Source organism: Algoriphagus boritolerans DSM 17298 = JCM 18970 (assembly GCF_900108085.1).
Taxonomy (GTDB): domain Bacteria; phylum Bacteroidota; class Bacteroidia; order Cytophagales; family Cyclobacteriaceae; genus Algoriphagus; species Algoriphagus boritolerans.
Map to the genome: position 1 here is coordinate 10,212 of NZ_FNVR01000017.1, position 57,671 is coordinate 67,882.

Consider the following 57,671-nt stretch of genomic DNA (forward strand, 5'->3'; position numbering starts at 1 on the left):
CGGGTGAAACCCGTGGATTCGTATTTTATTGGGCAGCACCCACAACCCCGACAGGGGTTGAACTAATGAAAAGGTTATCACACATCGTTTATAAAAAGATGCTACCCATTTGGGGTTATCCTACTGGAAAAACACATCTAAGCTATTAACCTTTCATCCTTTCGGGATTTAAAAGCCAATATGGCTGAAATTAGTATACCATAGATTGGGCCTACATGCAAGAAAACCCCGAAAGGAGTGATATAGATTTTAAAATCGATTTCCCTTCCCCTCCCTCAAACTTGGCTTTTCTTCTTCTTACCCCTACCTTTGCCAATCTTAAAACTCGGAGGCAGTTCGGGTTTTTTCATTGAACCCAAGCCAAGTATTCCATCTTAACACATCCCGTGATTTATTCAGCTAGTATTCCGCTGAAAAACAAAGAATTAACAATCAATTATGATTTCAGTAGATAATCTCTCCCTCAAGTTTGGTAAGCGAACCCTCTTTGATGAGGTCAGCCTCAAGTTCACGCCCGGCAATTGCTACGGGGTGATCGGTGCCAACGGCGCGGGAAAATCCACCTTTTTGAAAATCCTTTCCGGGGAAATGGACTCCACCTCCGGTTCGGTCAATATCACTCCAGGACAGCGGATGGCGGTGTTGAGCCAAAACCACTTTGCTTTTGACGAAGTCGAAGTCCTGAAAACCGTGCTCATGGGTCACAAGAAGCTCTATTCGATCATGACGGAGAAGGACGCACTTTATTTAAAAGAGGACTTTTCTGAGGAAGATGGTCTGCGAGCTTCTGAATTGGAGTCTGAGTTTGCCGAGATGGACGGATGGAATGCTGAATCCGATGCCGCTTCCCTGCTTTCGGGTTTGGGGATCTCTGAAGACTTGCACTACCTGCCGATGAATCAGTTGGCCGGTAATCAGAAGGTAAGGGTTCTGCTGGCACAGGCGCTTTTTGGCAATCCTGATATCCTGATCCTCGATGAACCTACCAATGATCTCGATGCAGATACCATCGAGTGGCTGGAAAACTTCCTGTTGGACTTCAAAAACATCGTGATCGTCGTTTCTCACGACAGACACTTTCTGGATATCGTGTCCACCCATATTGTGGACATTGACTTCGGCAAAGTCAAAATCTACTCCGGTAACTATACCTTCTGGTACGAATCTTCCCAACTCGCGCTCAAGCAACGCTCTGATTCCAATAAAAAGGCAGAAGAGAAGCGCAAGGAATTGCAGAATTTCATCGACCGATTCTCTGCCAACGTAGCCAAGTCCAAACAGGCCACTGCCCGTAAGAAAATGATCGAAAAGCTCAATATCGATGAGATCGAGCCTTCTTCCAGAAAATATCCCGGCATCTTGTTTAAGCCGGAGCGGGAAGCGGGAGATCAGATCTTCATGACTGAAAATCTGGAATTGAAAGCTGATGGGGTAACCTACTTTACCGACGTAAATCTCATGGTGGACAAAGGCGACAAAATCGCTTTTATCTCTAAAACCAAGCAGGCGGTCAACAAATTCTTCCAGACGATCATGGAAGAAATCCCGGCAACCAAAGGATCCATGAAGTGGGGCGTAACGATCAACAAGGCCTATTTGCCAAATGATAACTCCAAATACTTTGAAACAGATTTGAACCTGATCGACTGGCTAAGACAATACTCCACCAATCAGGAAGAAGCCTATGTACGGACTTTCCTGGGTCGGATGCTTTTCACAGGAGAAGAAACACTAAAAAAGTGCACCGTACTCTCAGGAGGTGAGAAAGTCCGCTGCATGATCTCCCGAATGATGCTCCAGAATCCGAACCTACTTGTCATGGACGAACCAACCAATCACCTCGACTTGGAATCGATCACGGCTTTCAACAATGCCATCATTGAATTTCCCGGCACGGTGCTCATGAGCTCTTATGATCACGCATTTGTGCAATCTTCAGCAAACCGTATTGTAGAATTCACGCCAAAAGGAACCATCGATCGCAGAATGCCATACGATGATTACCTGGCAAGTGAAGAGATTAAAGCCATTCGGGAGAAAATGTATGGCAAAAGCTAACGGGTAAGAACTTGCTGCTCACTGCAATTATCATCTATTTGGCAATTACAGTTGCTGTGGGAGCTTGGGCTTCCAAGTTGGTGAAGAATTCCAATGACTTTGTGCTGGCAGGGCGATCCCTGCCACTTTTTCTTTCTGCCTCTGCCCTTTTTGCGACTTGGTTTGGATCGGAGACGATCTTTGGTGCCTCCTCGGTATTTTTGGAAGAGGGACTTCAGGGCGTGATGGAAGATCCCTTTGGAGGAGCGCTTTGTCTGATCCTTTTTGGCATGTTTTACCTTCGTCCGATGTATCGGATGGGCGTTTTGACCATCGGAGACGTGTTTAAGAAGGCTTTTGGAAAGCAAGTGGAGTTTTTTGCAACCCTTTTTATGGTTCCCGTATTTTTCGGATATGTAGCGGCACAGCTTGTGGCCTTGAGTTTGATTTTTGGGACGGTCACCGAATTGAGCCTTTTGCAGGGTATCATTTTATCAGCGGGAATTGTAGTGATTTATACCTTTCTCGGTGGGATGTGGGCGATTTCCATCACGGACTTTATCCAGACAGCGATGATTGTAATCGGACTGCTTTGGGTGACGGTCATGATCAGTCAAGAAGCCGGTGGAGTAAATGAAATCCTATCCAAAGCTCCCGAGGGAAGTTTTCAATTCTTTCCTGATGCGGGGTTTACTTCTTGGTTGAATTATTTTGGAGCATGGATTATTTTAGGGCTTGGTAGCATTCCCAGTCAGGACATTTACCAGCGGGTGATGTCAGCCAAATCCGAAAAAGTCGCCGTACAGTCCACCTACCTCGCCGGAGGATTTTACCTGACTTTTGGGCTTTTGCCCTTATTTATTGCACTTGGCGCAAAAGTCCTTTATCCCGAACTTTACCTCGAAAACAAGCAGATGCTGCTTCCTTCGATGGTTTTGGCCCATGGGGGTTTGCCTGTTCAGATCATTTTCTTCGGAGCTTTGATCTCTGCGATCATGAGTACGGCAAGTTCAGGTTTGCTTGCACCGGCCGCTTTGATCTCTGAAAATCTGATTCGACCCATTTTCAGGAAGAAACTCAGGGATTTTCACTTTCTCTGGATTTTGAGATGTAGTGTCGTGTTTGTCGCGCTTGTTGCGACCTACATGGCCTCCCGGGATTCCAATATTTACGAACTCGTGGCAGGTGCCTCGATTCTGCTGCTTGTTTCTTTGTTTGCACCGTTGACAGCAGGACTTTATTGGAAAAAAGCCTCCAAAACAGGGGCGCTCCTCTCCATGTTTATCGGTATGAGTGTGTACTGGATTTGCGATAATCAGGAATTGGCGATTGAATCACATGTTTTTGGTCTTTTGGCCAGTATCTTTGCGATGGTGGCGGGAAGCTATCTTTTCCCAAACAAGCCCGAAGAAACTTATGAGTTATCCTAAAATAATCCTCCAACGGGGGAAAGAGTTTTCACTTCAGCGTCGCCATCATTGGGTGTTTTCCGGGGCTATTGCCAAAGCAGATCCTGGACTGGAAAGTGGAGATTTGGTGACTGTTTTTTCTGCGAAAGAAGAATTCCTTGGCATCGGTCATTTCTCTCAGGGTTCCATTATGGTTCGGATCATTTCTTTCGAGGAAAGAGAAATCGATCAGACCTTTTGGAATGATAAAATCGCCTCAGCTTATGAATTAAGAAAAAGCCTTGGACTCACTGATAATAAGCAAACTAATGTCTTTCGATTAGTCCATGGTGAAGGGGATTTGCTTCCGGGTTTGATTGTGGATTTTTATAACGGAACGGCTGTCATTCAGGCACACCACATCGGAATGCACCGACACATCCCTGAGATTTCGGCTGCACTTCAGGTGGTTTTGGGAGAAAAACTCAAGGGTGTCTACGACAAGAGTGCAGAGACACTTCCCAAGAATCTCGGCATTGCATCCAATGAGTGGGTTTGGGGAAAAGCAGAAACAGACCTCGTTCAGGAGTACGGAGCGAGCTATCGAATTGATTGGGAAAAAGGCCAGAAAACCGGCTTTTTCATCGATCAGCGGGAAAATAGGAAACTGGTTTCGACTTATGCCAAAGGGAAAAAGGTGCTGAATACCTTTTGCTACTCCGGAGGATTTTCTGTGTTGGCATTAAATGAAGGCGCTTCGGAAGTTCACTCGGTGGACATTTCCAACAAAGCCATTGCACTCACCGAGCAGAATGTGGCCTTAAACCCAGGCTTCACCGGAAAGCACGAATCCATTGTGGCTGATGTGGTTAAGTACATTCGCGAGATCGGCGATGACTTTGATCTGATTGTCTTGGATCCACCGGCTTTTGCAAAAAATCTCAAAGCCCGACACAATGCAGTCCAAGCTTACAAGCGACTGAATGCGGAAGCGATCAGGAAAATAAAACCGGGAGGAATCATCTTTACCTTTTCCTGCAGTCAAGTGGTCGACAAAATTCTCTTTGCGCATACCATCGCAGCGGCGGCTATGGAGTCAGGGCGAAAAGTAAAAATCCTGCACAACCTCTCCCAACCTGCCGACCACCCGATCAATATTTTCCATCCGGAAACGGAGTACCTAAAGGGCTTGGTGCTATATATTGATTGAGATTTTAAACAAATAAAGGGCTTCCCTATTTTCTTTTGCATTATTTTCACCCAACAAATCATATCAACATGTATACCGGACTCCAACATTTACACTCTGGAATAGCCTATCTCGCCTTAGCTGCGCTGGTTTTAGTCATTATTTACGCATTAATCGGTTCGCTTTCCGGTAGAGAATTCACCGAAAAAGATCGAAAGATTGCCATGATTGCATTTATCATTTCCCATATTCAGCTGTTGGTGGGTTTGATACTGTACTTCGTCAGTCCGGTTGGATTTTCACTGCTTACCGCTGGCGGTGCGATGTCTGATTCAGCGGCAAGACTGACAGCTCTGGAGCATCCGCTGATCAATATTTTAGCAATTGTGATCATCAGTGTAGGTTACATCAGGTCCAAGAAAATATCACTTTCCCGCGGGAAATTTCGAAGCATTTACATGATGTATGCGATTGGTTTTGTATTGATCCTGAGTAGAATTCCCTGGGCCAACTGGTTGAATTGATTCAATCCCAAACTCCTTGAAATCCGGTTAACAGCCGGATTTTTTTTGGATTTTAATAGACATTTTCCCTAGGTTGCACCTGTGGCTATTGAAAGGTTCGACCTCTTAGTGGTCATTGCACAGCATTCACACCTTAACTCAGGAAAAATCCCAAACCCTGCATCATCGGTCATCCAACATCCAGCATAAACCACTCAACACCTTTTGCAACTTTGTTTCAAAAACTCTGGTTTAATTCTTTTGCAGCAATTACTTTTGCAACCGTGTTACACTATCGAGTCATTCTTTTTCTAGCAGCATTCGCGTTCATTGCCATTGAATCCTATGCGCAACAGTGCAATCTTATCCTCAGAGGAAAAGTTTTGCACCAAGAGAATGATAATGCGATCGAGGCTGCTTATGTGTGGATTCTAGAAACGAGAACCGGTGCTGTCTCTGATCAAAATGGAAATTTCGTCGTCAGGGATCTTTGTCCCGGAACCTACACCGTTACCATTCAATTTTTGGGACATAAGGAAATCCGGCAAACGATCAATCTGACAAGCAATACCACTTCGCAAACCTTCCGAATGGAGGAAGAGTCCTTTGAACTGGGAGGCGTGGAGGTTCATGGGCATCAGGAGGCCATCCAAACCACCACTGCTGTCAGTTCACTCTATGGAGACGCCTTGCTTCAGTCCCGGGGTGAAAGCTTAGGGGAAAGTTTAAAGCGCATTGCGGGGGTAACGACTTTTTCTACGGGAAATACTATCTCAAAGCCGGTCATTCACGGTATGCACAGCAATCGGATTATGATCCTGAACAATGGAATCCGACTGGAAGGACAGCAATGGGGAGCAGAGCATGCGCCGGAGATAGATCCTTTTCTAGCTGATGAAATCACGGTCATCAAAGGTGCAGAGACCGTCAGATTCGGCCCTGAAGCGATGGGGGGTGTGATCCTGGTCAATCCTCCTTCCCTACCGACTTCCAAAAAACATGTCACAGAAATCAACCTGCTCGGAGCAACTAACGGTCGAATGGGTAATATTTCGGCTTCCCATCAGGGCGGATCTAAAAAAATAAAAGGATTGGGATATCGCCTTCAGGGCTCGGCCAAAAGAGCGGGCAATGTGCGGTCGCCTGGATATTTTCAGGCCAATACGGGGATGTCGGAGTACAACTTTTCAGGATCTGTAGGCTATAGCTCCAAAAAACTCGGAGTGGAAGCTTACTACAGCTTTTTCAACACCGAACTCGGCATCCTGAGAGATGCGCACACAGGAAACCTCAGCGATCTAACAGAAATCATTGAAAATGGCCGGCCATTTTCAAATCCGGAGTTTAGCTACCAAATCAACAATCCCAGGCAAGTAGTCGCACATCACCTGGCCAAAATCAAGTCACATTACCACCTGAATCCAGAGTGGAAACTCAACTTTCAGTACGGTTTCCAGCTCAATAATCGGGAAGAATACGATCGGAGAAGGGGGGATTTGAATGCCAGACCCAGCCTGGATCTGCAGCTTTTCACCAACACGATTGACCTGTTTTTGGATCATAATCTAAAGTCCAATTGGAGTGGTTCCTTTGGTGTCAATGTGATTCAGCAGGCCAATAACAACATCCCCGGTACCGGCGTGACTCCGTTGATTCCCAACTACGACATGTTCAATGCCGGCCTCTATGCCATGGAAAAGTACCTAAAAGGTCCATTGGAAATAGAAGTGGGTGCGCGATACGATTACAGGACATTAAGCGCTGCAAGATTTGTGCAGGGAGAATTACAGGAAGCTGATTTGAGCTATCAAAATTTCTCAGCATTTGCAGGAGGATTATATCAGTTGAGCCCAAATTTCGCATTTACAAGTAATCTGGGTACGGCATGGAGACCACCGAATGTGAATGAGCTCTTCAGTCAAGGGCTTCATCATGGAGCCGCTGCGGTGGAAATAGGAGATCCAACTATGGTATCGGAGAATTCTCTCAAATGGGTCAACGGACTGGAATATGAATCTGAAAAAGCATTGGTGGAATTCACTGCCTACGCCAATCAGATCAAAAACTACATCTACTTAAGTCCGACCGGGGAAACCTTTGTCTCCCTTCGTGGTACGTTTAATGTGTATGAGTATCTGCAGGCAGATGCGTTCTTCTATGGGTTTGACCTGTCTGGCAGCTATACCTTTTCAGATCGACTTAATGGCTACCTGAAAGGATCGATCATTCGAGCCAAGAATACGGATGAGGGGAATTATTTCCCTTTTATTCCTTCGGACAGAATGGATTGGGGATTTTCTTATGCATTGGGCAGGGAATCAAATCCAAACTCCGATCGAATCACAGTAGGAAACCTAGTGGTAGCCAGACAAAAACGGGAACCTGATTTTGATTTGGCAGCAGCTCCACCTGCTTATACTTTATTTAATTTTGGCTATCAAAAAAAAATACAAGTATCTAAAAACCAATTGAATATTGGATTTCAGATCAATAACCTATTCAATACCGAATACAAGGAATACATGAACCGGTTTCGCTACTTCTCTGCTGATATGGGGCGCAATTTCTTAATCAAACTCAACTACAAATTCTAACCAATTAAACTAAACTATCAATTTTAACAATTAAAACGATGAAGGATTTAAGAAAATTGCCTATTTACCTGTTTGGTGTTCTTGCCCTCGGATTTGCATCCTGCGAAAGTAATGATCCCGAGGAGGAGAATGACGGTGAAGTAATCACTGAGGTAACATTGAATTTTCAGGAATTAGACGCAACTGGCAATCCAATGGGATTGGTTACCTCATTCAAAGCAAGTGATCCTGAGGGGATCGAAGTGGGCTCTTCACCAATCATCCAGCCTGTTACGTTGACAAGAGGAAAAACTTACCGAATGACAATTGCAGTCTACAACGGCATTGAAGATGAAGACATCACAGAGGAAATTCTAGCAGAAGCAGATGTGCATCAGTTCTACTTTCTTGGATCGGCTTTCACAAGTAACATCCTTTCTATTTCCTATGACGACCCAAGTGGAGATTTGATTGGGTTGCAGAATATCCTTAGCGTCTCCTCCTCTCCAGGAACTAACAACACGCAAATGCAAGTAGTATTGAGACATGATCTCGACAAAAACTTCCCTGGCGCGACCAACCCTAATTTTGCCAATTTTGTTCAAGCTGGAGGAGAAACAGATCTGGATATCACTTTCCCAGTTGTGATCAATTAATCCGAATTCGAAATAAACAGAAAAGGCAGCTCAATTGGGCTGCCTTTCTTGCTTCATCTATTTTTCAGGTCAATAGCCTTTATCGCAAATAGCAATCTTGGAAGGATCAAAACCCAGCTCGGAATTAAAGTTTGACCCTACATTTCCAGCGACTAAAATCACCTTATAGTCTGGACCCTCACTTGCTAAATGTACTTTGACATGTCCATCGAAATTTTGGAATGATTCAAAATCCAACCTGCTTCCATCCGAAAGTTCTTCGATTCGGGTCGCAGATCTCAAACTCATTGAGTTGACAGGATTCAACATTACCGCAATTGGCGCATCAGGAGTATCATAGCTTCCAAAATGCAAATGCGCCGGAAAATTTATGCTAGCGTTCCGTGACCCTTCCCAAATAAGTTGGATATCCAACTCTATTTCTTTATTTGGATATTCACGAATGGTTAAAATTCCCGTATAGTCAAATTCACTCGATTGATGTAGTGTGTATTTGAGTTCTCTTCCAGTATAGTCGATAGGTTCATTTATATCTCTACAGGAAGCAAGCCCCATTGAGATCAATAATCCAAAGAGTAACTTTTTCATTTGTATGGAGTTTGATGAAGTAACGAAAAGCTTCCGCTTCCTGTTTTATTCGGATTTAAATTTATCATTTTCAGGCATAAACTTGGTGTCCAAAGTCACCAATCCCACAATTTTCCATTCTTCTTGAACCATGAAGCACTTTGCCGAACTGATCACCAAACTCGACCAGAGCAATAAAACCGGCGACAAAGTGGATGCTTTGGTTGATTTTTTTGAGAAATCAGCTGACGAGGAGAAGACTTGGGCCGTCGCAATATTTTCCCATCGTCGTCCAAAACGGCAAATTTCCACCAAACAGCTTCGGGAATGGTGCCAGGAACTCGCCCAAATCCCAGATTGGCTTTTTGATGAATCTTATCATGCGGTCGGAGATTTGGCAGAGACGATTGCCCTGCTTCTACCATTACCCACTTCGGAAAATGATAAGAACTTGAGTCAATGGATCTGTTTTTTACAAGAGTTAGAAAAGCTTCCTGAACAAGCCAAAAAGGAGAAAATCCAAGCGGCTTGGTTTCAATTGGACCGAACCGAGCGCTTTATTTTCAATAAACTCATCACTGGAGGATTCCGGATTGGAGTCAGTCAGAGTTTGATGAGTCAGGCACTCGCCAAAGTACTTCAACTCGACAAGTCCAATATTGCACATGCCCTGATGGGAAATTGGGATCCCCGGCAGGTCAGTTTCTCTGCTTTGTTTGACGCTCAGGAGCTGAAGCTGGACAGTTCCAAGCCCTATCCGTTTTTCCTTGCTCATCCGCTGGAAACCGATCCTCAAGAATTGGGGGATATCAGCGACTGGCAAGCCGAATGGAAATGGGATGGAATTCGCGGACAGCTCATTCGCAGAAATGGGGAAACCTTCCTTTGGAGTCGGGGTGAGGAATTGGTCAATGACAAGTTTCCGGAACTGCTGGAACTAGCAGAATCTCTCCCCAACGGCACGGTGATCGATGGGGAAATTATGGCGTTTCGGGATGGCGAACCCCTGCCCTTTTCACTCCTTCAAACTCGGATTGGAAGAAAAAACCTCAGCAAAAAACAGCTCCAAGAAGCTCCGGTCAGCCTTTTGGCATATGACCTTTTAGAATTTGAAGGAAATGATATTCGACATCTTCCGATTCAACAGCGCCGAAGTCATTTGGAACGGCTTCATCAAGCATTTCCGCATGAGCGATTGCAACTACCTCACTTGATACAAGCAGCCTCCTGGGAGGAATTGAGACAAATCCGTTCCCTTTCCAGAGAACATTTGGCCGAAGGCCTGATGCTAAAACGAAAAGACTCCAGCTACGAAGCGGGAAGAAAGCGTGGCGGCTGGTGGAAATGGAAAATCGAACCGCTGACCATCGACGGAGTAATGATCTATGCCCAAAAAGGCCATGGACGACGGGCAGACCTGTACAGCGATTATACGTTTGCGGTTTGGGAAGGAGATAACCTAGTTCCTTTTGCCAAAGCATATTCTGGACTTACCGACGCAGAGATGCGGGAAGTGGACGCTTTTGTGAAGAAAAATACGCGAGAACGCTTTGGTCCAGTCCGCACGGTAAAAGCGGAACTGGTTTTTGAGATTGCCTTTGAAGGAATTCAGGACAGTCCCCGTCACAAAAGTGGGATTGCACTGCGGTTTCCGCGAATATTGCGCTGGCGCAAAGACAAACCCAAGGAAGAAGCCAACACTTTGGATGATCTGAAAGCCTTGTTGAAAACCTATGGAGGATAAGCGACTTGCGGTCGGATTGGACTATTTTGAGAAAAAGGGCTGGACTCCTTTTCCCTTCCAAATTGAGACTTGGAAGGATTATTTGGACGGAAAATCCGGACTGCTCAATGCGCCTACAGGTTCGGGAAAGACATTCGCCCTTTGGTTTCCTGTCCTTTTGGAATACATCCAAAAAAATCCCCATACTTGGCAAAAACCTCAAAAAAACGGAATTCAACTGATCTGGGTCACCCCGCTTCGAGCTTTGTCCCAAGACATCCAAAAAGCCATGCAGGAAGTCTGCGAGGTGATCGGACTACCCTGGCAAGTGATGGTAAGAAATGGGGATACCGACACCAAAACCCGGGCTGCAATGAAGCGAAATCCACCCGAGTGTCTAATCACCACACCTGAGACACTGCATGTCCTGATCTCCCAAAAAGACCACAAGGATTTATTTCAATCGATCCAAGCAGTTGTCGTGGACGAATGGCATGAATTGGTGGGCAATAAGCGTGGCGTGCAGGTGCAGTTGGCTTTGGAATACATTCAGTCGATTTGTCCCGGGACTTTTAGAAGGTGGGCTGTTTCGGCGACGATAGGTAATCTACAGGATGCTTCCAAGGCGCTTTTGGGAGAAAATCTCCCGCTGCATATTGTGAAAGCCAAGGTTGCGAAAGAGATTTTGATCCGCTCCGTTTTCCCGGAAGAAATCGAAAAATACCCTTGGCACGGTCACTTGGGCATCCGCATGATGGATCAGGTCATTCCCATCATTGAGGCAGGACGGACTGTTTTGCTTTTCACCAATACCCGCTCTCAAACCGAGATTTGGTATCAAAAAATACTGGAAGCCCGACCCGACTGGGCGGGTTGGATTGCGATGCATCACGGTTCGCTGGACAATTCTGTCCGAGCCTGGGTCGAAAATGCGCTGCATGAAGGGAAATTGAAACTGGTTGTGTGTACCTCAAGCTTAGATTTGGGAGTGGATTTTAGGCCTGTTGATCGGGTGATTCAGGTAGGCAGTCCAAAAGGTGTCTCGCGCTTTGTCCAGCGTGCAGGTCGGGCAGGCCACCAACCGGGTTTGCCCTCTGAGATCTTTTTTGTTCCGACCCATTCCCTGGAACTCATCGAAGCTGCTGCGCTACGTGATGCCATTGAAAAGGAAGAAATGGAGTCCCAGTTTACGCCACAGTTGCCTTATGATGTGCTGATTCAATTTTTGGTGACGCTGGCAGTAGGTAACGGGTTTGACCCGGATCAAATTTTTGCAGTTGTGAAGCGTGCGGCCTCTTTTTCCCAACTTACCAAGGAAGAGATGAACTGGATGATGGACTTTATCACCAAAGGAGGAAATTCGCTGGGCAATTACGAAGACTTTTTGAAAGTCAGTCTGGATGATGACGGATTGTACAAGGTCAAAAGCAAGCGAATTGCGATGAAGCATCGGCTGAGTATGGGTACGATTGTCTCCGATGCGATGCTGAAAGTGAAGTTTAAAAACGGTGCTTACCTCGGGACAGTTGAGGAGTATTTTATTGCAAAAATGAAAATCGGTGATCGCTTTTTCTTTGCCGGAAGACCTTTGGAATTAATTCAGGTCAAAGATTTGAATGCTTTTGTCAAACTCTCCGAAAAGAAAACCAGCAATGTGGTCAGTTGGATGGGCGCAAGAATGTCCCTCTCCTCCATGCTTTCAGACAAGATTCTACAGATTTTTCAGGAATACAATTCAGGAATCATCAAATCCGAGGAAGTGAGAAGGGTTTTACCGATTCTGGACCTACAGGATAAGCTCTCCATTGTGCCGGATCAGAACACCTTTTTGATTGAATCCCATCGAAGCAAGGAAGGCTATCACCTGTTTTTCTATCCATTTGAGGGGCGCATGATGCACGAGCTGATGAGTGCCTTGATTGCATATCGCATTTCCCTGAATTTCCCGATTTCATTCAATATGGCGATGAATGACTATGGGTTTGAGTTGCTGACTGACTCAGCAATAACCGCTGAAGACATCTTGGAAGAGGACATTTTCTCCATGGAAAATATCGAAGAGGATATACTTCACTGCGTGAATGAAAGTGAAATGTCACGTCGGAAATTTAGGGAGATCGCCAGTATCGCAGGGTTGGTGTTTCAGGGCTATCCCGGCAAGCCCATGACTTTTAAGCACATTCAGGCAAATTCCGGATTGCTTTATCAGGTTTTTGAGCAATACGATCCGGATAATCTTCTGCTGAAGCAAGCCAAGCAGGAAGCACTCAATCAGCAGATGGAGCAGGACATGTTTTATCAGGCATTGCGAAAGCTCAATCAAAAAAAGATTGTGGTCAGGCATCCGGTGCAGTTTACGCCGTTTTCTTTCCCGATCATGGTAGACAGACTCAGCCGAACCAACATTTCTTCCGAAACAATAGAGGATAAAGTGGCTAAGATTATGGCGCAGTTTGAGGTGATCGATTAAAAAATTTGACCAATATTTTTGGTTTATCGATTAAAAATGAAATAGATCCGAAAATAAAAGCATGAAAACGCGTAGTAGTTGTCATTTGGAAAAAATAGAAGTCTACGAGAAATGGAAATATTTTCAAAGGATTAAACTGAAAGGATGATACTATTTCCTGACTTCGAAGCCCAAGATCTTGTAGATATCCAAGAAATAAAAAAGAGAAGCAAATAGACCAACCTAATTCGCCCTCCAGAAAAACGGCGTAAACAAGATCAAAATCGTAAAGAGCTCCAATCTTCCCAAGAGCATCATTACTGATAAGACCACTTTTGCCGCAGGCGAAAAGAAAGCAAAATTATCCACCGGTCCCACCTGCCCGATTGCAGGCCCTACGTTTCCCAGGCAAGTAGCCACAGAACCGAGTGAAGTGGCCAAATCATAACCCAAAAGCGAGATGATCATTGACCCTATCACAAACGTGATCAAATAGATCAACAGGAAGTTCATGATGTTGTTGATGATTCTTCCTGTGACGCGCTCCCCGTTGATAATCAATGAAACAACAGCTCTTGGATGAACAATCCGCTTGAATTCAAGCCAGGAATTTTTCAAAAAGGTAACATGGCGTACAAACTTTATCCCTCCCGCAGTCGAACCCGCGGATCCACCCAAAAAGAGCAACATAAAACATACAAATACTACTCCCTCTCCATATTGGGTATAATCATCGGACACGAATCCGGTCGTCGTAACTAAGGAAACCACCTGAAATGCTGCCTTGCGAAATGCAAATTCTGCACTGATGTCGGACTGCGTGTAGATCGGCAAAAAAATGATCAGTGAAAGTGCCAACAGTGCAAAAGAGTACGCTTTGAACTCATCACTTCGTATCACTTTTTTAAACTTTCCGATTAATCCAAAATAAATCAGGGTAAAATTGGTACCAGCCAAAAACATAAAAAAGATTGCCGTGTATTGAATAAAGGCAGAATCATAGTAAGCCATTGAGGCGTTTTTGGTCGAAAAACCACCGGTGGCCATTGTAGTCAAACCATGATTGATGGCGTCATAGAAGGTCATCCCTCCAGCCCAAAAAAGTAAGGATGCAGCGATGGTCAATCCTACATAAATATACCAAAGTCGCTTCGCTGTCTCAGAAATTCTGGGGTGCACCTTATCTGAAGTCGGACCCGGGGATTCTGCTACGAAAAGCTCAATTCCACCGATTCCCAAAAGCGGAAAAATGGCAACCGTCAAAACGATAATCCCCAGGCCACCAATCCATTGAGTCATACTTCTCCAGAAAAGCAGTCCCTTGGGCATGACTTCTATATCCGTCAAAATAGAAGCTCCGGTGGTCGTCAGGCCCGAAACCGTCTCAAAAAGCGCATCAGTGATAGAGGTAACCTCCTCGGAAAGGATAAATGGAAGCATCCCAAATCCAGTCATGAAAATCCAACTTAATACCACGATCAGGTATCCTTCCCGCTTCCTGACCAACTGATCATATTTTGAAAAGGAGAAAAACGCAATCATCCCGATGAAAAGGGAGATCGCAGCCGAGATCATGATCGGATTGGAGTTTTCCTGATAAATCCAGGAAATAGCTGCGGCAGGAAGCATCAAAACCCCTATCAAAAAAAGTAGGGCGCCCATGATTTTGCCTATCGCCTTGAAATGGAGCATTCGTTATTGGAATAGTTTTTCAAGTGACAACTTAGCCTCAGGCAAGGCAAGAACTATAGCCTTGTCATTCAAATGCAATAAAAAGTCTCCGTCCGGAATAAACACTTCTTCTCCACGGATCACTCCCGCCACTATTGCAGTTTCGGGAAAGTGCAGTTCCCTCAGCGGATGTTTGGTCAGTCTGTTATTTTTATTTACGCTGTACTGAATAAACTCGGCATCTACTCCATAAATCCCCGAAACAGCCTCAACCGTGCCTTTTTTCAAATACCTGGAGATTTCATTTGCCGCAACCAGCTTTTTATTTATCAGGGAATCCACTCCGATACTGTGCGAAATGTGAATGTATTCCCGCGTGTCGACGTGCGCAATGGTTTTGTACACACCGTGATTCTTGGCTGACAAACTGGTAATGATATTGGTTTCAGAGGACTCGGTCAATGCCAAAAACGCATCCATGTGTTCCAATCCTTCCTCCACGAGCAGCTCGATATTTTTGTAATCCCCGTTGATCACCAGCGTATTTGGAAGATGCTCTGCTAGCCATTTACAGCGTTCTTTATCCTTATTGATTAGGGTCACCCGGTACTTATCCTGGAGCTTGATGGCAGTAGTCACAGCCATGTCATCACCGCCAATGATCATGATATTCTTGATCTTGACTTTCTTCTGGCCGAGTACTTCCTGAATCGTCTCGGTATTTTTCTTGTTTGAAATGAAAAAAACGTGATCATTATTACGAATAATGGTACTTCCTCTGGGAATCAGGGTTTTCTGATCGCGGACAATGGCTATGATGCGGATGTCATCATAGATTGGATTGGACTTGGTATCCATGATGCGTTGGTTTACCAAGGGGCTAAACTGATCAAGCGTAATTCCGACTATATTCAATCTCCCGCTACCAAAGTCGAATACTTCCGTGAAACTCGAATTTTCAATCATATTGAAAATCTCCCGAGAGCAAAGCATGGTAGGTGAAATCAGATTATCAATTCCTAAATTATTAAAATAAGGAATATTTTCTTCGTTGAGATAAGAGTGATTTCTAACTCGCGCCATCACCCGCTTGGCACCAAGTTGCTTAGCCAAGACCGCGGTCACGATATTGGTTTTTTCCGAGGTGGTCACAGCCAGGACCATACTTGCACGATCCACATTTGCTTGCTGTAGGATATCAAGAGAGGTCGCATCCCCTTCTATCGTCATCACATCTAGCTTGGAAGCTACATAATCCAATACATCTCGCTCGGTATCGATGAGGGTAATATCTTTATTATCAAAACTTAATCGCTCGGCCAGGTGGTAACCCATGTCTCCGGCTCCGGCAATTACAATGTGCAGCCCCATAGAAGTATTTAAGAGTAATCTGAAAGGGTGGCAAAAATAGATGCTTTCTGAATGATTTTCAGTCCTTAAGCATATTTCTTTTGCAAAATGACCCAAAAGGTATAAAAATAGGGGGTATCAAATCCAATATTATTTCAATTTTTTCCAAACCGGTCATTTGCTTAGTCTTCCAGCAATTTTTTACTCTCTTTATCAGGAAGCTCCTGAATTTCTTTCAACTTTCGCTGAATCACCCGTGTTCTCACTCCTACCAACTTATCCAACTCAGAATTCGCCTCGTGAATTTTCTGTTGGGTTTTTTCCAAAAGCTGACCAAAGGTTCCAAACTCGGTTTTGACTGCACCGAGTACCTGCCAAACCTCCGAACTCCTTTTTTGAATCGCTAGCGTCCGAAACCCCATTTGAAGCGAATTTAAAATCGCGGACAGGGTAGTAGGCCCGGTTACGATTACTTTAAAATCCTGCTGGATCTGCTGCGCCAGCCCCGGTTCGCGTAGAATTTCGGCATAGAGACTTTCCACTGGTAAAAATAGAATCGCAAAATCTGTCGTAGCAGGAGGATGAATGTATTTGGTCTGTATTTCCAAAGCAGATTTCTTCACCGCTTTGATCAATTCCTGTCTATAAAAATCGATCGCAGCTTTGTCTGCAAGTTCATAGGCATCGACCAAACGCAAATAGGATTCCTGAGGGAATTTAGAGTCCATCGGCAATAGCACCATCTCATCCTGTCCGGGCATCTTCACGGCAAACTCCACCCGATCTCGGGTGCCGTTAACCGCTGCATTCAGGATATATTGATCCGGCGCAAGCATGTTTTCCAAAAGTGCCTGTAATTGATATTCACCCAATATTCCCCGACTCTTTACATTGGTCAGCACACGCTTGAGGTCTCCCACCCCATTGGCGAGAGATTGCATTTCACCCAGGCCCTTTTGTACCGCCTGCAGCTGATTGCTGACCAGTTCGAAGGATTGCCCTAGCCTCAGTTCAAGTGTTTTTTGAAGCTTTTCGTCGACAGTTTCCCGAATTTTTTCGAGGCGCATTTCGGTGTTTTTGACGAGTTCATCCTGTCGGAGCGTCAGTTGACCGAATTTTTCACGTTGAAGCGCATTTAAGTCTTGCATAGTGGACCGGACTACTTCCCCAAAAGCCCGCAGCGACTCATTTTGCTCCTTGGAGCCTGCCCGTTGATTTTCAAAAATGAGACGAAATTGCTGGGCTAGATTTTCACTGGATTCTTTTCGGGCTTCGCCCAAAGCCTGGGCAAGTTCCTTGCTCATTCGGGCGAGCTCGGATTGAAGGAAGATTTTCTCCTGCTCATTTTTTTTTCTAAAAAAAATCAATCCAATGATAAAAATCTGAATGACAAGTACTACTAGCAAAAGAACATCAGTCGGCATAGACCATTTGTTTAGGTGTTTCAAGGTAGTTTTTTCTTACCTCCACCCCTAAAAACGATAAATATTCTGCGACAGATTCCGTCGGAATTTCTTCCATCGGTACATGACCCGCATCATCGAAAATGATCAGATTCGAACCTGCAATGGCTTTTTCCAAGGCATACCCTTGAGAAACAGGAATCCACGAATCTTTTCCTCCCCACAGAATCAAAGTAGGCATAGTCAATCGCTCAAAATCCACGGACGATTTTCTTGGAATACTTAATCGGTCCAAAGTCGCCTGTCTGTTTCCTTCCCTCAGCATCAGTTCAAAATAGCGGTCAGTGGTCGCCGATTTGATCTTGGAAGGATCACCATAGACCTCTTTCATGTTCATGGCAAAAAGAAACTTGGGCGTACACTTCAGGAAAATTTTTGAAATAACAGGATTCTTAATCAAACTAAATACCCAAGCGCCTCCGCCCCTATTCGAAGTTTGTGTCGAATCGAGTCTTCGGGTCTCCATCCTGGGTGCCCCGGAAGCGTCCACAAGATTCAGCGTCAAGACCTGATCGGGCCGGGTCGAAGCAATCTGAAGGGCGACAGCCCCACCCATTGAATTCCCCGTCAGATGGAATTTCCGTAGGTTAAGCTTTTCGGCCAAGGCAAGAACCAAGTTACTGTAATCCTCCACTGTATAACGCTTCAATTCATCAGGCCCAGTCAATCCATGACCGGGAAAATCCAAGGAAATCGTCAGAAAATACGGACTGAGCTCCTGCTGCCAGACATCCCAAGTGTGGAGCGAAGAAAAGCTTCCATGCAGTAAAAAAATAGGATCCCCTTCCCCCATAAATCGGACATGTACATTGACTCCGTCCACTTCAATAAAATGGGATTGAGGGGTTTGATATTTGTCATTTATCTCTTCCGCTGAAATATCACTGCGGTAGAGCAAAAGCAAGAAAAACACACACGTCAAAAGCAAACCAGCCAATAGCTTCCCTACCCGTTTTATCCAAATCATAGCCCGTGTTTTTCGATTAATCCAATTCACCTAACTCCAAAACCTACAAAAATTCTTTTCAATTCTCTATTTTCCGAAAAAATAAGGAATTGATCAGTAAAAACCCTTTTCGGAATCTGGGGCCAGGCCCTCTAATTGCAGCAGCATTTATCGGTCCGGGTACAGTGACGGTCTGCACCCTGGCCGGAGCAAATTTCGGATTCTCATTACTTTGGGCTTTGGTGCTCTCCATCGTGGCAACTGTTATTTTGCAGGAAATCTCAGGCAGAATCGGAATCGTCACCGGTTCTGATTTGAGCACTTTGCTGAGAAATCAAACCGGAAATCCGGTTTTTAGAGTATTCTCCATGATTTTAATCCTATTGGCGGTAGTCATGGGAAATGCTGCCTACGAATCCGGGAATATCTCCGGCGCAAACCTGGGATTGGCTTTTTATTGGGACGCACCCATCGTGGAGTTTTTTGGCCTACAACTCCAGCTCGGAAACTTCATTCTGGGAACACTTGCTTTTTTACTGCTCTGGACGGGAAGCTACAAAGCCCTGGAACGGATTCTTGTGGGTTTGGTGATTTTAATGTCTTTGGCATTTTCGATTACCGCCATCCTGACCAAACCCGACCTTTCTTCACTTTTAGCAGGGTTTATCCCAAAGTGGGAAGAAGCTGAAATCCCTACTTTAGTGGCACTGATTGGCACTACTGTGGTTCCTTATAACTTATTTCTTTATGCGGCATTGGTAAAAAAACGATGGAAAAATGAAGCAGACCTCCCCCTGATGCGAAGGGATATAGCTGTTTCGGTGATTTTTGGTGGAGTCGTCTCGATGGCCATTCTCATGGTCGGTGCTGCAAACACGAGTACCGAAATCACCTCAGCAATTGACGTTTCCAAAGGATTAGAGTCTGTATTTGGAAGTTTCGCCGGGTACATGATGGGCTTTGGTTTGTTGGCAGCCGGTCTGACTTCTTGTCTCACAGCACCGCTTGCTGCAGGATTTGTAGTGTGTGGCATTATGGATTGGGATCAGGAGATCAAGTCCAACCCCATGCGCTTGAGCATGGGAGCAATTGTTGGATTGGGGCTTTTGTTCTCTTCATTTGGGATTAAGCCTGTGCAACTGATCACCCTTGCCCAGCTCGCAAATGGAGTCCTTTTACCTGTAATCAGTGCTTGGATTATCTGGATTGCTTCGCAAAATTCCGTACTCGGCTTGCATCGAAACCGCCCCTTGGCCACCGGGATTGCAGGATGTATTTGGCTGATCACCTTGATTTTGGGGTTGAAGAGTATCGGGACAGTATTTGGCTGGTTTTAAGGTTATTCAAGCATTAAGGAAATTTAGAGGGCTGTGCTAGGGCGCTTTTCCGAAAGCAGCATTTGCGAAAAAAAAGGAATGTGTCCAGCGCCTGAAGACGCAAGACAACATAGAATATAAAACCTCAATTCCCTCAACTTCCTTAAATAGTGAGAAAGTTTTTGACTTAGAGGTCCCTCGTGCTGAAGGTATCTCCCTGCTTCAAATCTCCGGTATCAAATCCTTTTCTGAACCATTTCATCCGCTGGGCTGAGGTGCCATGAGTGAAAGAGTCAGGTACTACCCGTCCTGTGGATTGTTTCTGCAGTCTGTCATCGCCAATTGCATTGGCTGCATTCAGCGCTTCTTCCAAATCTCCTGCTTCCATCATTCCTACATTTCGCTGACTATGATGCGCCCACACCCCAGCTAGAAAATCAGCCTGAAGCTCCAACCGGACTGAATTTAGATTATATTCCTTTTCACTGACTTTTCCCCGAAGACTGTGAACTTCATCTGTGATTCCCATGATTTTTTGGATATGATGACCTACTTCATGCGCAATCACATAGGCATAAGCAAAATCACCCCCGACCCGGAGTTTGGATTCCATATCCTCAAAAAAGCTCAAGTCAATGTACAATTTCTCATCAGCAGGACAATAAAACGGGCCAGTCGCACTCGATGCTGACCCACAGGCAGATGAAACCGAACCGGTATACAGCACTAAAGTAGGTTCTCGATAATCTTGCAACAACTCATTCCAAACCACTTCGGTATCTGCTAGGATGGTAGCCGAAAATTGGGCCAATTCATCCTCTTCGGCAGTCGGAGTGTAATTGGATTCAGTGGTAAAGCCCTGACCACCCCCTGTAATTAATCCACTTAATAGATTGAGCGGATTGTATCCCATCACAATCGACCCAACTATAAAAATGCCCGCGATGATCATCCCGGTTTTGGAAAAAAGAAGTTTCAACAATGGACCTAAGAGCAATGGATTAAAACCACCTGCTCCCATTTTTGGACCACCTTGTCCCCGTCTGTCATCTACATTGGAGCTTTGTCTTCTTCCTTGCCATTTCATACTGTATAAAAGATTAGAATTAGGTTAAAATTAACCAAATTGAAAGCTGGAAAAACCATTAAAATGGATTTTCAGAAATAATTATTTAAAAAACCCAAAACCTATGACCCTCAAACTTATCGTGAGTGCACTGGCACTTCTAATTTCCGTGTCTGTAACGGCACAGGAGGCTTCTTATTTAGGAACAAAAGCCCCAAAAGGTGCAAAAGTATACCTGGATGGCACAGCCAAATCATTACATAAAAACTGGAAATACTGGGAAGGCCCACGCTTTTCGGCTGAGATGCCCATCAAATGGCCGGAAGTGACCGATCCGGTAGACGGTGGCAAAGCAATCAGCAGCAACGATCCTGCAGGAGCGGGAGGAAAATATGGTGCCGCAGATATTGTGACCAAGGATGAGTTTCGTGACTTCGAAGCCCATGTGGAGTTTTTGATCAAAAAAGAGGGTGGCAACAGCGGAGTCTATCTTCAAAACCGGTACGAAATCCAAATCTTGGATGGAGACTACGGCCTGCATGGCTTGGCCGCAGTGATCAATGAGCATCTTCCAACATCCGAAGAATACAATGGCACGGGGAATTGGAATGCCTATGACATTAAATTCCGCGCAGCGCGATTTGTAAATGGTCAGTTGACTGAAAAGGCTCGGGTTACCATCCATTTCAACGGAGTAAAAATTCACGATGATGTGGAAATCCAGCAGGTATGGGGGGGTCCAAACTCAGGAATTGATGGAGGAAATGACGGTGGAAAAGGGATTACAGATACTCCGGGAGGATTGAAGCTTCAGGCTGAAGGACACGAGGTGTTGTATCGGAATATTTGGATCAAACCGGTGAAGTGATTGGTTTTCAACGGACTGTGATCAGTGATCAATGTATTCAGACACAGTGGGCAGATTGTAAGTATGAAGTATAAAGTTTGAAAGCTGAAATGGCAGAGTTTAATCGTCTGTAGACAACTTACCCCTCACGACTTACACAATCTTCACTGCGACTGATCACTTCTTCCTAAAATCCCCCTCTAATCGTATCCGCGACCTCCGCCAATTCCTCAGCTGTAAGCTTCAATTTTGGTCGGGTAAAATTGATATCATCCATCGTCCTTAAGGGTACTAAATGAATGTGTACATGGGGAACTTCCAGTCCAATGACGGCCACACCGATGCGGGTGCACTTGATCGTTCTGTCCATGGCTTTGGCCACTTGCTGCGCAAAAAGATGAAGTCCTGCCAGCTCATTTGGCTCCATGTTGAAGATGTAGTCTACCTCTTTTTTGGGTACCACGAGTACATGGCCTTTTACCAAAGGCATGATATCCAAAAATGCGATGTGATGCTCGTCCTCGCTGATGATTTGCGCGGGAATTTCCCGATTGATGATTTTGGTGAAGATGGTTGCCATATTTTTCGCAAAAAAAATCCCGGAAAAATCCGGGACAGGTGATTAATAGGTAATATCCAGGATTTCAAACTGTAGTTCTCCTGCCGGGGCATTGATAGTAGCAATATCGCCAATGACTTTGCCAACCAAACCTCTGCCAAAAGGAGAAGCCAGGGAGATTTTCCCAGCTTTCAGGTCGGCTTCTTCTTCTGAAACCAACTTGTAGCTTACAGTCATTCCATTCTTTACGTTTTTGATTTTCACTGTGGAAAGAATTCCGACTTTGGACGTATCCATTTGTGAATTATCCAGGATTCTGGCATTTCCAACGACAGCTTCCAGTTTGGCGATTTTAAGTTCCAATAGCCCTTGCGCATCTTTGGCGGCATCGTATTCGGCGTTTTCACTCAGGTCACCTTTATCTCTCGCTTCGGCGATTTGCCTTGCAATATCCTGTCGACCTTTCCCCTTCAATTCCTGAAGTTCGTCTTTCAATTTCTTAAGTCCCTCTTCGGTGTAATATTGTACTTTTGACATAGCTTTAATTCTTTTCGAAAGGCACAAAAAACAAAGTAACGGTCACGTGGTGGAGACCGTTACTTTGCTTTTTCGCTTATTTTATGCTCAAAGATAAGAAAGGTTTCCGACAAAGCAAGTCTAAAAAATTGTTCCTGCTTTTCAAAAAGCCATATTTCATTCACTGAAGGCCTTTCGTATCTTTTTTGCCAGCACCTTGTTGATTTTCTCATAAGACTCAAAAGTCCATCCTGCGACATGCGGCGAAAAGATCACATTTTCGCGTTGAGCGAGTTTTTGAAATTCAGCTTTTTGCTCCGGAGAAAAGTGCTTAAACTTCTCATTTTCCAGCACGTCCAAAACCGCCCCACGTAAGATTCCCTGATCCAATGCGGTATTCAGCGTAGCAAAACTAATCACTTCTCCCCTTGCAGTATTGATCAGCCAAAAAGGCTTGGCAAAGCTGACCAATTCTTCCAAAGTGAAGAAATTACGGGTCTCAGCAGTGAGTGGCACATGAATGCTCAGAATATCCGCTTCGGATTTAAGTTTTTCCCAGATGACTTCCTGCACAGCATCGGATCCGAAGTCCACCTTGTATTTATCGTAGGCCAGGATTTTAACTCCAAAGCCACTCAATCGCTTGGAAAAAGCACGACCCATATTGCCAAAGCCCATGATCCCCACGGTTTTTCCCTTGAGCTCATGACCCCGGTTTCCTTCCCTATCCCAGATTCCTTTTCTTACTTCGGAGTCAGCTTTGATGAGTTGATTTAAAAGTGTCAACAAGCCTCCAACTGCATGTTCGGCGACAGCATCCCTGTTGCCTTTTGCAGCATGAAAGAGCTTGACTCCTCTCTCGACCATATAATCCAGATCGATCTGATCCAACCCCGCACCAGCCCTTCCGATAAACTTCAGGTTGACGGCCTTTTCCAGGAGCTCCCGATCCATGGGGGTTTTGGACCTGATAATCATCCCTTCAAATTCAGCTACGGTTTCCAGAATTTCGGCTCGGGTGATCTTGGGAAAATACGCTACTTGATGCCCCTGCTTGGAAAGCATTGGCACTATGCTCGGGTGCATTTCGTCAATTATCAGGATTTTCATTTTCTTATAAATTCAGCAAAGACATTGCGACCAAAAAATAGACTGCTAAACCAATTAAATCGTTGGCTGTGGTAATAAAGGGGCCTGAGGCCAAGGCGGGATTAATCCCAAATCGGTCCAAGACCAATGGGGTGAATGTTCCCATAAAGGAAGCTAGAACTACAACCGAAAAGAGGGCGATCGATACCACCATGGCAAACTTGACCTCATTTCCATAGAACAATACCACCATGCCAAATACAAAGGAAGCCAACACCAAGCCGTTGATCACAGCGACCAATAGTCCTTTCACAAATCGCCGGGAAAGGCTGTCATCAAATGCGGATTTATTAGCCAAAGACTGCACTACCAGCGTAGAGGACTGAATTCCAACGTTTCCACCTGTCGCTGTAATCAGTGGAATAAAGAATGCCAAAGCGGTAACTTTTGCCAATCCCTCCTCAAAAAAGCCGATAAACCCTGCACCAAAAAGCCCTCCGATAATGCCAATCATCAACCAGGGGAGTCTTGCTTTGGTGAGTTTATAGACGCTATCGTATTCATCGACCTGATCCGAGATACCCGACATTGCCTGAATATCCTCATCTGCCTCTTCCTGTACGACGTCCAGAATATCATCGACAGTGATCCGACCTACGAGCTTGTTTTTTGCATTGATTACCGGTACCGATTCCAAGTCATACTTTCTCATCACAGAGGCCACTTCCTCCTGATCCATATGAACCGGAACCGAAATCACATCTTCATCGTAGATGTCTTCGATTTTCGTGTCTGATCCTGCCAGGATAATTTTTTTGAGCGAAACTCGCCCCAATAAATGCTGCCTGTTGTCGACAACATAGATGGAGTAAATTTTTTCCACGTTTTCGGCCTGTCGGCGGATCTCATTGATCGTCTGAACGATATTCCAGTTTTTATTGGCACGGATAAATTCCTTGGCCATGATACCACCTGCGGTATCTTCCTCATAGCGAAGGAGTTCGAGTATTTGCTCTGATTTGACCCTATCATGAAATTCCGAAATAACTGCTTCCCGATCCTTTTCAGACAGAAGATTTAGAATATCCGCACCGTCATCAGAGTCCATGAGCTCAATCCAGGCAGCGATTTCCACGTTTTCAAACTCTTTCAAAACTTTGAAAAGCGTGACCTCATCCAACTCAATCAGAATATCAGCCGCAAGTTGCTTTTCGAGCAGGCGGAGCACATACACTGACTCCTGCATGCTCAATTCGTCAAGAATCGCTGCAATATCGGCGACGTTTACGCCTTCTAGTGACTCTCTAATGAAATCAACATCCTCTTGCTCAATCCCCAACCGGAGACTTTCCAGGTATTCCTTGGATAATTCAAACTGCTTAATTGCCTCCACGTCCTTCTTTGATTTGTTGAGTCAAAAACACAAAATCAGCCACATCCAACTGCTCCGCACGCTTATCCAAGATGGGATGAGTTTTAAACTCTTCTGTCAGCTCAAATGATTTCAGCGCGTTTCGAAGTGTTTTTCTTCGCGTACTGAAGCCTCCCTTGACCACTTTAAAGAAAAGCATTTCATCGCAATCCAGTTTTTCCACCGAGTTTCTGGTTAAGCGAATCACTCCAGAATTCACCTTTGGAGGAGGATCAAATACCGTAGGAGGCACAGTGAACAGGTACTCGATGTCATACCACGCCTGCAAAAGCACAGACAAAATCCCATAGTCCTTGTTCCCTTTGGGCGAAGCAATCCGCATCGCCACTTCTTTTTGCAGCATACAGACCACTTCAGTGACGCGATCTTTCTCTTCGAGTACTTTGAAGAAAATCTGGGAAGAAATATTGTAGGGAAAATTACCTGCTATGGAATATTTTTCCGGCAGAACACGTGACGCATCATACTTCAGATAATCTCCCTCGATGATTCGATCTCCCAACTCCGGGTACTTCTTATGCAAGTAAGCGATACTTTCTCTGTCAATCTCGATGAGGTAAAGTTCCTGGGGATTTTTCAGAAGATAATCAGTCAATACTCCCATGCCGGGACCGATTTCAAGGACTTTATTTACTCCATCATGGCCCCTGACTGCCTTTGCTATACGCTCAGCGATGCTCAAGTCAGTCAGAAAATGCTGTCCAAGATGCTTTTTAGGTTTGACTTTTTCCATCCTTAGGCTGAGATAAATTTTTATAACTTGCAGGCCTAAAAATAAGGGAATATTCCTAAAGGTTCGGGAAATTTGTCCCCGTCTACTCATCCATCAGACTATAAAATGAACGTCAGAAAACAAAAACCCATCATAGGTATCAGCATCGGAGACATCAATGGTATCGGAGTTGAAGTCACATTGAAGGCATTGTCCGACAATCGGGTTTACCAGTCTTTCACTCCGGTGATCTATGGCCATGGGAAAGTGATTACTTTCTACCGAAAGCTGATGAGTTTGGAGGATTTCAATTTTACCCAGATTCGTACCTTGGATGAAATCCAGCATCGAAAAGTAAACGTGATCAACGTCATGGAAGAATCTCCTGAGGTGATCCCGGGAATAGAAACCATTGAGGCTTCGAAAATGGCATTGGAGGCTCTCAAGGCTGCTGTTGCTGACTTGAGAGATGGAAAAATCCAGGCTTTAGTCACCGCCCCTTTAAATAAAAGTAACATCAATTCTGAAGATTTTCATTTTATAGGACATACTGAGTTTATCACAGAGTCAGTTGGTGCCAAAGATAGCTTGATGATGATGGTAGACGATCAATTCCGAGTGGCCATGGTTACAGGACACCTTCCGCTTGCCAAGGTGCCTGAGAGCATCACCAAGGATAAAATCATTAAAAAATCCACTATTTTTCTTAAGAGTTTGGAAGAGGATTTTGGGATAAACAAACCAAAAATTGCTGTACTTGGATTAAATCCTCATGCCGGTGAGGATGGTCTATTGGGTGAAGAGGAGGAAAAAATCATCAAACCTGCAATCAAAGAACTTAAGGATCAAAACAAATACATTTTTGGACCTTATCCAGCAGACGGCTTTTTTGGAATGATGCATCAACAAAAGTTTGACGGAGTACTTGCCATGTACCACGATCAGGGACTGATCCCATTCAAGTCAATCGCATTCAGTTCAGGGGTCAATTTCACGGCAGGATTACCTGTAATCCGCACTTCGCCGGACCATGGCACAGCGTATAATATTGCCGGTAAAAATCTGGCGGATGAAGGCTCTATGCGGGCGGCCTTACTGCTTGCTTCAGATATTTTCCAGTTGCATGAAGGAGAGGAAGCAGCGGGTTAACCTGCTTTTACAAAGAAAAATTGGTAGTAACCAAATATAATTTCAGGTTCTGTTTTAGCTATTTTAAAATAATACCTACATTTGCGGACTTAAATCGGGAGGACAAATCGTGAAATTCTGGAAAACCTTTGATATTGAAGTAATTAAGTTCAAAGAAGGAATACACGAGATTGATTTCGAAATTGGCAATTCATTTTTCCAAAATTTCGAAGACAATGAGATCGTCGAAAAAGGCAACTTGGCTGTACGGGTCATTTTGGATAAAGGTGCAAATTTGATTGAAGTCGGTTTCCATATCAAGGGAAGTGTTCAATTAACCTGCGACCGTAGCTTAGAAATATTCGATTATCCCTTGGATTTTTCCGAAAAGATGATCTATAAATTTGGTTCTGAAGAAAAGGAAATAGATGAGGAGGTCTTCATGATCACCAGAGATACTCCGGTAATCAATGTAGCACAACTGATCTATGAGTTTATCTTACTTGCACTTCCACTCAAAAAAATTCATCCGGACCACCGAAATGAATTGGATGATGAAGAATTGGAAGTAGCGGGCGGCTATGTCTACATCGACGATGAATTAGGCCCAGAGGAAGAAAGTCCTGAGAGCGGAGAAGAAATCAAGCCCATCGATCCACGATGGGAACAATTAATGAAACTGAAAAAGAAAGAATAATCATAAACCACACATAAAATGGCACATCCTAAACGAAAAATTTCCAAAACCAGAAGAGATAAAAGAAGAACTCATTATAAACTGGAAGCTCCCGGAATGGCAAAATGTCAAACTACAGGTGAAATGCACCTACCACACAGAGCATTTTGGCTTGATGGCAAATTGTACTACAAAGGACAAGTAATCATCGAGAAAGAAGTAAGAGCATAATTTCAGCCACGAAAAAAAATGAAAATCCATTCCAAAAAAGGAGTGGATTTTTTTTGTATAAAACTCAAAACTACTGAATTGCAGCAACTTGAATAGCTCGGTACTCGGAGGTTTTGGTGGACAAGGGTCATTATGCTATTTTTGACCTTTCTCTGGATTCCCCCTGGAAAAACTACAACCCAGCTTGAGGTTTTTATCTAGTTAAACACCTCTTTCAAACTTACAAGAATGGATAAAATCAGAGCCAAAGTCACCGGGATCCAAGGATATGTTCCGGAATACCGATTGACCAATGCAGAACTTGAAAAGCTCGTGGAGACCAATGATGAATGGATCACCTCGCGCACCGGAATTAAGGAGAGAAGAATCCTTAAGGGCGAAAATCAGGGAACCTCTGTCATGGCTGTAGAAGCTGTCAAGAGACTGCTTGAAAAAACAAACACCGATCCGCTTGAAATCGAAATGATCGTTTGCGCGACCGTGACGCCTGATCTTCCCTTCCCGGCTACAGCAAACATTATCGCTGATAAGGTTGGAGCCAAAAAAAGCTTCAGTTTCGATGTAGCGGCCGCTTGCTCTGGATTTTTATACGCCCTTCAGGTAGGAGCTCAGTTTATCCAGTCAGGCACTCATAAAAAAGTAATCGTGGTAGGTGCCGATAAAATGTCTTCGATCGTAGATTATCAGGATCGGACTACTTGCATTCTTTTTGGGGACGGTGCCGGTGCAGTCCTGTTGGAGGCAACGACCGAGGAAGAAGGAATCATGGATGCAATTCTTAAATCAGATGGATCAGGCGAACCCTACCTTCATATGAAAGCAGGTGGAAGCAGACGTCCTGCCACTCTGGAAACTGTGGCTGCCCGCGAGCATTTCGCGTATCAGGAAGGTGCCTCAGTCTTTAAATTTGCAGTTACCAACATGGCAGATGTCAGTGCTGAGGTAATGGAACGAAATGGCCTGAAAGGTGAAGATGTAGCTTGGTTGGTTCCCCACCAAGCAAATAAGCGAATCATCGACGCAACAGCCAACCGTATGGGTATCGGATCCGAAAAAGTCATGATGAACATCGAACGCTATGGAAATACTACCGCAGCAACTATTCCGCTTTGCCTTTGGGAGTATGAAAGCCAATTAAACAAAGGGGATAACCTCATCTTGGCAGCTTTTGGAGGAGGTTTTACCTGGGGTGCCATTTATTTGAAGTGGGCCTATGATCCTAAAAAATAAACCAAAAAATTCAACAAATAAATTATGGCAAGTACTGCAGATTTTAAGAATGGCCTTTGTCTGGAAATGAACAATGACATCTATTCTATCGTCGAATTCCAGCACGTAAAACCAGGAAAAGGAGCAGCCTTCGTCCGAACAAAATTAAAAAGTCTCCGCTCCGGCAAGACTTTGGATAAAACTTTCAACGCCGGCGAGAAAGTAACCACCGCCAGGGTAGAAAAACGCCCGTTTCAATTCCTCTATGCAGATGACATGGGTTACAACTTCATGAACATCGAAACTTTCGAGCAGATTTCATTGGAAGAACGACTGATCGAACGACCGAAGCTGCTGAAAGATGGACAAATCGTAGACATACTCATCCATGATGAAACGGAAACTCCACTTTCTGTTGAGTTGCCTCCGTTCGTTGAATTGATGATAACTTATACCGAGCCGGGTGTGAAAGGTGACACTGCAACCAATGCGCTAAAACCCGCAATTCTCGAAACCGGTGCCACTGTTATGGTTCCTCTTTTTGTGGAGCAGGATATCATGATCAGGGTCGACACCCGGGATGGGTCCTATTCGGAAAGAGTAAAATAACTTGTTTTTGGCTGTGTGATTTCCTTAAATTACACAGGTTTATTGTTTTTAAACCCACAAAAAAGTGTCTTATGACATTTAATCTAACTAAAACTCTATGAAAGCTAAAGAGATCCAGGAATTGATCGATTACATCTCCAATTCCGGCCTGGCAGAGGTCAAAATCAAAACAGAGGAATTCGAACTTTCCATAAAAAAATATGCGGAATCTGCCCAGTTTGTCCAGGCACCCGCTGCAGCTCCGGCACCAAATCCGGTAGCCGCTGCACCTGCTCCGGTCGCTACTCCTGCACCAGCACCTGCCGCTGCTCCATCCAATCTGATCGAAATCAAATCTCCGATGATTGGTACATTCTACCTTTCGCCCAACCCTGAATCGGATCCTTTTGCCACGGAAGGAGCTACCATAAAAGCCGGACAGACCGTTTGTATCATTGAAGCGATGAAATTATTCAATGAAATTGAATCTGAGGTTTCAGGCAAAATTGTGAAAATTCTCGTTTCCAACGCCAGCCCTGTAGAATACGATCAGCCTTTGTTCTTAGTAGATCCGGCCGGTTGATTTTTTCACTTAATCTCAATAAGACTGTGTTTAAAAAGATATTAATAGCAAATCGTGGAGAGATCGCGCTCCGAATCATCCGTACCTGTAAAGAGATGGGGATCAATACGGTGGCCGTATATTCCACTGCAGACAAGGACAGCTTGCATGTTCGCTTTGCGGACGAAGCGGTATGCATCGGACCTGCACCTAGCAGAGAATCTTACCTGAATATCCCAAGAATCATAGCTGCGGCTGAAATCACCAATGCAGATGCGATTCACCCGGGGTATGGCTTCCTTTCCGAAAACGCGGAGTTTTCAAGGATTTGTGAAGAGTACGGCATCAAATTCATCGGCGCTTCTCCGGATATGATTGCCAAAATGGGAGATAAAGCTACTGCCAAAGCTACCATGAAAGCTGCCGGTATTCCGACCATCCCTGGGTCAGAAGGACTGATCGATACCGTCGAACAAGGTCTGAAACTGGCCAATGAAATGGGGTACCCGATTATCCTCAAAGCCACCGCAGGTGGTGGAGGAAAAGGTATGCGTATCGTCCGAGAAGACAAAGACTTCAAAAAAGCTTGGGATGATGCTAAAATGGAATCAGGTGCGGCCTTTGGTAACGATGGCCTCTATTTGGAAAAATATGTAGAAGAACCTCGACACATCGAAATCCAAATCATCGGTGACAAAACCGGTAAAGCTTGCCACCTATCCGAGCGCGATTGCTCTATCCAGCGAAGGCACCAAAAACTAGTGGAAGAAACCCCTTCTCCGTTTATCACGGATGAACTTCGTGAGGCAATGGGGAAAGCTGCCATTAAAGGTGCTGAGGCCATTAGCTACGAAGGAGCAGGTACAATCGAATTCTTGGTCGACAAAGACCGCAACTTCTATTTCATGGAGATGAACACCCGTATTCAGGTGGAGCATCCGATCACCGAAGAAGTCACTGACTTTGACCTGATCAAGGAACAAATTAAAGTAGCAGCTGGAGATACAATCTCAGGAAGAAACTACTATCCCAAGCTGTTTGCGATGGAGTGTAGAATCAATGCCGAAGATGTCGCACACAATTTCAGACCAAGCCCGGGGAAAATTCTGAACCTACACATCCCGGGAGGTAGAGGTGTGAGAGTAGATTCGCACGTGTATGCAGGATATGTTATTCCACCAAACTACGATTCCATGATTGCAAAGCTTATCGTCAGCGGTCAATCCCGAGAGGAAGTGATTGTCCGGATGAAGCGCGCCTTGGAAGAGTTCGTAATTGACGGGATCAAAACCACGATACCTTTTCACATTGCCTTGTTGGAAGACGAGCAATTTAAGGCTGGAAATTTCACCACGAAGTTTCTCGAAACCTTTGATTTCTCCGTGGTTAGATATTAAGAGCAAAAGTCAAAAAATCAAAAGCCATTCGAAAGAGTGGCTTTTTTAATTTAATGAGATGGGATTTAAGGCAAGACTTATTATCAAAATCCCCATAGCCAATCCCAATGAACAGACTAAAACAATCGGTACAGTAGCGGCCGCACTCACTCTTTGCACCCATAATTTTTCTATATCAGAAACAGATAATTCAATATTTTTGATGTTCTCAGCTTGCCTCAGAACATGGTTTATAGATTTTCCAATCAATTTCCCCTCATTGACACCTTCATAGAATAAAAGATACTTTTTCCCATCAATCGTTCTCAATATTAATCGATTACCTACTACAAGTTTATTTAACGAACTAACATCAAAATCCCTAGCTCTTATTTTTTTTGAAACTTTGGATTTGAGTTTTTCGACATCAAGATATACTTTGCAGCAACTCAGCAAAAAGAGTAGGACCAAAAGGCCTGGAACGACAATTTTCAGCTTCTCCATCATCTAATTTTTTCGAATCTAGGTACTGCCCTGCATCTTGATCAGCTAATACCTAGAAGGATAAAATTGGGAACTATTGCGTTTTCAGTCTTAATTCTTTTGCAAAAATTACTCATTCAATCTCCTGATAATCAAAATTAATTGAGCTTTGGGGATTATTAGGCGTAAATTTCAACTTGGTAAGTTTTTCTTTTTTTAACACAAAGGCAGGATACCTTTTTTAAATTTTTTCCATAACTTAAGATTTCCAATCCCCATTTGTAAAATGACTTATTTCAAATTTTCAGGTTTTGTGGCTGGACTTTTCTTGACCATTCTTTTTTGGAATTGTAATGGAAAAGAAGAGGCTTCTATTGATTTGGATGATTCGGATCAGATCAGCTACAACTTCCACATCCGACCCATCCTTTCCGACAAGTGTTTTACCTGTCATGGCCCGGATGCCAATAAACGTGAGGCAGACTTACGCTTGGATACCGAAGCGGGAGCCTATGCCGCATTGAAAGAAAGTCCGGGAAAATTTGCTTTGGTATCCGGCAATCTTGAAAAATCCGAAGTTTTCCACCGCATCACTTCTACCGATCCCGGTGAAATGATGCCTCCGCCGGAGTCCAATCTTTCGCTCAGTGAAGAAGAGATCACGTTGATTAAGCGTTGGATCGAACAAGGTGCCAAATACGAGCCGCACTGGGCATTTTTGAAAGTAAAAAAACCGGAAGTCCCTAAAGTCGATTGGGGAAACAATGAAATCGATGCATTTACCTTCCGAAAAATGCAGACCAAAAAATTGGAACCCAATCCCGAAGCCAAACCCCACGAACTCATCAAGCGGGCAAGTTTGGATTTGACCGGCCTCCCCCCTTCTCCTGCTATTTTGGATAAATACGCAGATTTTTCAGGAGAGAATACCTATGAGAAGCTGCTGGATGAATTGCTTCATCAACCCGCTTTTGGAGAAAAATTAGCCGTTCTTTGGCTGGATATTTCCCGCTACGCAGACAGCTACGGCTATCAGGACGATGAATTCAGATCCCAATGGCCCTACCGCGATTGGGTAATCCATGCATTTAACCAAAATCTTCCTTACGATCAATTTCTCACTTGGCAACTTGCCGGAGACCTCCTTCCAAATGCCACCAAGGAACAGATTTTAGCTACGGCTTTCAACCGAAACCACAAATACACCGAAGAGGGTGGTATCATCGAGGAAGAGTATCGCATCGAATACGTCCTGGACAAAACCAACACCTTCAGCAAGGGGATTTTGGGCATTACCATGGAGTGTGCGCAATGCCATGATCATAAATACGACCCTTTTTCCCAAAAAGAATACTACGAGCTATTTGCCTTTTTCAACAACTCCAAGGAAAAAGGATTTGAAGGCGACATCAGCCAAACCAAGCCTGCAAAAACGCCCATTCTCTGGATCGAACGAGACGACTTAGACGGTATCCTGCACTTCATCAACCATCCGGACACGACCAAGTTGATGGTATCTGTGATGGGCGAAAACGAAGAAAAACGCACGACCTATATTCTTGATCGGGGACTTTATGACGCACCTACCGTCCCTGTGGATGCCTCTACTCCGGCATCAATTTTTGAATTTCCCGAAAACCTGGAAAAAAATCGGCTAGGCCTGGCCCAATGGACTACCAGCAGCGATAATCCACTCACTTCCCGGGTGTTTGTAAACTTAATCTGGCAGGAAATTTTCGGAAAGGGAATCGTCAAATCAGCCGGAGACTTTGGAATGCAGGGAGACCTACCGACCCATCCCGAACTACTGGATTGGCTGGCTGCTGATTTCATGGAAAACGGCTGGGACATCAAGCGACTGATCAAGCAAATCATGCTTTCGGCTACTTATCGCCAATCTGCCGTGATATCAAAAGTTCACCTGACAATCGATCCCGATAATCTTTACCTGGCACGAGCTCCCCGACTGCGACTGCCTGCTGAACATATCCAGGACCTGGTTTTGGCCAGTAGCGGACTCCTCCACGGAGAAATCGGCGGACCGAGTGTCAAACCCTATCAGCCTTCCGGACTTTGGGAAGCGGCCACTTCAGGTCGTGGTACATTAGCCACCTACATTCAGGATACCGGCAATAAGCTCTATCGCAGAGGGATCTACAATTTCATTAAGCTCACCGTACCTCCTCCCAAAGCCATTATTTTCGACTCCAGTAACCGAGACCGATGCGAAATCGGCCGAAACCGGACCAATACCCCACTTCAGGCGCTAGTTATGATGAACGATCCGATGGTGCTGGAAGCTGCACGGGTTTTGGCTACCAAACTTTCGGAAAGTATTCTTGATGAAGAAAAGGCGATCGAAGAAGCTTTCAAGCGGATTGTTTGTCGGGAAATGAAATCAAAGGAAAAGGATCTCCTCATCGACTTTTATGAAAGCCAACTGGATGAATTCAAAAATAATCCTGAGAAAGCAAAACAAGCCCTTGATGTGGGTGAATACCCCATGAATGAAAAGGCGATCACACCTCAAAATGCTGCACTGATGCAGGTGATCATGACCTTGTATAATCTGGAAGAAACAATAACCAAAAGTTGAGATGGAAAAAGAAATATTAGAGCAGGGACTAAATCAAAACAGACGGAAGTTTCTCTCGAGGCTAAGCTTGGGCATTGGAAGTGTGGCTTTGGGATCACTTTTAATCCCGGATTTATTCAAAGGAAAGCAGGAGGCCGAAGACGGTTTGATGCGGGCGCTTCCTCATTTTGCCCCAAAGGCCAAGCGGATCATTTACCTGTTCCAAAACGGTGCCCCTTCTCAATTGGAAACTTTTGATTACAAACCGCTTTTGAACAAAAACTTCGGACAGGAATTACCCGAATCCATACGGATGGGTCAGCGCTTGACCGGTATGACCGCTGGGCAAAGTTCCTTTCCCCTGGTGGGTTCTTATTTCGGATTTAATCAATACGGAGAAAGTCGGGCGTGGATCTCCTCGCTTTTCCCCCATATCGCCAGCGTAGTGGATGATCTTTTGATCGTCAAATCCATGCATACCGAAGCGATCAATCACGATCCTGCATTGACTTTTTTCCAAACGGGCGCTCAGGTAGGCAACCGACCAAGTATGGGTTCTTGGCTAAGCTATGGCTTGGGAAGTGAAAATGCCAACCTTCCTGCTTTCTGCGTGCTGTTGAGTCGTGGAAAAGGCAATGGTCAGGGCGTCTATTCCAAACTTTGGAGTAATGGATTTCTGGACGCAACACATCAGGGGGTGCAGTTTTCCAACTCCGAGGACCCGGTGCTCTACCTCTCCGATCCCGACGGCATGAGCCGGGATCAGCGTCGAAAAATGATCGATCAGATCGCTGCCCTGAATGAACTGAACTCTCAGGAATTCAATGATCCACAGATTACAGCTAAGGTGCAACAGTACGAAATGGCGTACCGAATGCAGACGGCAGTTCCTGAAATCACCGATACTTCCAAAGAACCGGACAGCATAATCAAACTCTATGGCCCGGACTGTCTGGTTCCCGGCACCTATGCTGCCAATTGCCTTTTGGCAAGGAAGCTTTCTGAAAACGGCGTGCGGTTCGTCCAACTTTACCATCAGGGCTGGGATGCACATGACAACCTGCCCAATCAGATGATCGGACAGGCCAAAGATGTGGATCAAGCCACCGCCGGTTTGATTACTGATCTCAAACAGCGGGGACTTTTGGACGAGACTTTAATTATCTGGGGAGGAGAATTTGGTCGAACCAACTATTGTCAGGGTAAGATTCAGCCTGAAAATTATGGCCGGGATCATCATCCGAGGGCATTTTCCATTTTCATGGCCGGTGGCGGCGTGAAGTCCGGAATGGTCTACGGGGAGACCGACGACTTTGGATACAACATCACCGAAAACCCCGTTCACGTCCATGATTTCCAGGCCACGGTCATGCACTTGATGGGAATTGACCACGAGAAACTCACCTATAAACATCTCGGTCGAAGGTATCGCCTCACCGATGTGCATGGCAAAGTAGTAAAAGACCTGATCGCTTAATTCCCTTTTATGCCCAAAGTATCCCGGATTATTCCGATTCTTGAAAACCTGCTTTTCTTCTGGCTGGGATTGGCCTTGGTGCTGAGTTTGGCAGGAGACCGACTGTCAATTCCGCCGATACTTCAGGTCTTGGGTCGAGCGCATCCATTGATTTTACATTTTCCTATTGTGCTGTTGCTGATGGCGGTCGGCTTACTATGGGTTTCAGATGAAAGGTTAAAAAGAGCCGGAGCTCAGATTTTACTGGTTGGCGGGAATTTGACAGGGATTACCGTTGTGGCGGGATTGATTTTGGCAAGTGAAGAGTATGAAGGCGACGCGCTGGTTTGGCATCAGTGGCTTGGCGTGGCTTCCCTTTTACTTTCGGTTCTGATTTACTTTTTCAGGGAAAAGTCCGGCAAGTTTGTCCGAATTTCTACCGGAACCTTAGCCTTGGCAATCATCCTAACCGGTCATTTCGGTGCAAATCTGACTCACGGGGAAGATTTTCTGTTGGCACCAATTCAGTCCAAGGAAGTTGACTTAGTCACCTTGGAAGAGGCGGAGGTTTTTCAGCATTTGGTTCAGCCCATTTTGGAGGCCAAGTGCATCGCCTGTCACAAGGAAGGCAAAGTCAAAGGGGAACTTCGGATGGATCAGTTGGCAGGTTTGCAGAAAGGCGGAAAAAACGGGCCTTTTGTAGTTCCGGGGGATCTGGAAAAATCCCTTTTGATTCGGCGGATCAACCTGCCAAAAGAGGAAAAAGAGCACATGCCTCCCAAAAACAAAACACAACTGACCGACGAGGAAATAGAGATTCTGGAAGCTTGGGTGGCTGCGGGGGCTTCTTTTGACCAAAAAGTAACTGAGCTAAAAGCAGAAGAACCACTTTTTCAACTTGCATCCAACAAGTTCACCGCACAAAAATCCTATTCGTTTGATCCTGCCTCAGAATCAACTATTAAGGATCTAAACAACTTCTTTCGAAAAGTAAACACGGTATTCCCCGGTTCGCCGGCTTTGGAGGTAGCCTATTACGGGAGTTCAACTTTTGATCCATCTTCGCTCAAAGAGCTAAAGAAAGTACGGGAACAAGTGGTCAAAATCAATCTCAATCGCATGCCTTTGGCTGATGTGGACTTGGGAATTCTCGGAGATTTTTCGAATCTGGAGGAACTTCAACTGAATACTACAGGCATTACACCAACTCAGTTATCCAGCCTGGAAAAGCTTCAAAACTTAAGAAATCTCGCCCTTTCGGGAAACCAATTCGATTCAGAAGTGATAGGAGCCTTGGGTAAACTGAAGCAGGTGCAGCGACTATTTCTATGGAATTCGGGATTGAATGAAGCGGAAAAAGAAGAACTCAAAAAAGCCCTGCCAGGTACGATGATCGATTTTGGATTTGATGGGAAAGGCGTGATCTATGCGCTCAATCCTCCTAAAATCGAATTTGAAACGGTACTCTTTCAGGATTCCATGGAGTTGATCCTTTCCCACCCGATTCGTACTGCCGAGATTCGATATACGTTGGATGGAAGTGAACCGGACAGCTTGGCAAGTCCCATTTACTCAAACCCTATTTGGCTCAAAAAAACTGCTCAAATCCGTACCAAAGCATTTGCAAAGGATTGGATTGGTAGTCAGACCGCAAATGCTTTACTTTTCAAAAAAGGAATCAACCCTAAATCCTATAAGTTGGCTTTCGAACCCCATACCCGCTATTCGGCAAAAGGAGCAACTTCTTTATTTGACGGAATCAAAGGAAAAACTAACCACACCTCCGGAGACTGGTTGGGATTCACCGACAATCCTCTTGAAATTGAGCTATTTCTAGAACCGGATTCCAAAGCCCAAACCCTTGACCTAAGCTTTCTTTTCAATGAAAGTGCTTACATTTTTCCTCCGGAAAGCGTTGAAATATGGACAGGGAATCAATCAGGATGGCAAAAAATGCCTGAAACTCCCAGCCTGACTGCTACTAAACTTGAGGAAGTCCGATTTGGAGTATTGAGTTACCAGCTTCCCGACACCGATTTTGAAAAACTCAAAATCCGACTCAAACCGATTTCCAAACTTCCCGCCTGGCATCCGGGTGCAGGAGCCAAAGGATGGGTGTTTGTAGATGAAATCATCATAAATTGATTCATATGATTATAATTTTTTTCAACGGCCATCTAGCCTGTCCCGATCTTTCATCGGGAGAATGCCCTGAATAATCATTCCCCTGTGTGAGAACCTTTTCTCATGGGCATTTCATTTACCAATCTTCCTTTAAAATCATGAGTAAAGAACCCTATAAACAGTACAAGGATGGAATCCTGGAAAAGCTCCGGCAGGCTTTTGGACAAAAAAAGGAAATTAGTCGTGCAGCCGAACTAATCGCTGATTCGCTAAGTCGACAGGGTTGGATCTATGCAAGTGGGACGGGACATTCTCATCTTTTTGCAGAGGAGATTTTCTATCGTGCGGGAGGATTTGCCAGAGTCATCCCAATTCTGGATCCGGCGCTGATGCTGCACAAGGATGCTTCCGGCAGTACCGAAGTCGAACGAAGGGAAGGCTATGCTGCGGAGCTTTTGAAGGAGTATAAAATGACAGAAAACGATGTCTTCATCATTGCCTCCAATTCAGGAAGAAATGCAGTAAGTATAGAAATGGCACAGATTGCCAGAAAAAATGGACCTAAAGTAATTGTTTTGACAAATTTGAAACACAGCCGATCGGTGATATCCCGACATTCCTCAGGTCTGAAGCTTTATCAAGTCGGTGATGTTTATTTGGACAACTTCGGAGAAATAGGAGACGCTTCCATCCAGCTCGATGGGCTGGAATCCAAAGTGGGCGCTACCTCAACTGTCGTAGGCACTGCACTGCTTCAAGCGATTATGATTCAGGCAGCGTCAATTTTACTATCCAAGGGAATAAAACCTGAAATTTTCAACAGCTCAAATTCCGATTCCGGAGAAGCTTTTAATGAAGATTTGATAGCAAAATACAAACCTCAGGTCAAAATCCTTTAGTCTAATGTGACGACGGGTCCTGCATTTCCTGCAGGCGTGAAGACCCGAAGCTTTTGCCCTCCTCTATGTGGAAGTGGGCTGGAATATATCGGTGAAGTTTCGGTAGGTTCTGTACTATCCTGCGTGTATCTAATAACCAATCCCGGTGTTTGAACATTAGCATAGATCAACCCGTCCTTCACCAAGACACCCGGTTTTGGAATTCGTTGATTAAAGCCACCCAGGAGTTGTTCAAGTCGGGGAATCTCCTTCTGTCCGATCAGATTGGCAAAAACATTCCATTCTTCAAGCCTTTTGGATTTCATGTCCGCTTCAGATTCGGACGCAGACCAGGCAGGATCCCCTACCCAGGCTCGCTCGATGTAGCCCAACATTTTTGGGAAAAGATAGTACTCCAGCATCTCTGAGCTTTTCACTGTTTCGGTCCAAAGCTGACCCGAAACACCGATGATATTTTTCTTTCCTTCGGGAGTAAGTTTGGTGAAGGATTCGCGAGCAGCTTCCCAACTCCATTCTTTGCCTTCGATGGTCTGATCATGAGAGAGGTAAAGTTGGCCAGGGACGGTCTTCCAAGCCTGATACAGGTCCGTGACCCCACTCCAAGTATGACCTCGCTCATTAGGGTCCCAATCATAGGCAAGGTCAAAGTAGAAATTGGCACTGGAACAGATCACGACGGGATAACCCGCATTTGCCAGTCGGTAGGCCATATCCTCTCCCCCCCAACCTGCCACGGCATTCCAGGCATAAAGTTTCCAATTTTGATCTGCAAACTTTGGGTTGGGAGCCACTGAATTCCCCTTATGAATCTGTCCAATCTCTTCCCAACCACTCATTTCCAATCCATTTTTTTTCAGAATTTCAGCCGCTCGACTTCGGAAATAATCATTCAGATCTGCAAATTTGATTTCAGGATTTTTAGCTAAAAAATTTCTGCAGCCAGGTGAATCCGTCCAGACTCCTCCAGGCACTTCATCGCCTCCGGTGTGCCAGTTTTTCAATTCAACACCAGCTGATTGATACATGGTTTTGACTTCAGTGACCACCTTTTCATAAAATGAATAAGTTGATTCCTGACATACACAGACAGTATTTCCTTTGAAATTTTGAGCGGACAGATAGCTGCTTTTGTCATCAGGATCGGCAAGTCGATACCTGAGAGCCTCGGTGGAATTACCGGCCTTCATTAGCTTCTCGTATCGTTTTTCCATTGCCAAAATAGCCGCCCTGGAGTGAGCGGGAACGCCAAATTCCGGAATCACCTCAATATTCCGGGCTTTTGCGAAAGCTAAAATCTCCTGAAAATCAGCAAGTGAATAAAATCCAGAACCTGCAATGCTATTCTCAGCATCAGCACCTGAAGCATAATACGGCCATAAAAACTCCGATTCATCCTCTGAAAACCCTCTTTTGCTCCCGAACTCGGTCAATTCAGGCAATCCCGGGATTTCCAATCTCCAACCCTCATCGTTAGCCAGGTTGAAGTGAAAGACATTGAGTTTGTACATCGCCATCAAGTCCAAAAGTTTTAGGATTTGGGATTTGGGCTGAAAATTACGGGCCACGTCCAGGAAAAACCCTCGGTATCCAAAAGCAGGTTCATCCGTGATCTCTACCTGCGGAAGGATAAACTCCTCGCCAGGCTCAGTCAAAAATGTGGGAGGCATCATTGCCAAAAAAGACTGAACACCATAAAGAGCACCTTTTGGAGAACTTGCCGAAATCAATACCCGGCGGTCGACAATCTTGATCTTGTACCCTTCCTCTGGCAGCTCTCCGATTTTTACTATCCGTATTTGAATGGGTGCTTCTGTCCGATCTACGGAGGGCCTGTAGCCATCCTTAATGGCCAAAAGCAAAACCTTGGAAGCTTGGACAAATTCCGGATCACCAACCACAGCCAATCCGGCATTTTTAATTTTCAAGGTTTCCCCCGTGTATTTCCAGGATTTCGGACTTGGTAGATAGGGCGGTAATTGATTGAGCGGAAGAAGGTCCAAACCGGCATTTTGCTTATAAATCCGCTCCAAAGTGGGAATTGGAAGTGGGGTATTCTCAGCCATCTCAGCCAATTGATTCACACTGATCTCCAGAACTTCATAGTCTTTGATCTCAAAATGATCCCCATTGGATTTCAAAAAAATCAGCCCCTCCGGCGCATGGGAATTTTTGAGAAAAGGACCTCTGGATCGATATTCGATGATAATCTCAGCCCCTGATTCGAATTGTGGAGTCTTATCTTTTCCTTCCAGCACAAAAAAATCTCCCTGTAAATGTCTGATTTTGAAATCCGGGGATTTCACTTCAGGATTGACTGAAAGAAATACAGAATTAAAATACAGCTTCCAACCTGATTGGAATTCAGCAGGACTTTCATTCTTCAGAGTAAGTTTTGCCTGATGAAATTTCGGATTTTCAAATCGATTTTCAAGCAATTCCCACCTGACACTCACCTGAGCCGGGGAATTGGCAAAAGTTGATAAGATCAAGAGGATCACAAAAAGTAGCTTCCACTTTTGCATGTGTATTTCAATTAATTAGGACTTGAAGATAAGTGATATAAAAAAAATATACTATTCGCACCAAAAAGTGCAATCACTGTAGCTTTCTTTTTTTATCCTTGTCAAAATTACCTAGCTTGACAACAGATTATTGAGTTGATTCCGCTTTTGAAAAGCATTTTTATGCAGGCAGAGCTTACCCGCAAACCATCCGTAGTTTTCTTTTCAGATATCGTCGGATATACCCGCCTAATGGGCCAAGACGAGAATGCAGCCTTTGAGCTGATGAAGTTAAATCTTGAACTTCACAAAAGAATATTGGACCAGTATCATGGTACCATCATCAAAGAACTCGGGGATGGGATATTGGCTGTATTTGAGACCGTGCCGGAAGCATTGACTGCCAGCCTTGAAATCCAAAAAAATGTCCTAAAAAACTCCAAGTATAAGATTCGGATAGGACTTCGGTCAGGAGAAATCATTTTTGACCACGGAGACGTATTCGGAGATGCAGTTAATGTGGCCTCCAGGATCCAAAGCGTAGGGGTTCCTTCCAGTATTATTTTTTCGGATCGTGTTTACAAAGAAATTGTACACGATGAATTCTTTAAAACGGTCAAACTTGGAACCTTTGACCTCAAAAATGTTTCTCATCCGCTGGAACTTTATTCCTTAACAAATCCTCCGCTTGTAATACCCAAGCGTGCTGAAATCCTGAATAACATTAAATATCAGGAAAGTAGTCCGTGGAAGTCTTGGGTGGGAATAATCGGAGGTTTAATCCTTTTAGCGCTGCTTATCTATGGACTTTTTTGGAAAGAGTCTGTTTGGGAAAAGGAAAAATCTGTGGCGGTTTTACCATTTTTAAATCTAAATGGAAATTCGGAGTTAGATTATTTCGCGGATGGTTTGACTGAAAACCTGATTGGTCAGATTTCCAAAATCAGCTCAATCAAGACAATTTCTTACCGAACAATGGCGGATTTTAGAAAGACAAATTCACCTCTTGATTCTATAGCTGAAGCGCTGGATGTCATCACAGTATTAAAAGGCACCATCGAACAGCTGAATCCCGGTTACCGGTTCAAATTGCAATTGGTTGACGCAAAAGAAAATAAAAACATTTGGACAGATGAATATACCCGGAACGGAACAGATCTCACACAGCTACAGAATGATATAGCAAGAGAAATTGCAAAAGTACTGAATGTGAAATTGACCGCTGAAGAATCCATCCAAATTGGCAAGGGAGAGACTTCAGATGCCGAGGCGTATGACTTGTTATTCAAGGCAAAAAGGACTTATTATGAGGCATTCGGCAATCCAAAACTTTTTGAAGAGGCGGCTTCCTTACTTCAAAAGGCAATAGAAATAGATCCAAACTATGCCATGGCATACACTTGGCTCGCAAAAACATACGCTCAGATAGGATTCGATTATCCGGAGGGTAACTGGAATGATTTAAGTCTTGAGATGAGCTCCAAGGCCCTGGAACTGGAACCAAAATTAGCTGAAGGATACAGTGCCAGAGGGATGGTCTATTATGAACTTGGCCAATTATCGAAGGCAAAAAACTCACTGGAAACCGCAATCTCTTTTTATCCCAACTTGAGTGATGCCATTGGAAATTTGGCGACGATTGACTTTACTCAAGGAAATCTATTCGAAGCGCTGCAACTTCAGACAAAGTCCTCCAATCTCGGCCCAAACTCCTACTTACCTTATCAAAATATGGGCTGGATTTACAAAATTTTAGGCAAAAATGAGGAGGCCCAACAATCGTTTGATAAGTCCCTGGAGATTAGCAAAAATCCGATCACCTATGAGTTGAAAGCTATTTCTTTAATTGAACAAGGTAAAAAACCGGAAGCTCTCAGTCTTTTGGAAAATATCCCAATCCATGACAGTTTAGAATCTAATGTCAAGGCAGCTGGTTCAATTTTATTCTATGCCGGAGAATACGACTCAGCGCTTAAGGTTTGGGATATTTCAATTAAAAGGAATATACAGACTGGTTTTGAAAAGTATTACAGCACACCGGTTAACTATTCCTATTTGTTGAAGCAGAAAGGCAATTTCAGGCTGGCTGATTCGATCTTGAATGCCATTATTCAAGTCAAAATAGAAGCCATGAGTTTGGGGGCCGAAGATTACTACATGCCTCTTGATATTGCAATTGCTTATGCTATCAAGGATCAATCAGTTGAATCCATGAAATACCTTCAGATCGCGTATGAAAAAGGCTGGAGAGACTACTTTTTCACAGAATTCAATCCAGCCTTTGAAAAACTCAAAAACGACAGTCGTTACATTAAAATAATGGCATTGATTCAAAAGGACATTAACCTAATTAATCAAAAATTAACTTCTATCTCCCTGCAAAGGGATAAGTAATTCCCTGATAGGATTCTCTTCTACTGTCCGCCGGCGCCCCCCCTCTCGAATGAATCAAACCTGCGACCAAAGCTGCCGACATGGATGTTCCGGACATGGTGGCGTACCTATTTCCGGGATAGGATGAAAACACATTTTCGCCGGGTGCTACCCAATCTACTGAAGGAATCCCAAAATTTGCTGTCGTGGTAAATTGGGTAAACCCTTCACAATTAAAGTCATAAGAACTCACAGTAAAGATATTTGGACCATCTATACATCCCGGTAGATTGAGAGAGGACTGACCCTGATCATTACCAGCGGACATTACCATAAAAATCCCCTTGCCTCCCAAATCCCTGATAACCTCACCCAAAACAGGATCGGAATTCGCGCAGTTGTCGAACCCATAGCCTCCCAAACTCATCAAAACCACATCTCCTGCAACTCCAAATTTTTCTACGTGATCAAGTGCCAAAATCAAACTAGACCACGTTCCAACTCCCTGACTGTCCAACACTTTCACTGAAATAAGGTCTGCACCGGCTGAGACTCCATTTACTCCGGGATTCCCCTGCCCGTTTCCTGCGGCCAATCCGGCACAATGCGTTCCATGCCCTACATAATCTACAAATGGATCCGCATCTCCATCCACAAAAGAAGTGGAAAATCTTTGACTGGGATTCACATTCAAATCCACATGATTGGCATCAATTCCCGAATCCAAAATCCAGATGGATGTGCTACGATTCCTCGCAGATTGCGAACTGCCTACCAGATTTACCGCACAGCTTGACTTAGTAGCATAATCGTAAAGCAAGTCTGACTCCATAGTCTCTCCTTGCATCCGGGCGCGAGTTTGCATCCGGGCGCGGGTTTGCATGGTGAAATCCTCAAACACCCCTTTGACATTGGGATCCTGTTGCAAATTGTTCACCTGATCAGAAGTAAGATTTGCAATGAAACCTACTCCAGCATCCACAAATCGTTTATTTTGGGAAGTAATGATACCTTTGGCAGTTAAAAAATTATCTATTTTGGAAAGCTTAGTATCCCGCTGACTTTTGTTTTGGACTTCCTGCTCACCTCGATTCTGATTATTATTCCGGCTTTTTCTTATGGGATTTTCAAAGGAATCATCCATCAGGACTACATAGGCCCTACTCTGTGAAAAAGTGGATGTGGAAATAATGAAAAGGCAAACAGCCAGTAAAAGATATTTCATAAATATTTTGGTTTCAATTTGAATTTTTTGATTGGATATAGAAAAAGATTATTTGATTTAATCATTTCTGAAATTGTCCTTGCTGGTGTACAAAAACACAACTTATTAATAGTTGGCAATTGGATAATCAGTGCTACCTGGAGGGCCGGTTACTGTTGTATTTGCGCTAGGTGGGCCTCCTTTTAAATGGATAATTCCCGCGACCATTGCTGTCGCCATAGAAGTACCCGATAATACCGCATATCGATTTCCGGGAAAGGTAGAAAACACAACTTCTCCAGGTGCTGCATAATCGATAGAAGGTATTCCAAAATTGGAGAAAGTGGAAAATACCGGAGGTAAAAAATCATGGCTTAAATCAAAGTCAAAAGAAGCCTTCATAGCGGCTATCGTAAATACATTTGACGGGTACTCAAAGCAACCGGGATAAAATCTAGTAGAGGAAACACTTGAATTACCTGCAGCCATCACCACATAAATATTCATATTGGCCAGTGCCACAATTTCATTTAACAAGTCGCCGTGAAAATTGCAATTAGGATTTGGACTTTGGCCTGGAAGAAGGTCTCCAAGACTAAGTGTCACAACATCACCACTTGTACCTTTATTTCTAACATGGGTAAGCGCTTTTTTTACATTCACCCAAGTACCTTCTCCATTCCAATTGATCACTTTCAAAGACACAATCGGAGCCCAAGGAGATACTCCATTCATGCCCAATAATTGCGGATTGGAGTTGTTATGTGCTCTACCTCCAATAATTCCAGCGACATGGGTTCCATGTCCGACCAAATCATAAAGGGGGTCAGGCTCAGATTGTATAAAGGATTTTGAAAGAAATGGATCTGATATAACGTTTAAATCCTGGTGATTGCTATCTACTCCAGTATCTAAAATCCAGACTTTACTACTGGAGTTAGTCGTATTAGAATTTGGATTTACAAACATTACCCCTGTACTGGTATGAAGCTCTTCATCATACTGCCACTCTTGCATTCTGGCTCTGATGGTTTGCAAAACAGGACCATCACCTTGCATCCTGGCTCTGATATTTTGGATAGTAAAGTTTTGTTGCCCTTTTGAAACCTTCTCAGTTTCGGACAAAATCTGATCGGCCATTTCCTTAGAAATACCCGAAACAAAAAAACCTGAAAAAGTGGTAACAAAAATATCTTCCTGACTCAATTTCAGATTCAAATCTGTTTCTATGTCAGCCAAAATTGCGTTTTTCTTATCATTAAGCTCTTTTTCACTTATGGTTTTGGTAAAAGAGTTAGAGTCATTTTCAGAAATTATAGGTGGATAAACCTCCTCATTCAAGTAAAAAAGATATTCCCCTTCTATCAACAACGTAGAGTCAATACCTAATAAATTGAGAGGATCATCGGTAGTAGCTGCTTTTTGCGGTTCCTCATTGTTGGACTTTTCTGATTTTGCACAGCTAACTAACAGGAAAGTAAAAACTCCCCAAATCAAAACATTTCTCATCTATTTAAAAATTTAATGGTTTAAAAATCACATGGTTGGAAAAGTCCAAGTTAACAAAACAATACTTTTGAACTTAATTTTTATGAAAATTATTTTTAGGATTTTTTACTTAAAAAAGGGATTTATACCTGTGAGAATTACATTTTTATCGTGATTAACCGAATATTTGCCAGTAAGCCAACCCATACTTGGAAATTAGACCAAATTCTAAATTGAAGACACGCGTCGGTCTTTTTTCTTCCAGCCCCTGACCTTTGGAAAATTCGCCCACCGACAGAATAGCGCATATCCCAATTTTTTAAAGCACGATCCTCCTTCGATCAATTTTGTCCTCTGTTTTTTTCGAATAAACTTTTATCTTATTTTCATCTTTTCCACCCCAAAAAACCACCTATGACCATTGATTCACAAGCCAAAGTTTTGAGCAATCGCTACCTTGCCCTCGACGTGCTGAGGGGAATGACGATTGCATTTATGATTATCGTCAATACTCCGGGCAGTTGGAGTGCGCTCTATGCCCCACTTGCACATGCTGATTGGCATGGATTCACGCCGACTGACTTGGTGTTTCCTACCTTCCTTTTTGTAGTTGGGAATGCCATGAGCTTTGCAATGAAAAGGCTTCAGGAGATTCCCAAAGCACAGTTTTACCGTAAGGTATTCAAACGAACATTCCTGATTTTCTTAATCGGTTGGCTACTGAATGCCTTTCCTTTTTTCGATTATAATGAAGCTGGAGACATAGTATTCATTAATTTGACTGAAGTCCGATTGGTAGGGGTTTTACAGCGAATTGCCCTCTGCTATTTCTTTGCTGCATTAATTCTGTATTGGGGTGGTGAAAAATTGGGTTGGATTTTCAGTGCTGTGGCATTGCTGGCTTATTGGCCGATGATGTATTTCTTTGGGGATGCCGGCGACCCTTACAGCCTTACCGGAAATGCAGCCATCAAACTCGACAGAATTCTTATCGGTGAAAGCCGGATGTACATGGGAGAAGGTATACCTTTTGATCCCGAAGGAATCCTCAGTACCCTCACCTCCATAGTGAATGTCATTGCTGGATTTCTGGTTGGAAAAATGATCCAGCGAAAAGGAAACACCCTATCCTCTGTTCAAACACTCTTAATTTCGGGGATTTTACTCATCGCCCTCAGCTATGCTTGGGATCTGTTTTTCCCCATTAACAAAAAAATCTGGACCAGCCCCTATGTCACACTTACAGTCGGTTGGGATTTGTTGATTTTGGGAGCTTTGATTTTCATTGTTGAAATCAAAAAACAAACCGGCTGGACTTATTTCTTTCAAGCCTTCGGCCGAAACCCCTTGATTTTATATGTGCTTTCCGGTGTGGTGATTTCAATTTTTTCCATGATTCCCATCGGAGAAACCACACTAAAAGAGCAGCTCTATTCCAACCTCTTCACCAGTTGGTTAAGTCCAAAAAATGCATCCTTCCTATTTGCCATCAGTTATATGGTGTTGATTTGGCTAATCGGATTCTGGATGGACAAACGAAGAATCTACATTAAGGTCTAAAAATACTCCATTGGAAATCTAGCTCTTGTCATAGAAGATATCCACCACAAAGAGCATCTCACGTCAGAAGTAATTTTATGGCTAAAAAAAGCCAATGAGGCTGCCGACTAAATCCGTTTTTTCCCTTCACAAGAAAAAGGATCAACTCATCCAAAAGCCGGGTTGATCCTATTTCTTTTTTTATAATTTGAGTCTTCTACTTTAAATCACCTCATTCATGATGCTCCGCAAATACCTCTTCCCTTCAATTTTGCTCTTTTGGTTGATTTTGGGCCATTCTGAGTCGCTACAAGCGCAAATCACAGAGAACACTTATCAGCGTGCCGCTTACTTTTTGACAGGAAACCTGGAAAAACAAGTCTATCACCTGGAAGTTGTCCCCAACTGGCTGGAAGGAAGCCAAGGTTTTGTTCACGCCACATTTACTTCCGAAGGCAAGCGATTTTACAAAACCAACACGAGCCCTTTTGAAACAACAGCCGCATTTGATCCTCCAGTTTTGGCGAAGCTCCTTCAAGAAAAAACAGGAGAAGTTATCGATCAGGCAAATCTGCCAATAGAACGGGTATTCTTGTCCAACGGAAAAACTGTCACGTTTCTCTGGAAAAATCAAAACTGGACCTGGAACATGGAAAACAACTCCTTGAATGCCATTCCTGTCACAGAGCGAAATGAAATGGAGTCATTTTCTCCAGACCGAAAATGGAAGGCATTTAGTAGAAACTACAACCTCTTCATTAAAAATCTGACCACGGGTGAGGAGATACAGTTGAGTACAGATGGACGAAAGGATTTTGAGTATGCCTCATTTTGGGGCTGGAGTGATCTGATCTATGGAGAAAATGGGGAGCGTCCAGCCCATTTTATGGTCAATTGGTCTCCTGATTCCAGGAAAATTTTCACTCAAATCGTGGATCTTCGAATTGCTGAGAAAATGTATCTCCTGGACTGGAGCAAAGACGAAAAGTTTCGCCCGGAATTGCTCTCCTACTTTCGCGGTTCACCGGGTGATAGCACGGTAGTCAATTATATTCCGGTGATTTTTGATCTGGAAAAGAAGACCGAGAAAAAACTACCGGAGCTCACAGCCCCGCATTTTATCGGAATCAATTTACGCTGGTCAGATGACGGAAAAAAACTCAGTGGATTTCAAATCCCCCGTGGATACAAACAATACCATCTGATCGAACTGGATGCGGATACTTTTGAGACGCGAAGAATCATCTCCGAATCCTCTCCCACTCACGTCAACCGGGATAATATTTTCCGCAGGCTGAAAAACGAGCAATTCATTCTCAGCTCGGAGAAATCAGGTTGGAATCACTTGTATCGCTTTGACTGGAAATCTGGAAAAGAAATTAACGCCATTACTTCCGGAGAATACGTGGTAAACAAGCTGACTTACCTGGATGAGGAAAATGGACTAATTTATTTTGAGGCATCCGGCAAGGAACAGGGACGCAATCCATATTTCAATCACCTGTATCGGGTCAATCTGGACGGCACGGACTTACAGCTATTGACTCCGGAAAATGCCTACCATGAAATCTATATTTCTCCGGATGGAAAACTCGCCGTTGACAATTACTCCACCGTCGATCAGCCCACTCAATCCATCCTGATGGATTTAAAAACAGGAAAACACCTTCAGAAAATATCCGAGGCGGACATTTCCAACCTAAAATCACTTGGCTACAAATCACCCGTCCCCTTTACCGCCACTGCAAAAGACGGAAAAACAGAAATTCAGGGAGTATATTTTCTCCCAACGTCCTTCAATGCAAAGAAGAAATATCCAATCATCGATTACACCTATTCCGGCCCACACACCTCCACTACTCCAAAAACATTCAAAGCAGGTCTACTCGGGCATCAGCAGCCCATGGCGGAGCTTGGTTTTGTAGTGGTGACAGTGGATGGCATGGGTGGCTTTGGTCGGTCGAAGGCATTCTCTGACGCTTCCTATCGAAATCTCGGCGATGGCACGACCGATCATGTCTTGGCGATCACACAGTTGGCCAGCAAAAATTCCTTTTTGGATATCACCAAAGTGGGGATTTTCGGGCATTCGGCTGGAGGATACGATGCAGGAAGAGCCATGCTTTTGCATCCTGATTTCTACAAAGTAGGTGTGGCATCGGCTGGAGATCATGATTTTCGGATGGAAAAAGCCTGGTGGCCCGAAATGTACATGGGTTATCCTGTGGGAGACTTTTATCACGAGCAATCCAACATCACCAATGCAGCCAACCTTAAAGGGCATCTACTACTGGCACATGGTGGCATCGACGAAAACGTCAATCCCTCGGCCACTTTCAAACTGGCGGAAAACCTGATCAAGGCGGGAAAAGACTTTGACCTGTTTATCTGGCCGAGCCGAAATCACAGCTTTGGCCGTCCTCCGGGAGACTACTTCACCAAAAAGCGCTGGGACTATTTCATTGAACACCTGATGGGTGAAAAGCCGATCAGACATTATCAGTTGCAAATTACAGATTGAAAACTAGTAGCAAGTAGCTGGTATCAAGTATCAAGAATTGAAAGACATCTGCGAAAATCTGCGGGAAATTAAGTTAAAAAATCAGGAGATCACATCCGCTTACTCGCATTTAAAACTGTAATTCCTATAACTTCTCCTTTTTATATCTGATAATCAAATCATCATCAGTAATTTCGGAATCGTCAGAAATTGTGTTTTATTTTAAAAATGAACATATAAAACGTCACTTTATCGTCATAATTTGTCCAAAGAAATTTATGCTTAAGGAAATAAGGCAAAACTCCTTTTATATCTCCAAATGCTATTTCTTCCCGATCATTTTTTTCTTTTCCAATCTACTTTTTCGAAGTCAGAAAAGAAGTAACTAAGAAGCCGTCCTCTTGATTTAATTCTTTCAAAAAACCATTTCCTTCCTTGCATGTTCTTCAAGCAGTCCTATCTTTGCACCCGTAAATGGAAAACACCAATAGAAATATTGAACTTTTAGATCTTGCTCAGCACGTACATGTGTTGCATCATTTCCATCATTCCTCCTGAGGAAGACATAGACACACCCACCCGGTGATGCTGATGACAGGGATTCGGCCATTCACCAAAATTTAATTCAATCCAAAACTTTACAAGCGTAACTTGTCCCCATGGAACAAATAATCCGTATTGCTGTCCAAAAAAGCGGCAGACTATCCGATGACTCTCTCAGCTTAATCAAAGAGTGTGGCATTAAATTTTACAACGGTACGGGCAAATTGAAGTCCACTTCTACCAATTTCCCTGTTGAATTCTTATTCCTTCGTGATGATGATATTCCGGGATATGTAGCCGACGGAGTAGCCGATTTGGGCATCGTCGGGAAAAATGAAGTCGTCGAAAAAGACAAAGATGTGCTTACACTCAAGCCCCTTGGTTTCTCTAAATGCAGACTTTCACTCGCCATCCCAAAAGGGGAGGACTATGATGGAATTTCCTATTTTCAGGGAAAAAACATCGCAACCTCCTATCCAAAAATCCTTGGGGACTACCTGAAATCTCAGGGAATTCAAGCCGAAATCCATGAAATCAGCGGATCAGTGGAGATCGCGCCGAGTATCGGCCTGGCCGAAGGTATTTTTGACATCGTGAGTTCAGGTTCCACACTGATGATGAACGGCCTCAAAGAAGTCGAGGAAGTATTCAAATCAGAGGCTGTGCTGATCGGCAACAAAAATCTGGCTGATTGGAAAAAGGCCATCTTGGACAAACTCCTGTTTAGAATCAATGCCGTCCAAAAGGGCAAAAGCAACAAATATGTATTACTCAACGCCCCGAATGAATCGCTTGACAAAATTATCGGTTTAATTCCGGGAATGAGAAGTCCGACCATTTTACCTTTGGCACAGCCGGGATGGTCCTCTGTTCATTCGGTTTTGAGTGAAGATCAGTTTTGGGAAAATATCGAGGAACTCCGAGCTGCCGGCGCAGAAGGAATCCTAGTCGTCCCAATCGAAAAAATGGTTATCTAAATAGATTTAAAGCAAATCAATCCAAAAAAAATATGCAACTCCTGGTCAATCCTTCACCTGAAAAGTGGAAAAAGCAACTGGCTCGTCCTGTCCAGAAAACCAAGGAAATCAATAAAATCGTCAAGCCTATTTTGAAAAAAGTAGCGAGAAGCGGTGACAAAGCGTTGAAGAAATTTGCGCAGGAATACGATCATGTCCACTTGGATAGTTTGTTGGTTTCTGAGGCAGAAATTCAGGCTGCCGAAGGACTGGTAAGTAAAGAATTAAAAGCTGCAATCGAAGTAGCCCGGGTAAACATTGAGCGATTCCATGCTGCACAAGTACAGGCAGAACTGATCGAAGAAGTGATGCCCGGTGTGATTTGCAGGAGAAAAAGTGTACCTATTCACCGGGTTGGTTTATATATTCCCGGAGGAACAGCACCACTTTTCAGCACGGTTTTGATGCTGGGGATTCCTGCTAAATTGGCCGGTTGTTCTGAAATCGTACTTTGCTCCCCTCCTAGTCGAGAAGGAAAAATTCATCCGGCGATTTTGTACACTGCATCCTTGATAGGTATCCGTAAAATCGTCAAAGTCGGCGGTGCGCAAGCCATTGCAGCGCTAACTTTTGGAACTGAAAGCGTTCCTCAAGTGGACAAAATCTTCGGTCCCGGAAATCAATACGTCACAGCTGCCAAGCAATTGGCAACCAAATATAGTGTCGCCATCGATATGCCAGCCGGACCTTCTGAAGTCTTGGTCTACGCAGATGAATCGGCAGTTCCTGCATTTGTCGCCTCTGATTTACTTTCTCAGGCAGAGCATGGAGTGGATTCTCAAGTTATTTTGGTGACTCCTTCGGAGAAATTTGCAAAAAAAGTCCTGAAGGAAATCAACGAACAAGTGGAAAAACTCCCAAGGAAGGAAATTGCTTACAAAGCCTTGGCAAATTCGACCGCAGTGGTGATGGAAGATCAGGAGAAAGCCTTGGCCTTAATCAACGAATATGCACCTGAGCACCTGATCATCGCAGTAGAAAATGAAGATGAAGCAATCGCTGCGATCTACAATGCAGGTTCGGTTTTCATTGGAAACTTTACTCCGGAATCCGCTGGCGATTACGCCTCCGGAACCAACCACACACTCCCCACCTATGGCTATGCCCGCAATTACAGCGGTGTGTCTTTGGACAGTTTTCTGAAGAAAATCACTTACCAAAAAATCACCGCAGAAGGGCTGAGAAAACTCGGACCGACAGTAGAAGTGATGGCAGCCAATGAACTGCTGGAAGCGCACAAAAATGCAGTGACCATTCGGCTTAACTATCTGAAGGAAAAGAAGAAATGAGCTTTGATCTAAACTCACTTTTACGACCTCATATCACAAAATTACAGCCTTACACTTCGGCCCGGGATGAATATTCCGGTAAAGTGGGGATCTTTTTGGATGCCAATGAAAACCCGTTTGGATCGATCACGGAGCAGGATTTTAATCGCTATCCGGATCCTTATCAGAGTGATCTTAAAAAAGAAATTTCCAAAATCAAGCAAGTACGACCAAGTCAGATTTTCTTGGGAAATGGATCCGATGAAGCAATTGATTTGCTTTTCCGCGCTTTCTGCAATCCGGGCAAAGACAATGTCATTCTCCTTCCACCGACCTATGGCATGTATGAGGTCAGTGCAGGAATCAATGACGTGGAGATCAGAAAAGTCCCCCTTACCGAAGACTTTCAGTTGCAGCCTAATGAGATTCTGGCAGCGGCAGATGACAATTCTAAAATTCTCTTTATCTGCTCTCCCAATAATCCTTCAGCCAACAAAGTAAAGCGGAAAGACATCCTGATTTTGCTGAGGAATTTCAAAGGTTTGGTCGTGGTCGACGAGGCCTACATCGACTTCAGCGATGAACCGAGTTTCACCACGGAATTGGAGCATTTCCCAAACTTGCTGGTGATGCAGACCTTCTCCAAGGCTTGGGGATTAGCCTCTTTGCGACTTGGGATGGCTTTTGCAAGCGAAGAAATCATCCGAATTCTGAACCGGATCAAGCCACCTTATAATATTTCAGGATTGACACAGGAAACTGTTTTAGCGGCAATTCAGAATAAGGAAAAGGTTGACCGGATGATTAACGGGATTTTGGAGGAACGCACGTTTCTTCAAACCGAACTGGCCAAACTTCCTTTTGTACAAAAGATTCATCCCTCTCACGCCAATTTCCTTTTGGTCAAAATCCCAAATGCAAATCAGGTATATGATGATCTGATCGCTGAAAAAGTAATCGTACGTAACCGAGCTAAAGTCTTACTTTGCGAGGACTGCCTGAGAATAACTGTTGGGACTCGTGCAGAAAATGAGGCGCTTTTGGAGGCGTTGCAGAAAGTTTGTAAAAAGTCCACAGACAACGGACAACGGTCGACAGCACACAAACGAAAAAGATAAACAATCAGTTAAAACCTACTGTGGACTGTCGTCCATGGACCGTTGACAAAAATTCGCCATGAAATCGGGCATGACTAAAAAGTCACACACTGGAATGATTGTAAACCTTGCGAGATTCTCCCGAAGAAAAATCGGGACAGGCTATCTGACCTTTGAAAAAAAATTATAAACAGATGAAAAAAGTACTCTTCATAGATCGGGACGGGACGATCATCAAAGAACCGCCTACAGACTTTCAGGTAGACAGCCTAGAGAAGCTGGAATTCCTGCCAAAGGCCATTTCAAACCTGCGGAAGATCGCTGAGGAATTGGATTATGAACTGGTCATGGTGACCAATCAGGACGGTTTGGGTACAGATTCATTCCCAGAAAAGAACTTTTGGCCGGCACAATACAAAATGCTTAAAACCCTGGAGCAGGAGAATGTGATCTTCACCGCAATTCATATTGACAAAACGTTTGAACATGAAAATGCACCGACCCGAAAACCAAGAACGGGTTTGCTCACCCAATACTTCTCCGAAGCGTATGATTTAGCCAATTCTTATGTGATTGGCGACCGTTTTACGGATGTTCAATTAGCCAAAAATCTGGGTTCAAAGGCAATTTTCATCGGGGATCCGAATCCTGATGCCGAGCTTAGCACCAAAGACTGGGACGAGATTTACAATTTTCTCAAAATGCCTCCCCGCACGGCTGAAGTGATCCGAAAAACATCGGAAACAGATATTTATATCAAATTAAATCTGGATGGAAGTGGGCAATGCAAGATTTCTACGGGCTTACATTTCTTTGATCACATGCTGGAGCAATTGGGAAAGCACGGCAGCACTGATTTGGAAATCAAAGTCAACGGCGATTTGCACATTGACGAGCATCATACGATTGAGGATACGGCCTTAGCGTTGGGAGAGGCATATCTGAAGGCACTTGGTGACAAAAAAGGGATCTACCGGTATGGCTTCTTACTTGCGATGGATGATGCGCTGGCACAGGTGGCTATTGATTTTGGCGGTCGACCTTGGTTGGTTTGGGAGGCGGATTTCAAGCGCGAAAAAGTCGGAGACATGCCTACGGAGCTATTTTTCCACTTCTTCAAGTCCTTCTCCGACACTGCCAAGTGCAACTTGAACATCAAGGTGGAAGGAGAAAACGAGCACCACAAGATCGAAGCCACTTTCAAAGGTTTGGCCCGTGCCATCAAAATGGCGGTAATGCGTGATCCGAGAAATATCAATCAATTGCCCAGTACGAAAGGAGTACTTTAAAATTTCCATACATTTTTTTACCTAAGTACTTTATCATTTCTTTTTAATTTTGTTTATTTCATTATGAAACGAACTACTCATATACTTACGATACTTTCATTTTTACTCTTTCTTTTTTCATGTGCCGCTAATCCTGTAGAAATAGAAGCCCTGTATAATTCGGGAAAGTATGAGCAAACCATCTCAGAAATCAATAAGAGGCTATTTTTCCACGTCAAAGATGTGAAGTTCTTGCACATGCGGGCAAGATCTTTTGAGGAATTGAAGCAATATGATGAGGCGATCAAAGATTATGAACGGATTATTTCAATCGACCCTAATTATGCACAGGCTCATGCCGGAATAGGGAAAATCCTTTTTGATAAAAAACACTACGCTCAGGCTGAATTATACATTCTGAGGGCTTCCAGTATTGACCCGGAAAATTTCGAAATCCTTTATTTGGCCGGTCGATGCGAATTAATGCTGGAGAAATGGGATAAAGCAGAACGTTTCCTCAAATTGGCTGAAAAAATGAATCCGGATTTTGCCCAAACCTATTTTTACACAGGAATGGCACGGGCAAATCGAGGAGAAGTAGAAGGCGCTGCGGTCTCCTTTAATTCCTATGTCAATAAAGATCCCAACAATTTAGTGGCTCGGTACAATCGGGGTTTTGCCATGATGAAATCGAGCATGACGAAGATCGTCACACACTGGGATAATTATAATGCATGCGAGATTCCATCTGACCAATAAAAATCAAATTATAAACAGATTAAATTAGGCTATATCCCTTATGCTTTGGAGGATTTTGAATTTATACTCAAACAGAATCCTAACCATACCGAGGCTCTCGGCAAAAAAGGAATCTGTCTGGCTAGGATGGGAAATCCCGAAGGGTGTCAACTAATACAAGAGGCAGCAAAAAAAGGAAGTGATTACGCTCTCAATCAGCTCGAAGAACTGTGCTCTTGAAAGTCGAGGTATCAAAGATATTTCAATTTGTCACCCTGGGCTAAATCGAAGTGTCAGCTCAACATAACCACTTCGATTTTCCGCTACGGAGGACAAACAGGTCAGCCTGACAATTCCATTGGCAGTTTCTAATTGATTAAAAAATCCAAAACCTACAAACCTAAAAGTCTTTGCTTCAACGCCGCTTTATAATTCGGGATCGCTTTTTCCGATAGTGCCAAAAACAAGTAAGGCTCGATCAGTTCCAACTCCATCAGATGGAAGACGCCGTTGATTTCCACTCCATCCACTCTTCCATATAGCGTATTTGGAGCAAAAGTATCCATCAATTTCTGGCAGGATTCCAGCATTTTGGGTTTTGGATTTATCACTTGAATCGTCCCTCCAAAGTAATGCTGCACTCGAAAATCTGACTTTGCCGGTGTTTTCAGGACGGCATGGGAAAATTTCCCGTTGAAAAAGAGTAGCGAATATTCACCTACTTCCGCCACTTCGGGAATATAGGGTTGCACCAGAAAATCCTCTTCCTGAAGCAAA

At 44.0% G+C, this 57,671-nt stretch carries 45 protein-coding genes (1 of these 45 only partly in view); 29 read left to right on the top strand and 16 right to left on the bottom strand.

Features of this window, described 5'->3' with window-relative positions:
- Window positions 1-438: 438 nt before the first annotated feature.
- From C4S61_RS14125 to C4S61_RS14150, 6 genes are all read left to right on the top strand, one after another.
- Entirely contained in the window at window positions 439-2,058 is a 1,620-nt protein-coding gene (locus tag C4S61_RS14125) for an ABC-F family ATP-binding cassette domain-containing protein (RefSeq protein ID WP_103925463.1), read from the top strand.
- 11 nt (window positions 2,059-2,069) lie between these two features.
- Window positions 2,070-3,467, top strand: coding sequence for a sodium:solute symporter family protein (locus C4S61_RS14130; RefSeq protein WP_103925464.1), 1,398 nt, complete (start codon window positions 2,070-2,072; stop codon window positions 3,465-3,467).
- On the top strand, window positions 3,454-4,635 hold the full coding sequence (locus tag C4S61_RS14135; RefSeq protein WP_103925465.1) for a class I SAM-dependent rRNA methyltransferase: 1,182 nt from the start codon (window positions 3,454-3,456) through the stop codon (window positions 4,633-4,635). The genes C4S61_RS14130 and C4S61_RS14135 overlap by 14 nt, the downstream gene beginning before the upstream one ends.
- A gap of 68 nt (window positions 4,636-4,703) precedes the next feature.
- Entirely contained in the window at window positions 4,704-5,138 is a 435-nt protein-coding gene (locus tag C4S61_RS14140) for a hypothetical protein (protein WP_103925466.1), read from the top strand.
- Window positions 5,139-5,350: 212 nt separating this feature from the next.
- Entirely contained in the window at window positions 5,351-7,711 is a 2,361-nt protein-coding gene (locus C4S61_RS14145; protein WP_235009997.1) for a TonB-dependent receptor, read from the top strand.
- Between the two features lie 38 nt (window positions 7,712-7,749).
- A complete protein-coding gene (locus C4S61_RS14150) occupies window positions 7,750-8,346 on the top strand; it encodes a hypothetical protein (protein WP_103925467.1) in 597 nt (198 codons plus the stop codon).
- Window positions 8,347-8,415: 69 nt separating this feature from the next.
- On the opposite strand, the gene C4S61_RS14155 is transcribed toward C4S61_RS14150, so the two are convergent.
- Window positions 8,416-8,934: a hypothetical protein gene (locus tag C4S61_RS14155; RefSeq protein ID WP_103925468.1), complete on the bottom strand. Its 519-nt coding sequence runs from the start codon at window positions 8,932-8,934 to the stop codon at window positions 8,416-8,418.
- A 130-nt stretch (window positions 8,935-9,064) separates the two neighbouring features.
- On the opposite strand from C4S61_RS14155, the gene C4S61_RS14160 reads away from it, so the two are divergent.
- Together C4S61_RS14160 and C4S61_RS14165 are read left to right on the top strand one after the other, a co-directional pair.
- Window positions 9,065-10,657, top strand: a complete 1,593-nt coding sequence (locus tag C4S61_RS14160; RefSeq protein WP_103925469.1) for an ATP-dependent DNA ligase — start codon at window positions 9,065-9,067, stop codon at window positions 10,655-10,657.
- Window positions 10,647-13,106, top strand: coding sequence for a ligase-associated DNA damage response DEXH box helicase (locus C4S61_RS14165; RefSeq protein ID WP_103925470.1), 2,460 nt, complete (start codon window positions 10,647-10,649; stop codon window positions 13,104-13,106). The genes C4S61_RS14160 and C4S61_RS14165 overlap by 11 nt, the downstream gene beginning before the upstream one ends.
- A 222-nt stretch (window positions 13,107-13,328) precedes the next feature.
- Here C4S61_RS14165 and C4S61_RS14170 read toward each other — a convergent pair whose 3' ends face one another.
- The 4 genes from C4S61_RS14170 to C4S61_RS14185 all read right to left on the bottom strand — a co-directional run bounded on the left by C4S61_RS14170 (window position 13,329) and on the right by C4S61_RS14185 (window position 18,536).
- Window positions 13,329-14,777: a TrkH family potassium uptake protein gene (locus tag C4S61_RS14170; protein ID WP_103925471.1), complete on the bottom strand. Its 1,449-nt coding sequence runs from the start codon at window positions 14,775-14,777 to the stop codon at window positions 13,329-13,331.
- A gap of 3 nt (window positions 14,778-14,780) precedes the next feature.
- The gene (gene trkA, locus C4S61_RS14175) at window positions 14,781-16,127 is read right to left on the bottom strand and encodes a Trk system potassium transporter TrkA (RefSeq protein WP_103925472.1); all 1,347 of its coding nucleotides are present in this window, start codon (window positions 16,125-16,127) and stop codon (window positions 14,781-14,783) included.
- Window positions 16,128-16,288: 161 nt separating this feature from the next.
- Window positions 16,289-17,530 (bottom strand): DNA recombination protein RmuC, encoded by a 1,242-nt coding sequence (locus C4S61_RS14180; RefSeq protein WP_103925473.1) that lies wholly within the window; start codon window positions 17,528-17,530, stop codon window positions 16,289-16,291.
- Window positions 17,520-18,536, bottom strand: coding sequence for an alpha/beta fold hydrolase (locus C4S61_RS14185; protein ID WP_103925474.1), 1,017 nt, complete (start codon window positions 18,534-18,536; stop codon window positions 17,520-17,522). The genes C4S61_RS14180 and C4S61_RS14185 overlap by 11 nt, the downstream gene beginning before the upstream one ends.
- Window positions 18,537-18,625: 89 nt before the next feature.
- Here C4S61_RS14185 and C4S61_RS14190 point away from each other — a divergent pair, with 89 nt between their 5' ends.
- Window positions 18,626-19,852: an Nramp family divalent metal transporter gene (locus tag C4S61_RS14190; protein ID WP_235009999.1), complete on the top strand. Its 1,227-nt coding sequence runs from the start codon at window positions 18,626-18,628 to the stop codon at window positions 19,850-19,852.
- Between the two features lie 166 nt (window positions 19,853-20,018).
- On the opposite strand, the gene ypfJ is transcribed toward C4S61_RS14190, so the two are convergent.
- Complete coding sequence (ypfJ, locus tag C4S61_RS14195; protein WP_103925475.1) at window positions 20,019-20,918, bottom strand: KPN_02809 family neutral zinc metallopeptidase; 900 nt, start codon at window positions 20,916-20,918, stop codon at window positions 20,019-20,021.
- Window positions 20,919-21,021: 103 nt separating this feature from the next.
- On the opposite strand from ypfJ, the gene C4S61_RS14200 reads away from it, so the two are divergent.
- Window positions 21,022-21,765, top strand: coding sequence for a 3-keto-disaccharide hydrolase (locus C4S61_RS14200; RefSeq protein ID WP_103925476.1), 744 nt, complete (start codon window positions 21,022-21,024; stop codon window positions 21,763-21,765).
- 166 nt (window positions 21,766-21,931) lie between these two features.
- On the opposite strand, the gene C4S61_RS14205 is transcribed toward C4S61_RS14200, so the two are convergent.
- From C4S61_RS14205 to rsmA, 5 genes are all read right to left on the bottom strand, one after another.
- Window positions 21,932-22,324 (bottom strand): HIT family protein, encoded by a 393-nt coding sequence (locus tag C4S61_RS14205; RefSeq protein WP_103925477.1) that lies wholly within the window; start codon window positions 22,322-22,324, stop codon window positions 21,932-21,934.
- Between the two features lie 42 nt (window positions 22,325-22,366).
- Complete coding sequence (gene greA / locus C4S61_RS14210) at window positions 22,367-22,840, bottom strand: transcription elongation factor GreA (RefSeq protein WP_103925478.1); 474 nt, start codon at window positions 22,838-22,840, stop codon at window positions 22,367-22,369.
- Between the two features lie 156 nt (window positions 22,841-22,996).
- Window positions 22,997-23,929: a 2-hydroxyacid dehydrogenase gene (locus C4S61_RS14215; RefSeq protein ID WP_103925479.1), complete on the bottom strand. Its 933-nt coding sequence runs from the start codon at window positions 23,927-23,929 to the stop codon at window positions 22,997-22,999.
- A gap of 4 nt (window positions 23,930-23,933) precedes the next feature.
- The gene (gene mgtE, locus C4S61_RS14220; protein WP_103925480.1) at window positions 23,934-25,301 is read right to left on the bottom strand and encodes a magnesium transporter; all 1,368 of its coding nucleotides are present in this window, start codon (window positions 25,299-25,301) and stop codon (window positions 23,934-23,936) included.
- Window positions 25,288-26,073: a 16S rRNA (adenine(1518)-N(6)/adenine(1519)-N(6))-dimethyltransferase RsmA gene (rsmA, locus tag C4S61_RS14225; protein ID WP_103925481.1), complete on the bottom strand. Its 786-nt coding sequence runs from the start codon at window positions 26,071-26,073 to the stop codon at window positions 25,288-25,290. Before rsmA ends, mgtE begins: the two co-directional genes overlap by 14 nt.
- Window positions 26,074-26,178: 105 nt before the next feature.
- On the opposite strand from rsmA, the gene pdxA reads away from it, so the two are divergent.
- The 7 genes from pdxA to accC all read left to right on the top strand — a co-directional run bounded on the left by pdxA (window position 26,179) and on the right by accC (window position 31,843).
- Entirely contained in the window at window positions 26,179-27,201 is a 1,023-nt protein-coding gene (gene pdxA / locus C4S61_RS14230) for a 4-hydroxythreonine-4-phosphate dehydrogenase PdxA (protein ID WP_103925482.1), read from the top strand.
- A gap of 109 nt (window positions 27,202-27,310) precedes the next feature.
- The gene (locus C4S61_RS14235; RefSeq protein ID WP_103925483.1) at window positions 27,311-27,877 is read left to right on the top strand and encodes a YceD family protein; all 567 of its coding nucleotides are present in this window, start codon (window positions 27,311-27,313) and stop codon (window positions 27,875-27,877) included.
- Window positions 27,878-27,895: 18 nt separating this feature from the next.
- A complete protein-coding gene (rpmF, locus tag C4S61_RS14240; RefSeq protein ID WP_103925484.1) occupies window positions 27,896-28,087 on the top strand; it encodes a 50S ribosomal protein L32 in 192 nt (63 codons plus the stop codon).
- 228 nt (window positions 28,088-28,315) lie between these two features.
- Window positions 28,316-29,317 (top strand): beta-ketoacyl-ACP synthase III, encoded by a 1,002-nt coding sequence (locus C4S61_RS14245; protein WP_103925485.1) that lies wholly within the window; start codon window positions 28,316-28,318, stop codon window positions 29,315-29,317.
- Window positions 29,318-29,341: 24 nt separating this feature from the next.
- Entirely contained in the window at window positions 29,342-29,905 is a 564-nt protein-coding gene (gene efp, locus C4S61_RS14250; protein WP_103925486.1) for an elongation factor P, read from the top strand.
- A gap of 97 nt (window positions 29,906-30,002) precedes the next feature.
- Window positions 30,003-30,467, top strand: coding sequence for an acetyl-CoA carboxylase biotin carboxyl carrier protein (gene accB, locus C4S61_RS14255; RefSeq protein WP_103925487.1), 465 nt, complete (start codon window positions 30,003-30,005; stop codon window positions 30,465-30,467).
- Between the two features lie 26 nt (window positions 30,468-30,493).
- The gene (gene accC, locus C4S61_RS14260; protein ID WP_103925488.1) at window positions 30,494-31,843 is read left to right on the top strand and encodes an acetyl-CoA carboxylase biotin carboxylase subunit; all 1,350 of its coding nucleotides are present in this window, start codon (window positions 30,494-30,496) and stop codon (window positions 31,841-31,843) included.
- A 45-nt stretch (window positions 31,844-31,888) separates the two neighbouring features.
- Here the strand turns inward: accC and C4S61_RS14265 are convergent, their stop codons facing one another.
- On the bottom strand, window positions 31,889-32,329 hold the full coding sequence (locus C4S61_RS14265; RefSeq protein WP_146064412.1) for a hypothetical protein: 441 nt from the start codon (window positions 32,327-32,329) through the stop codon (window positions 31,889-31,891).
- A 262-nt stretch (window positions 32,330-32,591) separates the two neighbouring features.
- Between C4S61_RS14265 and C4S61_RS14270 the strand changes: the two genes are divergently transcribed.
- From C4S61_RS14270 to C4S61_RS14285, 4 genes are all read left to right on the top strand, one after another.
- Window positions 32,592-34,901, top strand: a complete 2,310-nt coding sequence (locus C4S61_RS14270) for a PSD1 and planctomycete cytochrome C domain-containing protein (RefSeq protein ID WP_103925490.1) — start codon at window positions 32,592-32,594, stop codon at window positions 34,899-34,901.
- A 1-nt stretch (window position 34,902) separates the two neighbouring features.
- Window positions 34,903-36,357, top strand: coding sequence for a DUF1501 domain-containing protein (locus C4S61_RS14275; protein ID WP_103925491.1), 1,455 nt, complete (start codon window positions 34,903-34,905; stop codon window positions 36,355-36,357).
- 9 nt (window positions 36,358-36,366) lie between these two features.
- Window positions 36,367-38,481: a c-type cytochrome domain-containing protein gene (locus C4S61_RS14280; protein ID WP_103925492.1), complete on the top strand. Its 2,115-nt coding sequence runs from the start codon at window positions 36,367-36,369 to the stop codon at window positions 38,479-38,481.
- A 137-nt stretch (window positions 38,482-38,618) separates the two neighbouring features.
- Complete coding sequence (locus C4S61_RS14285; protein WP_103925493.1) at window positions 38,619-39,359, top strand: sugar isomerase domain-containing protein; 741 nt, start codon at window positions 38,619-38,621, stop codon at window positions 39,357-39,359.
- On the opposite strand, the gene C4S61_RS14290 is transcribed toward C4S61_RS14285, so the two are convergent.
- The gene (locus C4S61_RS14290; RefSeq protein ID WP_103925494.1) at window positions 39,356-41,881 is read right to left on the bottom strand and encodes a family 20 glycosylhydrolase; all 2,526 of its coding nucleotides are present in this window, start codon (window positions 41,879-41,881) and stop codon (window positions 39,356-39,358) included. The two genes, C4S61_RS14285 and C4S61_RS14290, sit on opposite strands and share 4 nt — an antisense overlap.
- 162 nt (window positions 41,882-42,043) lie before the next feature.
- Between C4S61_RS14290 and C4S61_RS14295 the strand changes: the two genes are divergently transcribed.
- Window positions 42,044-44,254 (top strand): tetratricopeptide repeat protein, encoded by a 2,211-nt coding sequence (locus C4S61_RS14295; RefSeq protein WP_146064413.1) that lies wholly within the window; start codon window positions 42,044-42,046, stop codon window positions 44,252-44,254.
- On the opposite strand, the gene C4S61_RS14300 is transcribed toward C4S61_RS14295, so the two are convergent.
- Complete coding sequence (locus tag C4S61_RS14300) at window positions 44,229-45,458, bottom strand: S8 family peptidase (RefSeq protein ID WP_103925496.1); 1,230 nt, start codon at window positions 45,456-45,458, stop codon at window positions 44,229-44,231. The two genes, C4S61_RS14295 and C4S61_RS14300, sit on opposite strands and share 26 nt — an antisense overlap.
- A 105-nt stretch (window positions 45,459-45,563) precedes the next feature.
- Entirely contained in the window at window positions 45,564-46,946 is a 1,383-nt protein-coding gene (locus C4S61_RS14305; RefSeq protein ID WP_103925497.1) for a S8 family peptidase, read from the bottom strand.
- Between the two features lie 393 nt (window positions 46,947-47,339).
- Here C4S61_RS14305 and C4S61_RS14310 point away from each other — a divergent pair, with 393 nt between their 5' ends.
- From C4S61_RS14310 to C4S61_RS14345, 7 genes are all read left to right on the top strand, one after another.
- A complete protein-coding gene (locus C4S61_RS14310; RefSeq protein ID WP_103925498.1) occupies window positions 47,340-48,485 on the top strand; it encodes an acyltransferase family protein in 1,146 nt (381 codons plus the stop codon).
- Window positions 48,486-48,702: 217 nt separating this feature from the next.
- Window positions 48,703-50,985, top strand: coding sequence for a S9 family peptidase (locus C4S61_RS14315; protein ID WP_103925499.1), 2,283 nt, complete (start codon window positions 48,703-48,705; stop codon window positions 50,983-50,985).
- A gap of 638 nt (window positions 50,986-51,623) precedes the next feature.
- Window positions 51,624-52,484, top strand: a complete 861-nt coding sequence (gene hisG / locus C4S61_RS14325; RefSeq protein WP_103925501.1) for an ATP phosphoribosyltransferase — start codon at window positions 51,624-51,626, stop codon at window positions 52,482-52,484.
- Window positions 52,485-52,516: 32 nt separating this feature from the next.
- On the top strand, window positions 52,517-53,812 hold the full coding sequence (gene hisD, locus C4S61_RS14330) for a histidinol dehydrogenase (RefSeq protein ID WP_103925502.1): 1,296 nt from the start codon (window positions 52,517-52,519) through the stop codon (window positions 53,810-53,812).
- Entirely contained in the window at window positions 53,809-54,909 is a 1,101-nt protein-coding gene (gene hisC / locus C4S61_RS14335) for a histidinol-phosphate transaminase (protein ID WP_103925503.1), read from the top strand. Before hisD ends, hisC begins: the two co-directional genes overlap by 4 nt.
- A gap of 173 nt (window positions 54,910-55,082) precedes the next feature.
- On the top strand, window positions 55,083-56,177 hold the full coding sequence (gene hisB, locus C4S61_RS14340; protein ID WP_103925504.1) for a bifunctional histidinol-phosphatase/imidazoleglycerol-phosphate dehydratase HisB: 1,095 nt from the start codon (window positions 55,083-55,085) through the stop codon (window positions 56,175-56,177).
- A gap of 63 nt (window positions 56,178-56,240) precedes the next feature.
- Window positions 56,241-56,915: a tetratricopeptide repeat protein gene (locus C4S61_RS14345; protein ID WP_103925505.1), complete on the top strand. Its 675-nt coding sequence runs from the start codon at window positions 56,241-56,243 to the stop codon at window positions 56,913-56,915.
- Between the two features lie 371 nt (window positions 56,916-57,286).
- Here the strand turns inward: C4S61_RS14345 and C4S61_RS14350 are convergent, their stop codons facing one another.
- Window positions 57,287-57,671, bottom strand: partial view of an ATP-grasp domain-containing protein gene (locus tag C4S61_RS14350; RefSeq protein WP_103925506.1) — the end only. 512 nt of this gene lie beyond the right edge of the window; 385 of the gene's 897 nt are visible here — the last part of the coding sequence; its start codon lies off the right edge, out of view; the stop codon is at window positions 57,287-57,289.

Bases quoted from the DNA above. Each gene is read 5' to 3' on its own strand.
- C4S61_RS14165 (WP_103925470.1), top strand. From the start codon at position 10,647: ATGGAGGATAAGCGACTTGCGGTCGGATTGGACTATTTTGAGAAAAAG.
- C4S61_RS14155 (WP_103925468.1), bottom strand. From the start codon at position 8,934: ATGAAAAAGTTACTCTTTGGATTATTGATCTCAATGGGGCTTGCTTCC.
- C4S61_RS14285 (WP_103925493.1), top strand. From the start codon at position 38,619: ATGAGTAAAGAACCCTATAAACAGTACAAGGATGGAATCCTGGAAAAG.
- C4S61_RS14215 (WP_103925479.1), bottom strand. From the start codon at position 23,929: ATGAAAATCCTGATAATTGACGAAATGCACCCGAGCATAGTGCCAATG.
- C4S61_RS14160 (WP_103925469.1), top strand. From the start codon at position 9,065: ATGAAGCACTTTGCCGAACTGATCACCAAACTCGACCAGAGCAATAAA.
- efp (WP_103925486.1), top strand. From the start codon at position 29,342: ATGGCAAGTACTGCAGATTTTAAGAATGGCCTTTGTCTGGAAATGAAC.
- C4S61_RS14295 (WP_146064413.1), top strand. From the start codon at position 42,044: ATGCAGGCAGAGCTTACCCGCAAACCATCCGTAGTTTTCTTTTCAGAT.
- C4S61_RS14200 (WP_103925476.1), top strand. From the start codon at position 21,022: ATGACCCTCAAACTTATCGTGAGTGCACTGGCACTTCTAATTTCCGTG.
- hisC (WP_103925503.1), top strand. From the start codon at position 53,809: ATGAGCTTTGATCTAAACTCACTTTTACGACCTCATATCACAAAATTA.
- C4S61_RS14170 (WP_103925471.1), bottom strand. From the start codon at position 14,777: ATGCTCCATTTCAAGGCGATAGGCAAAATCATGGGCGCCCTACTTTTT.
- hisB (WP_103925504.1), top strand. From the start codon at position 55,083: ATGAAAAAAGTACTCTTCATAGATCGGGACGGGACGATCATCAAAGAA.
- ypfJ (WP_103925475.1), bottom strand. From the start codon at position 20,918: ATGAAATGGCAAGGAAGAAGACAAAGCTCCAATGTAGATGACAGACGG.
- C4S61_RS14245 (WP_103925485.1), top strand. From the start codon at position 28,316: ATGGATAAAATCAGAGCCAAAGTCACCGGGATCCAAGGATATGTTCCG.
- C4S61_RS14305 (WP_103925497.1), bottom strand. From the start codon at position 46,946: ATGAGAAATGTTTTGATTTGGGGAGTTTTTACTTTCCTGTTAGTTAGC.
- C4S61_RS14315 (WP_103925499.1), top strand. From the start codon at position 48,703: ATGATGCTCCGCAAATACCTCTTCCCTTCAATTTTGCTCTTTTGGTTG.
- C4S61_RS14185 (WP_103925474.1), bottom strand. From the start codon at position 18,536: ATGATTTGGATAAAACGGGTAGGGAAGCTATTGGCTGGTTTGCTTTTG.
- C4S61_RS14265 (WP_146064412.1), bottom strand. From the start codon at position 32,329: ATGATGGAGAAGCTGAAAATTGTCGTTCCAGGCCTTTTGGTCCTACTC.
- C4S61_RS14150 (WP_103925467.1), top strand. From the start codon at position 7,750: ATGAAGGATTTAAGAAAATTGCCTATTTACCTGTTTGGTGTTCTTGCC.
- trkA (WP_103925472.1), bottom strand. From the start codon at position 16,127: ATGGGGCTGCACATTGTAATTGCCGGAGCCGGAGACATGGGTTACCAC.
- C4S61_RS14300 (WP_103925496.1), bottom strand. From the start codon at position 45,458: ATGAAATATCTTTTACTGGCTGTTTGCCTTTTCATTATTTCCACATCC.
- C4S61_RS14280 (WP_103925492.1), top strand. From the start codon at position 36,367: ATGCCCAAAGTATCCCGGATTATTCCGATTCTTGAAAACCTGCTTTTC.
- C4S61_RS14275 (WP_103925491.1), top strand. From the start codon at position 34,903: ATGGAAAAAGAAATATTAGAGCAGGGACTAAATCAAAACAGACGGAAG.
- rpmF (WP_103925484.1), top strand. From the start codon at position 27,896: ATGGCACATCCTAAACGAAAAATTTCCAAAACCAGAAGAGATAAAAGA.
- pdxA (WP_103925482.1), top strand. From the start codon at position 26,179: ATGAACGTCAGAAAACAAAAACCCATCATAGGTATCAGCATCGGAGAC.
- C4S61_RS14125 (WP_103925463.1), top strand. From the start codon at position 439: ATGATTTCAGTAGATAATCTCTCCCTCAAGTTTGGTAAGCGAACCCTC.
- C4S61_RS14135 (WP_103925465.1), top strand. From the start codon at position 3,454: ATGAGTTATCCTAAAATAATCCTCCAACGGGGGAAAGAGTTTTCACTT.
- C4S61_RS14180 (WP_103925473.1), bottom strand. From the start codon at position 17,530: ATGCCGACTGATGTTCTTTTGCTAGTAGTACTTGTCATTCAGATTTTT.
- rsmA (WP_103925481.1), bottom strand. From the start codon at position 26,073: ATGGAAAAAGTCAAACCTAAAAAGCATCTTGGACAGCATTTTCTGACT.
- hisD (WP_103925502.1), top strand. From the start codon at position 52,517: ATGCAACTCCTGGTCAATCCTTCACCTGAAAAGTGGAAAAAGCAACTG.
- hisG (WP_103925501.1), top strand. From the start codon at position 51,624: ATGGAACAAATAATCCGTATTGCTGTCCAAAAAAGCGGCAGACTATCC.
- C4S61_RS14205 (WP_103925477.1), bottom strand. From the start codon at position 22,324: ATGGCAACCATCTTCACCAAAATCATCAATCGGGAAATTCCCGCGCAA.
- C4S61_RS14270 (WP_103925490.1), top strand. From the start codon at position 32,592: ATGACTTATTTCAAATTTTCAGGTTTTGTGGCTGGACTTTTCTTGACC.
- C4S61_RS14290 (WP_103925494.1), bottom strand. From the start codon at position 41,881: ATGCAAAAGTGGAAGCTACTTTTTGTGATCCTCTTGATCTTATCAACT.
- accB (WP_103925487.1), top strand. From the start codon at position 30,003: ATGAAAGCTAAAGAGATCCAGGAATTGATCGATTACATCTCCAATTCC.
- C4S61_RS14345 (WP_103925505.1), top strand. From the start codon at position 56,241: ATGAAACGAACTACTCATATACTTACGATACTTTCATTTTTACTCTTT.
- greA (WP_103925478.1), bottom strand. From the start codon at position 22,840: ATGTCAAAAGTACAATATTACACCGAAGAGGGACTTAAGAAATTGAAA.
- C4S61_RS14310 (WP_103925498.1), top strand. From the start codon at position 47,340: ATGACCATTGATTCACAAGCCAAAGTTTTGAGCAATCGCTACCTTGCC.
- C4S61_RS14140 (WP_103925466.1), top strand. From the start codon at position 4,704: ATGTATACCGGACTCCAACATTTACACTCTGGAATAGCCTATCTCGCC.